Source organism: Shewanella decolorationis S12, from assembly GCF_000485795.1.
In the GTDB taxonomy this organism is placed as follows: domain Bacteria; phylum Pseudomonadota; class Gammaproteobacteria; order Enterobacterales; family Shewanellaceae; genus Shewanella; species Shewanella decolorationis.
This window is the reverse complement of the sequence record NZ_AXZL01000004.1, coordinates 1-57671: the sequence shown is the minus strand read 5'-3', so window position 1 is coordinate 57671 and position 57671 is coordinate 1. Positions and strand designations below refer to the sequence as shown.

General features: G+C 45.5%; 44 protein-coding genes and 1 pseudogene. 19 read left to right on the top strand and 26 right to left on the bottom strand.

Features of this window, described 5'->3' with window-relative positions; all coding sequences use genetic code 11:
- Nucleotides 1–323 precede the first annotated feature (323 nt).
- Entirely contained in the window at nt 324–878 is a 555-nt protein-coding gene (locus SHD_RS00670; protein WP_023265382.1) for a hypothetical protein, read from the bottom strand.
- Nucleotides 879–1125: 247 nt separating this feature from the next.
- Between SHD_RS00670 and SHD_RS00665 the strand changes: the two genes are divergently transcribed.
- On the top strand, nt 1126–3153 hold the full coding sequence (locus SHD_RS00665; RefSeq protein ID WP_039976961.1) for a S9 family peptidase: 2028 nt from the start codon (nt 1126–1128) through the stop codon (nt 3151–3153).
- An 81-nt stretch (nt 3154–3234) separates the two neighbouring features.
- On the opposite strand, the gene SHD_RS00660 is transcribed toward SHD_RS00665, so the two are convergent.
- From SHD_RS00660 to SHD_RS22385, 4 genes are all read right to left on the bottom strand, one after another.
- On the bottom strand, nt 3235–4713 hold the full coding sequence (locus SHD_RS00660) for a M16 family metallopeptidase (RefSeq protein ID WP_039976989.1): 1479 nt from the start codon (nt 4711–4713) through the stop codon (nt 3235–3237).
- Nucleotides 4714–4724: 11 nt separating this feature from the next.
- On the bottom strand, nt 4725–6056 hold the full coding sequence (locus tag SHD_RS00655) for a M16 family metallopeptidase (protein WP_023265379.1): 1332 nt from the start codon (nt 6054–6056) through the stop codon (nt 4725–4727).
- A gap of 136 nt (nt 6057–6192) precedes the next feature.
- Nucleotides 6193–7605, bottom strand: a complete 1413-nt coding sequence (locus SHD_RS00650; protein WP_023265378.1) for an amidohydrolase — start codon at nt 7603–7605, stop codon at nt 6193–6195.
- A gap of 211 nt (nt 7606–7816) precedes the next feature.
- Nucleotides 7817–12721 carry a S8 family serine peptidase gene (locus SHD_RS22385; RefSeq protein WP_023265377.1) on the bottom strand — a complete coding sequence of 1635 codons (4905 nt, stop codon included), beginning with the start codon at nt 12719–12721 and terminating at the stop codon, nt 7817–7819.
- A 283-nt stretch (nt 12722–13004) separates the two neighbouring features.
- On the opposite strand from SHD_RS22385, the gene SHD_RS00640 reads away from it, so the two are divergent.
- Together SHD_RS00640 and SHD_RS00635 are read left to right on the top strand one after the other, a co-directional pair.
- Nucleotides 13005–13895 carry a LysR family transcriptional regulator gene (locus tag SHD_RS00640; RefSeq protein ID WP_023265376.1) on the top strand — a complete coding sequence of 297 codons (891 nt, stop codon included), beginning with the start codon at nt 13005–13007 and terminating at the stop codon, nt 13893–13895.
- Nucleotides 13896–14108: 213 nt separating this feature from the next.
- The gene (locus tag SHD_RS00635) at nt 14109–15035 is read left to right on the top strand and encodes an alpha/beta hydrolase (protein ID WP_023265375.1); all 927 of its coding nucleotides are present in this window, start codon (nt 14109–14111) and stop codon (nt 15033–15035) included.
- A 219-nt stretch (nt 15036–15254) separates the two neighbouring features.
- On the opposite strand, the gene SHD_RS00630 is transcribed toward SHD_RS00635, so the two are convergent.
- Together SHD_RS00630 and SHD_RS00625 are read right to left on the bottom strand one after the other, a co-directional pair.
- The gene (locus SHD_RS00630) at nt 15255–15788 is read right to left on the bottom strand and encodes a hypothetical protein (RefSeq protein WP_023265374.1); all 534 of its coding nucleotides are present in this window, start codon (nt 15786–15788) and stop codon (nt 15255–15257) included.
- A gap of 127 nt (nt 15789–15915) precedes the next feature.
- A complete protein-coding gene (locus SHD_RS00625) occupies nt 15916–16338 on the bottom strand; it encodes a hypothetical protein (RefSeq protein WP_235056909.1) in 423 nt (140 codons plus the stop codon).
- Nucleotides 16339–16960: 622 nt separating this feature from the next.
- On the opposite strand from SHD_RS00625, the gene SHD_RS00620 reads away from it, so the two are divergent.
- The gene (locus SHD_RS00620; protein ID WP_023265372.1) at nt 16961–17965 is read left to right on the top strand and encodes a helix-turn-helix transcriptional regulator; all 1005 of its coding nucleotides are present in this window, start codon (nt 16961–16963) and stop codon (nt 17963–17965) included.
- A 109-nt stretch (nt 17966–18074) separates the two neighbouring features.
- The gene (gene ftsZ, locus SHD_RS00615) at nt 18075–19175 is read left to right on the top strand and encodes a cell division protein FtsZ (RefSeq protein ID WP_023265371.1); all 1101 of its coding nucleotides are present in this window, start codon (nt 18075–18077) and stop codon (nt 19173–19175) included.
- Between the two features lie 16 nt (nt 19176–19191).
- Here the strand turns inward: ftsZ and SHD_RS00610 are convergent, their stop codons facing one another.
- Both SHD_RS00610 and SHD_RS00605 read right to left on the bottom strand, forming a co-directional pair.
- Complete coding sequence (locus tag SHD_RS00610) at nt 19192–19830, bottom strand: class I SAM-dependent methyltransferase (protein WP_039976955.1); 639 nt, start codon at nt 19828–19830, stop codon at nt 19192–19194.
- 59 nt (nt 19831–19889) lie between these two features.
- A complete protein-coding gene (locus SHD_RS00605) occupies nt 19890–20243 on the bottom strand; it encodes a hypothetical protein (protein WP_023265369.1) in 354 nt (117 codons plus the stop codon).
- Nucleotides 20244–20519: 276 nt separating this feature from the next.
- Between SHD_RS00605 and pdgA the strand changes: the two genes are divergently transcribed.
- The gene (gene pdgA / locus SHD_RS00600) at nt 20520–22637 is read left to right on the top strand and encodes a diguanylate cyclase PdgA (protein ID WP_023265368.1); all 2118 of its coding nucleotides are present in this window, start codon (nt 20520–20522) and stop codon (nt 22635–22637) included.
- 286 nt (nt 22638–22923) lie between these two features.
- Here the strand turns inward: pdgA and SHD_RS00595 are convergent, their stop codons facing one another.
- Nucleotides 22924–23517 (bottom strand): tRNA-uridine aminocarboxypropyltransferase, encoded by a 594-nt coding sequence (locus SHD_RS00595; protein ID WP_039976953.1) that lies wholly within the window; start codon nt 23515–23517, stop codon nt 22924–22926.
- A gap of 125 nt (nt 23518–23642) precedes the next feature.
- Nucleotides 23643–24851: a multidrug effflux MFS transporter gene (locus SHD_RS00590; RefSeq protein WP_023265366.1), complete on the bottom strand. Its 1209-nt coding sequence runs from the start codon at nt 24849–24851 to the stop codon at nt 23643–23645.
- 115 nt (nt 24852–24966) lie between these two features.
- On the opposite strand from SHD_RS00590, the gene SHD_RS00585 reads away from it, so the two are divergent.
- The gene (locus SHD_RS00585) at nt 24967–25941 is read left to right on the top strand and encodes a LysR family transcriptional regulator (protein WP_023265365.1); all 975 of its coding nucleotides are present in this window, start codon (nt 24967–24969) and stop codon (nt 25939–25941) included.
- 47 nt (nt 25942–25988) lie between these two features.
- Here the strand turns inward: SHD_RS00585 and SHD_RS00580 are convergent, their stop codons facing one another.
- The gene (locus SHD_RS00580) at nt 25989–27860 is read right to left on the bottom strand and encodes a methyl-accepting chemotaxis protein (protein WP_023265364.1); all 1872 of its coding nucleotides are present in this window, start codon (nt 27858–27860) and stop codon (nt 25989–25991) included.
- A gap of 383 nt (nt 27861–28243) precedes the next feature.
- Entirely contained in the window at nt 28244–30115 is a 1872-nt protein-coding gene (locus SHD_RS00575) for a methyl-accepting chemotaxis protein (RefSeq protein ID WP_023265363.1), read from the bottom strand.
- 433 nt (nt 30116–30548) lie between these two features.
- Here SHD_RS00575 and SHD_RS00570 point away from each other — a divergent pair, with 433 nt between their 5' ends.
- A complete protein-coding gene (locus SHD_RS00570; RefSeq protein ID WP_023265362.1) occupies nt 30549–30884 on the top strand; it encodes a hypothetical protein in 336 nt (111 codons plus the stop codon).
- Nucleotides 30885–30887: 3 nt separating this feature from the next.
- Here the strand turns inward: SHD_RS00570 and SHD_RS00565 are convergent, their stop codons facing one another.
- Both SHD_RS00565 and SHD_RS00560 read right to left on the bottom strand, forming a co-directional pair.
- Complete coding sequence (locus SHD_RS00565; protein WP_023265361.1) at nt 30888–32345, bottom strand: DUF4145 domain-containing protein; 1458 nt, start codon at nt 32343–32345, stop codon at nt 30888–30890.
- A gap of 36 nt (nt 32346–32381) precedes the next feature.
- Nucleotides 32382–33089 carry a hypothetical protein gene (locus SHD_RS00560; RefSeq protein WP_039976951.1) on the bottom strand — a complete coding sequence of 236 codons (708 nt, stop codon included), beginning with the start codon at nt 33087–33089 and terminating at the stop codon, nt 32382–32384.
- Between the two features lie 191 nt (nt 33090–33280).
- Between SHD_RS00560 and SHD_RS00555 the strand changes: the two genes are divergently transcribed.
- Nucleotides 33281–33808: a DUF2780 domain-containing protein gene (locus SHD_RS00555; RefSeq protein WP_023265359.1), complete on the top strand. Its 528-nt coding sequence runs from the start codon at nt 33281–33283 to the stop codon at nt 33806–33808.
- A gap of 97 nt (nt 33809–33905) precedes the next feature.
- A complete protein-coding gene (locus tag SHD_RS00550) occupies nt 33906–34358 on the top strand; it encodes a tellurite resistance TerB family protein (protein WP_023265358.1) in 453 nt (150 codons plus the stop codon).
- An 82-nt stretch (nt 34359–34440) separates the two neighbouring features.
- On the opposite strand, the gene SHD_RS00545 is transcribed toward SHD_RS00550, so the two are convergent.
- Nucleotides 34441–35265: an HDOD domain-containing protein gene (locus SHD_RS00545; RefSeq protein WP_023265357.1), complete on the bottom strand. Its 825-nt coding sequence runs from the start codon at nt 35263–35265 to the stop codon at nt 34441–34443.
- Between the two features lie 317 nt (nt 35266–35582).
- Here SHD_RS00545 and SHD_RS00540 point away from each other — a divergent pair, with 317 nt between their 5' ends.
- Entirely contained in the window at nt 35583–36194 is a 612-nt protein-coding gene (locus tag SHD_RS00540) for an energy transducer TonB (RefSeq protein ID WP_023265356.1), read from the top strand.
- A 76-nt stretch (nt 36195–36270) separates the two neighbouring features.
- On the opposite strand, the gene yjeH is transcribed toward SHD_RS00540, so the two are convergent.
- Nucleotides 36271–37539: an L-methionine/branched-chain amino acid transporter gene (gene yjeH, locus SHD_RS00535; RefSeq protein ID WP_023265355.1), complete on the bottom strand. Its 1269-nt coding sequence runs from the start codon at nt 37537–37539 to the stop codon at nt 36271–36273.
- 225 nt (nt 37540–37764) lie between these two features.
- On the opposite strand from yjeH, the gene SHD_RS00530 reads away from it, so the two are divergent.
- Complete coding sequence (locus SHD_RS00530; RefSeq protein WP_023265354.1) at nt 37765–38196, top strand: Lrp/AsnC family transcriptional regulator; 432 nt, start codon at nt 37765–37767, stop codon at nt 38194–38196.
- Between the two features lie 270 nt (nt 38197–38466).
- Here SHD_RS00530 and nrfD read toward each other — a convergent pair whose 3' ends face one another.
- From nrfD to SHD_RS00510, 4 genes are all read right to left on the bottom strand, one after another.
- On the bottom strand, nt 38467–39408 hold the full coding sequence (nrfD, locus tag SHD_RS00525; RefSeq protein ID WP_011718680.1) for a cytochrome c nitrite reductase subunit NrfD: 942 nt from the start codon (nt 39406–39408) through the stop codon (nt 38467–38469).
- Complete coding sequence (locus SHD_RS00520) at nt 39405–40091, bottom strand: 4Fe-4S dicluster domain-containing protein (protein WP_023265353.1); 687 nt, start codon at nt 40089–40091, stop codon at nt 39405–39407. Before SHD_RS00520 ends, nrfD begins: the two co-directional genes overlap by 4 nt.
- 4 nt (nt 40092–40095) lie before the next feature.
- The gene (locus tag SHD_RS00515; protein WP_023265352.1) at nt 40096–40560 is read right to left on the bottom strand and encodes a formate-dependent nitrite reductase; all 465 of its coding nucleotides are present in this window, start codon (nt 40558–40560) and stop codon (nt 40096–40098) included.
- A 76-nt stretch (nt 40561–40636) separates the two neighbouring features.
- Nucleotides 40637–41113: a hypothetical protein gene (locus tag SHD_RS00510; protein WP_023265351.1), complete on the bottom strand. Its 477-nt coding sequence runs from the start codon at nt 41111–41113 to the stop codon at nt 40637–40639.
- A 412-nt stretch (nt 41114–41525) separates the two neighbouring features.
- On the opposite strand from SHD_RS00510, the gene SHD_RS00505 reads away from it, so the two are divergent.
- The 5 genes from SHD_RS00505 (at nt 41526) to menE (ending at nt 47742) form a co-directional block, all read left to right on the top strand.
- Nucleotides 41526–42494, top strand: coding sequence for a LysR family transcriptional regulator (locus tag SHD_RS00505; protein ID WP_039976946.1), 969 nt, complete (start codon nt 41526–41528; stop codon nt 42492–42494).
- Nucleotides 42495–42669: 175 nt separating this feature from the next.
- Entirely contained in the window at nt 42670–44391 is a 1722-nt protein-coding gene (menD, locus tag SHD_RS00500; RefSeq protein WP_039976944.1) for a 2-succinyl-5-enolpyruvyl-6-hydroxy-3-cyclohexene-1-carboxylic-acid synthase, read from the top strand.
- Nucleotides 44391–45194: a 2-succinyl-6-hydroxy-2,4-cyclohexadiene-1-carboxylate synthase gene (gene menH, locus SHD_RS00495; RefSeq protein ID WP_039976942.1), complete on the top strand. Its 804-nt coding sequence runs from the start codon at nt 44391–44393 to the stop codon at nt 45192–45194. Before menD ends, menH begins: the two co-directional genes overlap by 1 nt.
- Nucleotides 45195–45216: 22 nt before the next feature.
- On the top strand, nt 45217–46266 hold the full coding sequence (gene menC / locus SHD_RS00490; protein ID WP_023265346.1) for an o-succinylbenzoate synthase: 1050 nt from the start codon (nt 45217–45219) through the stop codon (nt 46264–46266).
- Between the two features lie 6 nt (nt 46267–46272).
- A complete protein-coding gene (gene menE, locus SHD_RS00485; RefSeq protein ID WP_023265345.1) occupies nt 46273–47742 on the top strand; it encodes an o-succinylbenzoate--CoA ligase in 1470 nt (489 codons plus the stop codon).
- A 74-nt stretch (nt 47743–47816) separates the two neighbouring features.
- On the opposite strand, the gene SHD_RS00480 is transcribed toward menE, so the two are convergent.
- Nucleotides 47817–49049: an EAL domain-containing response regulator gene (locus SHD_RS00480; RefSeq protein ID WP_023265344.1), complete on the bottom strand. Its 1233-nt coding sequence runs from the start codon at nt 49047–49049 to the stop codon at nt 47817–47819.
- A gap of 316 nt (nt 49050–49365) precedes the next feature.
- Here SHD_RS00480 and SHD_RS00475 point away from each other — a divergent pair, with 316 nt between their 5' ends.
- Both SHD_RS00475 and SHD_RS00470 read left to right on the top strand, forming a co-directional pair.
- Nucleotides 49366–49992, top strand: coding sequence for a response regulator transcription factor (locus tag SHD_RS00475; protein ID WP_023265343.1), 627 nt, complete (start codon nt 49366–49368; stop codon nt 49990–49992).
- On the top strand, nt 49989–53579 hold the full coding sequence (locus SHD_RS00470; protein ID WP_023265342.1) for an ATP-binding protein: 3591 nt from the start codon (nt 49989–49991) through the stop codon (nt 53577–53579). Before SHD_RS00475 ends, SHD_RS00470 begins: the two co-directional genes overlap by 4 nt.
- Nucleotides 53580–53626: 47 nt before the next feature.
- On the opposite strand, the gene SHD_RS00465 is transcribed toward SHD_RS00470, so the two are convergent.
- From SHD_RS00465 to SHD_RS00455, 4 genes and pseudogenes are all read right to left on the bottom strand, one after another.
- Entirely contained in the window at nt 53627–54283 is a 657-nt protein-coding gene (locus SHD_RS00465; protein WP_052030935.1) for a fimbrial biogenesis chaperone, read from the bottom strand.
- 58 nt (nt 54284–54341) lie between these two features.
- The gene (locus SHD_RS00460) at nt 54342–55721 is read right to left on the bottom strand and encodes a fimbrial protein (protein ID WP_023265340.1); all 1380 of its coding nucleotides are present in this window, start codon (nt 55719–55721) and stop codon (nt 54342–54344) included.
- Between the two features lie 13 nt (nt 55722–55734).
- Nucleotides 55735–55983: a FimD/PapC C-terminal domain-containing protein gene (locus SHD_RS22160; protein ID WP_235056911.1), complete on the bottom strand. Its 249-nt coding sequence runs from the start codon at nt 55981–55983 to the stop codon at nt 55735–55737.
- A 42-nt stretch (nt 55984–56025) separates the two neighbouring features.
- Nucleotides 56026–57603 (bottom strand): annotated as a pseudogene (locus tag SHD_RS00455) (fimbria/pilus outer membrane usher protein); the annotation flags it as partial.
- Between the last annotated feature and the right edge of the window lie 68 nt (nt 57604–57671).

The following is a 57671-nucleotide window of genomic DNA, read 5'->3' as shown; positions in this document are numbered from 1 at the left end:
TTCATCTCTAGGATGGTGTGGTGCTGTATTTTGTTATCAGTAACATTAGTTATCGTAGCAATATCTCCTGAAGCTAAAAACGCATTCGCAGGGGCCGTTCTATTTTTGTATGTCCCGAGTTTGCTTATTAGTATTTTTGTGCTCAACAGCAGTCGGCCAGCCAAAGAGCTTAAGAAAAAGCTGAAAATTATTTATAACAAGTACTGACTAAAATTGCTTGTCTTTGAATGTCACTCCTACGCTCAGAAGCGAATTGCATGGGTATCCAGCCAAGGTTGTACTACGATGATCAAAACAGCCCGTTCGAGTATGAATAAGTCGGCTTAATTTAATGGTGCAATAGGCGTCATCTCTATCCCACGAAAGAGCTGATAGCGGTCGATATCATCGTCTAAATATTGGATATTTTGCGTCCACTGCCATGCACCTTGGGGCGATTTAGCTTCGAATAACAGTTGGATTAAGGCGGCGCGCGCATTCACGACTCCCTCACCCAGCAGGGAAAAATCGCCATTTTGTTGATATAAACTAAAGAGTTGCTGCTTTTCCTGCGAGACACCGTCGTAGTAGGTTAACAGCACTTGCTCGCCTTGCTCCCGAAACCACCAAGTCTCGCTGTAGGGAGCACGCGTTCCGACACTCACGGAGAGGATCAACTGGCGCTGATCATGGGAGCAAAAGCCGTTGACGATAACTTGCTTAGGGATCTCCCCCACCTTAGCCGCATTGCCCTGCCACTGCCCCACCATTTGCGGGCAAAAAGCCTTAAAACTGATCTTAGCGGCTTGCGCAGGAAAGACAGCCAAGCTGCCCAAGGCGAGTATCAATACATTTTTGATCAATAGCTTGCCCTGTCTTCGCGGGATGATTAACGCCATATTCGAGTCCTATTTCAATCTCCCAATACATTAGCGTTAAAACACCTTAGCCACAAATACTACGCTACGACAGTTTGTGCCATGCCCAACCTACCTCGTCATCAAAATGTGCCCGGTGGTTACAGTTACTTACATAAAAGTCCGCCTCAGCCCTCACAGACTCAGTTTGATTTCATGCTCGGTTTTTATACTTTGGGGTTTAATGGGAAATATAACGATAACACTCTGAATGATAAGGAGACATCTAGTGAAGAAGGCAGGCATTTTACTGCTGAGTCTGCTAATGCCCCTCAGCACGGCATTTGCAGAAGCAAGCAAACCACTCTCAGTCGAATTACTTTGGCAACTCAAGCGCATAGGTAGTCCAGTGGTATCCCCCACGGGCGAGCATATTATTGCGCCGGTGACTGAATACGACCTTAAGGAAGACAAAGGCTCAACCCAACTTTGGCGCTTCGACGGTGAAGGTAAAAATAACCGTGCGATTACCGCCAAAGGCTTAAAAGTCAGCGAGCCGGTGTTTTCGCCAGACGGCAAAACCTTAGCCTTTATCAGCGAACGTAACGATGACGACGCTGGCCAAATTTACCTGTTACCTATGGACGGCCCGGGTGAAGCCAGCAAACTCACGGATATCCCCACCGGCGTCAATGGCATCAAGTGGATTGGTAAGCATTTGTATTTTATCAGCAATATATTCCCTGAGCAGAACTGGGAGCAAATGAAGGCCCAACTCAAGACAGATAAAGATAATAAAGTCTCCGCCCGCCAGTGGAATGCGCTGCCCTATTCGCAGTTCGATCATTGGTTAGATGAGCGCCGTCAGGCCCACGTGTTTAGGATCCCAGCCACAGGCGGCGCGGTTGAAGCCGTGACTCAGCCGCTAGGCCATGAACTGCCACGCTCAAGCCAAAGCAGTTCAAGCTATGATATTTCCCCCGATGAACGCTTAATCGCCTTTAGTGCCTATGGTTCGGATAATCGCGTCGACCCTAAGTTAGACTTGTTCCTCGCCACCATTGGCGGCAGCAAAGCTGATAACATCACTCCAGATAACCCCGCGCCGGATCTGAACCCAACATTTAGCCCTAACGGTAAAACCTTGGCCTTTACTCGGCAAAAAATCCCCGGATTTTATGCCGATACCGCAAGGTTGATGTTGCTGGATGTGAGTAGTCGCAAACTCACCACGCTCACTACGGATTGGGATCGCTCTGTATCTCAATTCGAGTGGACACCCGACAGCAAGGGCTTCTATGCCAGCATTGATGATGCCGCCACTAACCGTATTTATCATATCGATGCCAAGAGCGGTAAGACCAAGGCCATCACTCAAGCCACCGACTTTAGCCAACCCGCTATCGCTAAAGATGGTCAGTTGATTGCGACCAATCAAAGCTTTTTGTATCCCGCGCGTTTAGTCAGCATCAACCCACGCAATGGTAAAACCGAGCGTTTAGAGCAATTTAACGACGAGATTTTAAAGGATGTCGATTTAGGCACCTATGAGTCGGTCACCTATAAGGGTTATCAGGGCCAAGACATTCAAATGTGGGTACACTATCCACCTGGGTTCGATCGCAGCAAAAAGTACCCGCTGTTTATGTTGATCCACGGCGGCCCACACAACGCCATTAGCGATGGTTTCCACTTCCGCTGGAACGCACAAACTTTCGCCTCGTGGGGTTATGTCACCGCGTGGCCAAACTTCCACGGTTCTAGCGGCTTTGGACAAGAGTTTGCCGATGCCATTAACCCGGATTGGAAAAACAAATCCCTCGAAGACGTGCTCAAAGCCGCAGACTGGTTTAAGCAACAAAGCTGGATCGATAGCGATCGTATGGTTGCCGGTGGCGCCAGCTATGGTGGCTACTTAACCTCGATTATTTTAGGTCAGCCACATCCCTTTAAGGCGCTGCTAATCCACGCAGCGGTATACGACATGTACGCACAAATGTCGGCGGACTTTGCCGTCCACAGCACCCGCTTTGGTAACTACTGGGATAATCCTGAGTTGTATAAAGCCATTTCGCCCCACTACTTTGCTGCCAACTTTAATACTCCAACCTTAGTCAGCCATGGTCAACTCGATTACCGTGTGCCCGTCGGCCAAGGTTTTGAGCTGTTCCGTACTCTGCAAACCCGTAATGTTGAATCGCGGATGATTTATTTCCCCGATGAAAACCATTGGATTATGAAACCCAACAACTCCATCTATTGGTATAACCAAGTGAAAGATTGGATGGCTCACTACGCTAAGCCTGGTGCGCAATAACACCTAGAACCTAGAACAGAAAAACAAAAGGTCTGCACTATGCAGACCTTTTTATTGGGCGATATAAACTAACGCCAGTGGTTATTGACCAAAACCCACCGCATTAATATCAACGGTTTGCACTTGGCCATACTTGGCCGCGATAGGCGCAATCTTGCTGGCGTTGCCAATCAGCACAAACTGTAAGTCCTTTTGCGGGAAGTAAGTTTTCACTAACCTTTGGGTTTCTTCTAAGGTTAAGCCGTCCACTTTCGCTTGGAACTCGTTGATAAACTTATCATCGAAGCCGTAGAGATACATGCCTGATAAGAGTCCAGCCAATTGGCCCGAGGTTTCAAACTTAGGCGGGAACTGACCTTTAACATAGGCCTTAGCCGAATCAAGAGTCGCTTGGTCTACACCTTTCTCCCATAAACGAGCATAGGTTTTCAGCGCTAAATCAATCGCTTCTTGAGTGGTTTCCGTCTTAGTGAAGGTGCTAATGGTAAACACGCCCGAGTCGGTATAAGGACTAAAGCCGGAGCGCGCGCCATAGGTTAGCCCCGCATTCACCCGCAGCTCATCGTTCAGCCAAGAGGTAAAGCGACCACCTAAAATAGTATTCACTACCGTTAGCCCCACATAGTCAGGGTTATCACGGCTAATGCCTAAACCACCGATAACAAAGGTAGTTTCCATCGCATCTGGCTTATCCACCAGCAGCACTTTGGCCTCAGTTAACTTAGGTAAACCTTGGTTTAAGTCGGGCTGAACGAGTTTTTCGCTGCCTTTCCACTGGCCAAAAGTCTGGGTTAGCTTGGCCTTCATCGCCGCCACATCAAAATCCCCCACCACTGTTAATGCGGTATTTGCGGGTTGATAGTAGCTTTTATGGAAGGCGCGCAACTGCGACACTGTGACTTGCTCAAGTGACTCACGATTACCCGATGAGGCATTACCGTAAGGATGAGCATCGAACACCAGTTTATCGAAGTAGCGACCAATCACGGCGCGCGGGCTTTCTTTATCCTGCTGTAAACCCGCAATGGCGCGCTGTTTAAGCTTATCGAACTCGGCCGAATCAAAGTCGGGGCTTAATAACGCGGCGCTGAATAGGCCGAGCATCACATCGGTATCTTTCGCCATAAAATCGGCGGCCAGATAGCTACCTTCTTTATCGGCTTCGGCCCCTAAGCTAGCGCCGAGAAAATCCACTTGTTGCTCAATCTCGGCCTTGGATTTACCCGCCGCGCCAAGGAGTAAACCTTGGGCGGTCATTTGGGCGATACCCGCTGTGGTGTCGTTAACCGCCCCAGCACGCACGACCGCGTTTAGGGTGATCAACGGCACTTCGCGCTGTGGCATTAAATACACGGTAAGGCCGTTATCTAGCACTAACTTGTCGTAACTTGGCATGGCAAAGCTGCCGGTATCGACGCGTTTGGATGCCGTGGTGGAGGCGCAGCCGGATAAGGCCAAGCTGGTCCCTAAAGCTAATGCGACCATTAACTTAGTCGGTTGCCAAGATGATTTGACAAAGGATGATTTGGCAAAGGATGATTTTACAAAGGAGAGTTTCATTGCCATCGATTTCATTGAGAGTTCTCCTCGTTTGCCGCCAATACCGCGACCGTGCGATTCGATTTGCGTAAATAGGTTTGGGCAACACGTTGGATATCCGCAGGCGTTACCTTGTTATAGGCCTCTGGCGCATTAAATAACTTGTCGTAGCTGCCAAAATACATTTCGTAGGTGCCGATAGTGTTGGCCTTGCCATTAATGGTTTCCATCGCACGATAAAAGTCCATCAACTTGATATTTTTGACTTTATCCAATTCTTGCTGGGTAACACCATGGGTCGCAATGGCATCGATTTGTTCAATCAGCGCCCGCTCTAGCGTCGATGCTTTCACCTCTGGCGTAGCCACACCCATGACGTAAAAGAGATTGGGATCGACCGACATCGGCATATAGGTTTGCGCTTCTAAAGCCACTTGCTTATCTACCAGCGCTTGATATAAACGCGAGCTATTGCCTTGGCTTAAAATCGAGCTTAATAAATCCAGCGCATAAAAATCTGCGTGAGTCGCCGCCGGAATATGGTAAGCCAGCATCACATTAGGCGTACTGACCGAGGCTTTTTGGACGAAGGTACGACGCTCACCCTTTTGTAAAGGCTCGACGGTACGCACAGCCTTTGGCGGTGTTTGCGCAGGAATGGGCGCAAAGTACTTGTCGGCCAATGCTTTAACTTGAGCAAGCTTTACATCACCGGCAATCACCACGACCGCATTGTTCGGCGCATAGTAGGTTTTATGGTATTGCACTAAATCTTCTAAGGTCCAAGCGGCAATATCCGACTCATGGCCAATCACAGACCAAGAGTAAGGATGGGCTAAAAAGGCCACGCCTTTAACTTCGCCTTCGAGGGTATTCCAGTTGGAGTTTTCAAGCCCAGTCGAACGCTCCGACTGCACTACGCCACGCTCGCTTTCCACCATATCGGGATTGATATCTAAATTGGCGATACGGTCAGCTTCGAGGTCGAACATAGTTTCTAGCGCATTAGCTGGGAACCAGTCGGTGTAGACCGTCATATCTTCAGTGGTGTAAGCATTGTTAGCCCCGCCCGCAGCTTCCATGGTACGGTCGAACATCTTTGGGCCGTATTTTTTCGAGCCGTTAAACATCATATGTTCGAAAAAGTGTGAAATACCGGTAATCCCCGGGACTTCGTTGCGGGAACCGACTTTCCAAAACAGATACATGTTGGCATTGGGAATAGAAGAGTCCTCTAGCACCATGATTTTCATGCCATTGGCGAGTGTAAAACTCTTGATGTCTTCTGCCGTTGTGGCCTGTGCTTGGCTTAAGGGATTAAAGAGTCCCATCGCCAACACCAGCGCCGATAGCGTGCGCTTCATCTTGTTCGCTCCTTGCTGTAAAAATTCACATAAGAGGGCATATTGATTAACAAATCAAGGGCGAAAAGATCTTCCCGCCCAATTTTTTGTAAGCTCAAGTTATACCGAAAAGCTGACGGAATAAGACTTAAACGGTTTATTGCGCCTTCAGTGCCGTAAGGGCAACCTTGGTCATGGCTTCAACGCCAACTTTTAACGCGCTTTCATCCACATAAAATGCTGGCGAATGGTTACTGGCCGCCGTTTCAGGATCTGTGCCCTTTGGTGTCACCCCGAGGAAGAAAAACATCCCAGGTGACTCCAAAGCATAGAAGGAAAAGTCCTCGGCACCAGTGATTAATCCTGGCTCAATCAGCATCTTATCGCCGACCACACTGGCAAGTACGGGGCGCATACTGGCGACCAATTCGGGATTGTTCACCACCACGGGATAACCTTGATGGATTTCGGTTGTCGCGGTGGCGCCTAAGGTTTTTGCCGATAATTCGGCGATTTCGGCCAAGCGCACCTTAATATCGGCACGCATAGGCTGATCAAAGGTGCGGATGGTGCCAATCAACTCGACTTCATCGGGAATAATATTCGAGCGAATGCCACCATTTACCGCGCCAAAACTCACCACTGCGGGCGCTTTGGTTATATCCACCTGACGACTGACAATAGTTTGCACATTGGTAATAATTTGCGCCGCGGCGACAATAGGGTCGACGCCATTCCACGGACGCGAGCCATGGGTTTGGCGACCTTTCACTTTGATCGTAAAGGAATCTTCACTCGCCATTGCTGGGCCGCTGCGCACCCCAATCATGCCGCTTGGCATACTCGAGGTCACATGCATGCCAAATACTTGGTCGGGCTTACGCTTGGCAAACAGCCCTTGTTTGAGCATTAATTCCGCACCGCCCTCTTCGCCATCGGGCGCACCTTCTTCGGCGGGTTGGAAGATAAACATCACATCGCCAGCAAGGCTATCCTTCACTTTCACTAAATTCTCGGCCACGCCCATTAACATAGCCACATGGGTATCGTGACCGCAGGCATGCATCACCCCAACGGTTTGACCGCGATAGGTATCCGTCGCTTTAGAGGCAAAGGGTACATCGACGACTTCGGTCACGGGCAAAGCATCCATATCAGCGCGAATCGCAATCAAGGGACCGGGTTTACCGCCCTTTAACTTTCCGCCTTTCAAGATAGCAACAACGCCTGTATGGGCGATGCCCGTTTGTACTTCTAATCCGAGGGATTTCAGATGCTTTTCGATAATCTTGCTGGTGCGAAACTCGCGGTTAGATAACTCAGGATGCTGGTGCAAATCACGGCGCCAGTCGATCACCTTTTGCTCCACCCCCGCCACCAACTTAGCCGCATCGGGCTGCGCCGCATAGGCAGAACTTAACCCTGCGCCCAGCAAGCTCAAAGTGAGAGCAGAGGCGAGTAAGCTCTTGGTGAATCTTGATGTACTCACACCGAATGAACTCACATAAGGTGCAAAGGATGTGGCTACAGAGGATGTTGATAAAGCGCGCGATACCGAGGATACAGTCATAGCGATAACCTATTGTTGTTTTTATAAGCTATCTAAACTACACGTACATCACAGAATTGTTAATAGATTTAATAGTAAGGCTTGTAACGAAGAATTATTGTGGGATAAACACATCATTTATGGCCGATGACAATCCACACTTGGACGCATAAAAAAGGGCCTTCGTTAGAAGGCCCAAAGACAAGGAACTACTTAAATTTAAAGGTGAAGTTTACTTATTAACATTCCATTTTTGACGTGATACTGCTATCAATCCAAGCATCAAGACCGCAAGCCAACCCAAACTACCGCCACTGTTATCTTTGGTTTCTTCAACCGGAGGCGTTGGAGGCGTAGGTGGAGTCGGCGGCGTTGGCTCCACACCATCAGAGTTCACGACTAAGTTGAAGCTCGTTTGTACCATGTCATTTTGATAAACCATATCAAAGGCTTTCACTGTGACAGTGGTTGTGCCGTGCCAATCTTTTTCGGGAGTGATGGTGACTTGGTTGCCATTAACGACAGAGGTGATGTGCGCGCCTGTGACTTGGATACCATTAGCGGTATTTTCTTTATCTTGCACTAGCACCTCAAAACTGATGCTGGTGTTTTCGGCAACAGACATATCGCCTAAAGCACCGATTGCAAGGTTTGAAGGCACTTTGATGCTTCCGCTAGAGGTCACACTATTGCTGCCAGTGTAATCACTTTTAGCAATAATCTGCAGATCTTGACCTACCGCTTTGGCGCCCACACGGGCTGAGAATGATACTTCAATTGCCGTTGCTTCCGGTCCAGTGTAGTTAGCACAGACCACTAAGCCCTCTGCAATTTTCTCATCCAGATTATTAAAAGCAAAACCATCACCGATATAACCATACGCAGGACCAAAGGTGCCACGTGGTCCATGGTAACCATGTAAACCAATTGAACCTAAATGGGCTTTGTTACCCGTTAATTTGTCGTAGGCGAAAATAAACTCATGTTCACCGGGAGCAAAATTAAGCTGCGTTGAGGCTATTAACTCAAAACTGTAACGGGCATCGTAGTCAGGATCATGGTTAATACCAAAGGCAAACTCCTGACGCATATTGTCCCATTCAACAATCAGATAGCGACGGTCGTTCGTAACGGCAAGTGATACACCGTCAAAGCTCTCAGTATCCAAATTATATTCTGGAATAGTTAACCCATCTCCACGCCATAATGGTGCAATCACTGTATCGGGGAAATATTGCTCTTCCATTGGATAATGAGCAGCCCAGAACAGCGGTAGTTGATCGAGCTGAATAAATCCACCAGGAGAAATACTTAAGGTATCTTTGTGTGAATATTCTTCTGGGTTGTTATACAACGGGATACGATCAATACCAAAGGTACTTAATGGCACGGTTACCGTTTCATTCACCCGACCAGCAATCGCAGTTTCAGACTGAATGCCAGCCTCAGTAAATAAATCCAAGTAATAGGGATTCGAACCAATAGGAATTCGACAACTCTCATCGGTCTCGCTCGTGGTAAAGAGATATTGACGTTTTTGCGCATTGCTCGCCTGTTGCATCGCTTTCAGGGTGATTTGCTGTGCAGCAACAGTCAGACTAGCTTTAAGATCTTGGTTATTGCTGGTCGCTTTTAACGTGTCAGGCAATATTTGCAGACCTTCGGGCAACGTTAAGGCAATATTCACATCGCGCTCTAATCCGAGTAGGTTTGGCGCCATCACCATCTTGACCTCAACAACATCGCCTTCTTTGGCCTGCTGTTGGCTGGTCGTGATACTGACATCATCGCCCTCATGCACTAAATGCACGGCCATTTTGCCAATATTACCTACGTTTTGTGCACCATTACCCACTTCAACCAAACCGTATAAGCGATCACCCGCTTTACTACCTGTGGCAGACCAGTTCATTTGTAATTGGTAAGGATCGATACCATTGGTACTGGCAGGCCCTGTCACATTAAGTTGCTTAGTATCAGTGTCGGAGATAATCGCCAGACTCGCTTTAATGCTGTCTTTAGTATCAATCTCGTCTACCCATGGACGCTTAAAGTTGCCTAGCATCACCCAATAGCGACCAGGTGTGGGATCATTGATCGCGCAATAGTCGGTAACATCGGTATAGGAGTAACAAATCGCCTCGTCATACCATTCCACTTTGCCGTTGTTATTCAAGTCCATACCAATATCTAAAGACGTTGATGCGGCATTATCTGCAGAGACTTCTTCCCATACGATGCGGCGAGTACCTTCCGGCACGTCAAAGAAATGCACCGAAACACCTGGATTATTTTCCAATGTTTCAGGCTTTGTAAAGTCAACATAGGCGGCACTAAGTTTGTGCTCTGTGACTGTACCTGCGGTTAAGCCGCTCACTTTGACATTTAGCTCGCTGATTTCTTTGGTCATCAACTCAGGCGTTAGCATAGTGCCAGTATCGCGGTGAATTTTTCCTGCGACAATTTCAGGCAAGCTAGAACCAGTAAAACGTGCCATAACGGGCAAGTATTGATCTGGCAAACTGGCATCCGTTGGTTTCAAGTCAATTTTTCCAAATACTTCGTTTGAGGAAGAGTTAGCGTTGACTGAAGTCACATCGAGGATTTTCGCGGTCACCATAATGCTTTGTTGCTCACCCGCTTTTAACTTAATCTTTTGCGGATAAACACTTAACTCAAGGAAAGGCGCGCCTTCTGTGGTGATTTCCGTCGCACTCACGTTCCACTCGCCATCAGTCGTAGCTGTAAAGGTACGCATCCAAGTGCAGCTACTTTTACATTCCGCATTGACTAAGTAAGGCACGTTTAACGCGGTTACATCACCGCCTTCCATCGGGTTAGCTGCGCGATAATTGTCACCGTTTTCATCCATCACCAGACCCGCTTTTACCGCTCTAGCAACGTTAATCACTCCGTTACCCATATCGTAGAATGTTGCATCCACTAATTTTGGCGGATTATCGTAGGTTGGAGCTTTACCTAACACGGCGGTGGTCATCAGTGCCGACTGAATCATCGCAGGCGTCCATTGTGGGTGCGCTTGGGTTAATAACGCCAAAGCGCCCGCCACATGTGGACCGGACATGGAAGTACCACTAATGGCTACATAATCACTCGGAGAGGGATACAAGCTAAAAGGCATTTCGTCAGAATAAGCAGCAAATACGTCAACCCCAGGTGCCGATACGTTGGGCACCATTACATTGGGGTTAGTGCTACTTGGACCACGGGAGGAGAAGTCAGCTAACACATCGGCTTCACGCTCAGTGGTGATAATCTTACCCGCGGTGATAGTGACTTTAGGCTCTGTAGCGCTAGCAACCCATTCCACTAGCTGATTGCCTGATGCCGCATCGATATGCATTCCAGGGATAGGGAAAGGGTTCAAATTTAGGCTATTAGCGCCAGTACCATCATCAAATGAAATGGCGTTATACAGGATCACGCCACCCGCGCCACCCGCTGCAACGTTAATCCCTTTTTGTACTCGGCCATTTTCTCCGCGCTTACAGATGACAATATCGTCACTTTTAAAGGTGCCTGCGGGGAAGGGTTGTAAGCAGAGAGGATCATTGTGAGCCGCTGCATCAACTAAGTTACCTGTGATATCACCTGTTACGGCATAACCAGTCATATCTTCAGGAGCATTTTCCCCCACAAAAGACAGTTTGCCTTCAACAGGTTCAATTTGGCGTCCATGGGTACTGGCGGCAACGGATGTTAACCAAGGTGATACATGGTCGATATAACCTGGCCCGTAACGTCCCCAGTTACCCGCCGAGGCGGCAACAGAGATCCCTGATTCGCGGGCCGCTAAAAACGCCATTTCAACCGCATCGTACCAAGGCAGATGTTCAAGTCCACCGATGGAGAAGTTGATCACATCAACGCCGTCGATAATGGCATCTTCAATCGCAGCGACTAAGGCATCGCCAGGACAACCACCGTAGTTTTCGCCGTAAGAGCCGCCACCGGGATAGCACACTTGATAAGCAATAATGTTGGCCCTTGGGGCAACGCCTGAAATTTCGGGGAAGACTAAAGAGGTATCAAAACCATCTGATTTTTCATCAGTTCCATTGAGTTTAAAGGGCACATTGTAGAGCACGTTACCCGCAACTGTACTGGCAGTGTGTGAACCATGGCCGTTGTAATCTTCACCGTTTGGTGGGCGTTTATAATCCACTTCCCATGGCGGCAGATCGGGTTGGAAAATCGGATCTTTATAGGTATCGGTAATAATATCGTAAGAACGAACACCAATAAGCTTGCTGTTACACATCAAGGGATATTCTTGGCAGTCGCCCAGATATTTTCCTTCGCCTAATGGGTTGACGTGCTTATAACCGTCTGCCGAAACTGCGGCAAAAGAGGGATGATCTGAGTTAATCCCAGTGTCGATAATACCGGCAATAATGCCCTCACCGCGCATAGCAACGCCATCGGGAGTGCTCGTGCCCTGCCAAATCATATCCGCGCCAATATGTTTAGGGCCGACATCGGTGAACAATTGGTATTCCTTCGCCCGAGTCACCACTTTAACATTGGGCAACTTAGCCACTTCAGCGGCTTGTTCTTGAGTTAACACCATAGTCATGCCGTTTAGTGCCACATTAAAGCGACGCTTTATTTCCGCATCTGGCGCAACCTGCTTGATTTGACTAGCCGTTTCATCCTGAGAACGCGTTAAAAAAGCTTGGTAGTTTTTAACTGCTTTGCTCTTTAAATCGATAGTCCCAAAACGCTCATTGGAACGCATTGCAGGCTGATTGCTACGAGGAGACGTTGCAGCAAACTCAGGACGCTCACCCTGATAAAGTGAAACTGGGGCATCCATTAATTGAATAATGTAAGTATGCGTTCCATCAATATCCTTTTCCCATGCAAATGGTGCCTTATGGCTACTCCCATTTACAGCGCGATGGACGTTCATACCAATTTGACCCGGTCTATCAGCGCGATTCAGCGCCGGATGGGTTGGTTTATTTTTATTGGCTAATATTTGTTCTGGTGCCAGCTTGATACCAATAAGTTTTTGCTCAGCTTGGTTCCTATCTAAAGGATTGGCAACTAACGTCCCTATTCCGGTCGCATATAGCGCCGCAAAGGTCATTATGCTGATCTTCTTCAATTTCATCACTCATTCCTTTGTTTAATTTATGTTGCAAATTTGTTTATTTGCGGAATGAATAGTTACCGTCAGCTATACCTTAAGGCCAATGCGTTTTACGTATCGCTCTATGACAAAAAGCTATACAAGATCAGAGTCAAACAATTAAAAAAATAAAAACAAACACTTATTCACAACTGTTAATTCTTCATATAAAGATAAAGATACAAATTGTCACCAACGTCTGCTTGTTGATACTGAGTCACAAGGGTATGTTTCACATATGTTGTAATTATTTGACAAATAACTTGTGATTGAGTTTAAGCATCTTAAAAATTTCCAGATTTTAGCCAAAGAACGTAATTTTCAAAAAGCAGCTCAAAAATTAAATCTTGCTCAACCTTCATTAAGCCGAAGTATTCAGCGACTAGAACACCTACTAGGCGCTGAACTTTTGCTTAGGGGAAACCAATCAACCTCTTTAACTCCCGCAGGAGAATTGGTTCTTAGCCATAGTCAGCATATTTTGCAAAATGTCGAAAACCTTCGAAAAGAATTGCAATATATGCAGGGAAAAAGCAGCGGTTATTTATCCATCGGCGCAAGCCCTGTACCAGCAAATACGATTCTCGGCCCTATTCTTGGACGATTTTTTGAACAATATCCTGATATTCATATCGATCTAGAGGTTGGAGCTTGGCAGCAACAACTCGAAAAATTGCTGCGGGGAGAGCTCACACTATTAATTACGGATGTTGAAGGTGAGATTATTGGCCACGAAAGTGCAATACAGTCCTTTAATTTACCTTCTTTTGAGGCTGTGTTTTGTACTAGAGTAGGACATCCACTAACCTATTTAGATCATTTAACGTTAGAAGATATTAGAAACTACCCACTCGCCATACCCAAAAACTTACCTTATGGTGTTAGCGAACAATTTGGCGATCTGTTTAATAAATATCGAACCGACTTTTCAGGATTATTACATTACGATTCATTCCCGCCTATAAAAGGCGCCTTGTTACATTCTCAAATTGTCGCATTAACTCCACAAATTACCTTATTTGATGATGAAATTAAAAATGCAGTACGTATTATCACGCCAGTTGATATGCCTAAACTCAACGTATTTTTTAGTGTTGTGATGCTTAAAAAACAAATCAGTATTCCAACAAAGCGCCTTCTCAGTTTTCTACTTTAACTAACCGTTTTTTTAGCGCTATTAAAATTAAAATAAGGGGGAAACCAAACATAAAACTCGATTTACCCACTATTTGTAACCTTTCATTCTGTTAAACATCGTTTATGAACCTTTGCATTGTTAATGCCTGCCTGATTGCAATCGTATTCAAACTTTTAAGCAAGATTAAATACGCTAAGCTGTTCTCAATCACCATCACACTACAAAACCAACATGATGAGATTACTCGGCATTTTATTCATACTGCTAAGCTCAAGTTTCAATGTATATGCGCAATTACCGCAAGTAAGCGCAGGCAGCATTGAGCGACTCAGCAGTTTCCCTTCGGCCTTTGTCCCACCTCGGAATATCGATATTTGGTTACCCGCGGGTTACGATAAACAGCAACGTTATGCAGTGCTATATATGCATGATGGTCAAATGCTATTTGATGCGACAACAAGTTGGAACAAACAGGAGTGGCAAATTGATGAGGTGGCATCGAGACTAATCAAAGCAGGAAAAACTCAACCTTTTATCGTGGTTGGAATCGATAACGCAGGCGAAAATCGCCATAACGAATACTTTCCACAGCAACCCTTTGAAAATCTGTCCCAAGCACAACAAACTGCACTCTATCAATTACAACGCACTAAAAACCAAGCGCTATTTAGCCAGCAGGTATATTCAGATCGCTATCTTAAATTTCTAGTGACAGAACTTAAGCCCTATATCGATAGTCATTACTCTGTTTATACAGATGCCGCCCACACCTTTGTTATGGGATCGAGTATGGGCGGATTAATTTCACTGTATGCGATCAGCGAATATCCTCATATTTTTGGTGGTGCGGCTTGTCTATCAACTCACTGGCTAGGTACGTTTGAGCAGCAAAACAACCCTATTCCGACTGCATTTTTTAACTATATGCAGCAAAAACTCCCCGATCCTTCGACACATAAACTCTACTTTGACCATGGAACGGCCACTTTAGATGCCTGGTATCCACCATTACAAGCTCAAGCAGATAAGATCATTAAAGCGAAAGGCTATACAAGTCAGAATTGGCAAAGCTTAACATTCGAAGGTGCCGAGCATAGTGAACACGCTTGGGCGGCGAGGCTAGATATCCCACTTATCTTTTTGCTCGCTTTAAAATAGCAATGCCCTCTTCAATTATTAAGAGGGCTAATCGCCAGACTTCAGGCTGGGCAAGCTTGGGACAAAAGCGTGTTAGGTCATCGGTTGTATCAGGTGAATTTCGGATAAAAATTTCTATGGATTAACGCTCGCCACAAACGCGAGCAACGTGTTGCGAGTCGAGCGCCCAACGGGCGCGCTTTTGATGGCGATTGTTATGTTTTTCTACTAAAAGCATAGTTACCAATCGGCCGCATATTCTTTATTCGCTTTAAACGCTTCGACCTCTAAAGGTGCTTTGTCGTACCCATATTCTGCTAATTCCGAGAAGTGCTGAGTTATTATATGGCTGAGATTGCTTCGTTCAATTTGAAGTACATGAACCAATTCATGGGCTAGCTTTGGCCTATTTAATTCATAACCATTGCGAACATAAATTGAGTATCCGAATACTTGAGCATTGTTGATAACGCCTTCACCAATAAATCCGAGTGCTTCACCTAGTGTTTTCAGCGCAAAGTTTTCGTATGGGAACGGAACTTCATCCACATACACAATCCTTATTTTTTTTGGGTTTTGAATTCCTATTTCTTCTGCTAAAGACAATTCTTGTGCATTAAGAGGTATTCCAGACTCCAAACCTTTTTTATCAGTTTCATATGCCCAGTCAATATACTGCGGTAGTAATATATTTGAGATAAGTTTCTCGTATGACAGTACTGCTATGATAATGGCAACGACCAATATGAGCGTTGTAAACCTGATGAACTTCATGTACTTCAAATCCTTTTCTAAAAAAATCTAGTGAACTGCGGAAGAAACATAACGCAAAGCACACGGGCGACGAGCCGCGCAGCGGGTTGACGTCCCAGCGGCCGCAGGCCGCGCGTGATGCGTATTGTTATGTTTCATTTACTAGGGCCGCTTTTAAACCCACATTATTAATAACTGCAACCCGAGATAAGCCTTTTACAAAACGATCGAATGCGGCAGGTTCTACCTTAAATGAGAACGAAGCGACAAAACACACCTTCTCTCGAGGATAACGCGTACCTCTAGATACGATTTGTATAGCTGCAAGTATGCGCCCAGAACTATCAATGCAAGAGAATTTAATATTGAAGTAAGACAACTGATCATTCTCACCAAAGCAAAACTGAACGCGATCCTCTCGTTTCTTGGGAAAGCCACTCAGTTGTGCGCAAAACGCTTGAAACTGGGCTTCGTTAACGTAGCAATCGGCAGTACCGGCAAAGCCGCTACTTTCGCCCTTAACTTTTAGTTTCAGCAAATCATCTATTTCGGATAATTGCTCAAATTCCAAATGTTCACTAATGACTGTCCTGAAACATAACATTTTATTAATGCACATGCGCGTTTACCTCATTAGACCAGTAAAAACGCGCATCATTAACTGTTTGTATTGCAAAGAACTTATCAGCTTTTCATCTAATACACCATCCGGAATAACGTGCATGCGCGTTTTCCAAACCTATTAACTAATTTTCGGAAAGTTTATGCGGATGATTTTTAAGCGTTTTATAAATTTTAGGCTGGATAAACGCGCAAACTAATGAGTGTAAAAACACTCAAAAGTATCTAAATTTAAATACGACTGTATACCCATACATTGCTAGTCGCTTTACGGTAGGGCCAAACATTAGGTAAATGGATGAGATTTTGTAGGGCAATTCATTCGTCAGTTTTCGATTCACTAAATAAATGCTAGCAAGCTTTGGGGCAAAACTGCGTTAGCTAACTGTCAATGCCAAATAGCAATGTTTAGCGGTTAAACAAAGTTAGACGATTCAGCTTCACTGCTTTTAACTCTCCATCACTTTTAAGCGTCATTTATAGGCCAAAGCTCAAAAGCTACGACAGCTTTTGTCGCTGCTATTGATTAATATACGGATATTCGTGCCTAAGCCTGTAACTTATCAATTAATATGCAGCCTAATTTTCAGCGTCAAGTGACCTTACTCAGCTTAATCCCGCGGGCTCCGCGCAAAATTTCGGTGAATGAATTAGTCGAGCGACTGGCAAACCGCACGCAAGATATCAGTAAGCGTTCAGTGCAGCGAGATCTCAAGGCAATGTATGAAATGGGCACCTTTGGCTTGCGCCTTGATGACAGAAACAAGCCCTATGGTTGGTCAATTGAATCTTGCTGGCGTGGCCTTAATCTGGACTTAATGGATCAACATATGGCGCTGGCATTAACCACCTTAAAACGAAGTGCCAGCCAGTTGATGCCGCCGCAAAGCTTGCAACAACTGCAACCCTATTTCGAACGGGCCGACCAAGTGCTGGCTAGCGATCCTGAGAATCCTTGGCTTTATTGGGCTTGCCGAGTTGCACAGCTCCCAGAGCCTTATCCCTTTATCCTGCCGCAGCACGAACCTAAATCCCTAGAGGTAATACAACAGGCGATTTTGGATAAAAAGCAAATTAGCTGCGATATAAAAAAACAGATCAATGGCAAAATGCATTGGCTGCATTACAACCCCATCAATCCACAGGGAATTTTAATCCGCGACGGCGTAGCGCTGCTCGCCTTTACGATTGGCCGTTTTGATAAACGCCGCCATCATAAACCAATAGGTTTACTGCGTAATGCACAGTTACTGTCGACCCCGGCGGTGGCGAGTGCAGATTTCGATATTAATAAAACCGCCCAAGGTCTAAGTGGTGAAAAAATTCACCTCGAATTACTGCTCGCCGATCGGGCAAGTTTTATCATGCGTGAAGCTAAATTTAGTGAAAACCAAACCATGCAATTACGTGAGGATGGCCGCTTTTATGTAACGGCTGAGGTCAATGACACCCCAAAACTTCGCGCGGCGCTATGGGAAATGGCCGACACCGTTGAGGTATTAGCCCCAGAAAAACTACGGGAGCATTTTGCAGCCCTAAGCCAAAAAATGTATGCCAAATATCTTTCTGCGGTTTAAGTGTTTGATGCGACAAGTCTAGTCGCGACTCAAGGTTAGCCTTAAGACATAATAGCTAACCGTGAGAATCACCATGTTTGAACTTATCAGTGAAGGATCCACTAGCACTATGCCCAAGTTAACCGTGTTGGGTGTAGGAGGCTGCGGCTGCAATACCATTAATCAACTCAGCCACGCCAATCTGCCGCCAAGCGTCGAACTCGTCTCAGTCAATACCGACGCGCAAGCCATGGCGGCCACCAGCAGCCACGCCCGCATTCAAATTGGCCCGCAAACCACCAGAGGCTTAGGCGCTGGCGCTAAACCCGATGTCGGTTGTGCAGCTGCGATTGAATCGGCCCAGGAATTAAGTCAGCAAATGCAGCACGCGGATATTGTATTTCTGACTGCGGGCTTAGGTGGCGGAACGGGCACTGGTGCACTTCCACAGGTTGCAAGACTCGCTCAAGAACTATCAAAACCCGTTATCGCCGTTGTCACCATGCCTTTTAGCTTTGAGGGTCAGCACAGAAAGGCCAATGCCGAGACAGGATTGCAAGCGTTATTGGAGAGTGCCAATGCCGTTATCGTGCTCCCCAATGACAAGTTGGCCGAGGTGCTCGGGACCAAAGTCACCTTGCTTAACGCCTTTAAGGAGAGCAATAAAATTTTGCAAGATGTACTGTTTGGGCTTGCCACTACCATCAGCCAAGCAGGGCTTATCAATATTGATTTAAATGACTTTATTTCCGTCATCAGTCGCCAAGGCCGGGCGGCCATGGGCGTGAGTAACCTTAAGGCGGATGACGATCTGGTCTCAGCCGTTAAACGCGCCATGCAACATCCCCTGCTCGATAATATCCAGCTAAATCAAGCGCAAGCGGCAATTGTCAGTGTGGTAGCCAAAGACACCATCGAACTCAGTCAATACAACCAAATCGGCGCGACTGTACATGAGCAATTACCCAAAGATGCCTTGGTGATTATTGGGTTAACCATCAATCCGGATCTCGAGTCGGAGCTCGAAATCATGGTGATTGCAACGGGGATTGGATTTGCGCAGCCGGAAATTCAAGATCCTATCCCGGCAGTTAATGACAACTATATCAATGTGCATAACTTTATTAAGCGTCCAGCCCTACATGTGCCAGAACCGCTGCAAACTAAATACGATGTGGATAATTTACAAATCCCGACCTATTTGCGCCAACAAAAGCCTCCAACGCATTAATTAACCTGAGCTTGGGTTAATTAGTTTGATGCAAAAACACCACGTCTTTGTCGATGATTTCCAGCCGCCAGCCGTAATGCTCGGCGAGCCATTGAAAGGTGGCTTCGGAGTAAAAGTTAATATGGGTAGGATCATTTTTATAGTGCCAAGTGCTAAATGCTGTGGGATTAAGCACTCGCTTGGTCATCACGGCCAAAATGCCCTTCGGTTTGAGTAAGGTGTTTAATAAGGTCAGTAACGCATCGGCATCACTCACATGCTCAATGACCTCTGTCAGGGTAATAAAATCGTATTGCCGCGTGAGTAACTCGGGGTGATTGGCATAATAGAGATCGTAGGTCTCGACCCGATAACCCCGCGTTTGCGCCATCAAACTTAATGCTTTGCCCTCACCACAACCAAAATCGAGCCCTAATGCCGTTGGCGCAAAGCGGCTCAACAAGGGGGCGAGAGTTCTATCTAGAAACTGCTGATAACCGAGATCCTGCGGGTGATTCTCGTGCTTATCATATTCGGCTTTTTCCGCTTCAGGGCTCAGATAAAACTCAGCAGGCACGCTCACTAAGGCACAGTGCAGGCACTGTTGGTAATGGCGGCGTTTATCTTGGTGGTAGGCAACTAAATCGGCACTATGGCAGAGGGGACAGGTGTTCAACAGCAGTTTCCTAAAAGAGTCGTAAGGCAAACGGCGGATATTGCCTTTAACTAAAAAGATTAAGGTTTGGGGATTTTACGCTCTTTGGCAGCGGCTTCCTTTGCTTCTTGCAGATATTTTTGCTCACGGCTTTCCCTTTCATCAAACTGCTTTTGCGCCTTAAGCTTTTGCTGGGCTTCCCAATCCTTAGGGTTGGTCTGTTGGCGAATTTTTTCTTCCCGCGCCGAGGTCTCTTGCGCGGCTCGGCGGGCCTTTTCAAGCTGGGCTTGCTCAATTCTTTCAGAATCGATACGCGCCTTATCGGCCCGTTGCTCTAGGGTTAGTCGAGGTTTAGGCTGTTCGGCCGCATTTGCGGAGGCTAACAACATGCCGACACACATTGCTAATACAATATTGGGTATCAGTTTTTGCATCCTATGTTCCTCACGTTTCAAGCCCCATTTGATATTTCACCGCCAACATAGCATAAAACATTACTTAGCCATGATGAGCCAGCATGATTTTCGACTAAGTTAGTGAAATAAAGCTATCTTAAACTATTAATTTTTAATTTCTATTTGAGCAAAACATCGATTAGGTTTATTTTTAACCCCAATGGAATGATGTACTATTTGAATTAATTTCGTTATAAACGAAGCACCTAGGCTATAGGATGTGACCTAAAATAGTGTCACCGAGGGAGTATCCTAATGATTCGATGGCAACACTTGCTGAATAAACTCACAACAGATGATCCTCTGTTGCAAGAAAAGCTGTCGCTTTGGCGAGCTCATCCCCATAAAACGCCCCTCGCCTTGATTCAAGGTTTTAGCTTTATTAGCGCAAACAGTGCCACTTTGGATTATTTTGGTACTGAGTATGATGCCTTTGTCAATGCAACTCCCTATGATTTTTCTCCTAGAATTCAATCATCTGGACGTAACAGTGTTGAATTTGCGCGGGAGATGATCCTTGAAGCTGTATCAGGCATCAATGTCGAGTTTAGCTGGCTTCACCTTAACCAACAGGGAAATGAACTACCTACTCGTGTAAATCTTTATCGCTGTTATTTGCAACAGCAACCCGTTGTACTTGTAGAACTGCAAGCCCTTAATCGTCGAACACAGGTTAGGCCTGCCGTTGCCGACGGTTTCGCCCATATTCCAAAAGAGATCCTTTCAACGACCTTGGAGGAAAGCGCCGAGGCGGTTTATATCACTGACACGAGCAATCGAGTGCTGGCGGTCAATAAAGCGATGTGCCGAATTTGCGGCTACAGCGCCGAGCAACTCATTAATAAAAATCCTGAGTTCCTTGAGGCTAACCCAACCAATGCCAGTGAAGAAAACGAGTGCCAGCTTGCCTTGAAACAGCGTGGATTTTGGCAGGGTGAAACCCTGAAGCAACGCTCAGATGGCAGTGCTTTCCCTGCATGGCAAAGCAGTCGCCGCATTGAAACTGATGGTATTCAATACCATGTAAATATTTTCAGTGACATCAGCACTAAAAAGCTACTAGAAACACAGCTCACTACCCGTGCCATGTATGACACCTTAACCGGATTGCCAAATCGGTTTCATCTTAAACAGATTCTCAATAATGCTCTTGAGAAACTCAAAGAGGATCCCCTCAGCCTTGGTGCATTAATGTTTTTAGATCTTAACGGTTTTAAAAATATTAATGACAGCTTTGGTCATTCCATGGGAGACAGGGTATTGCAATTGGTTGCCGCCCGTTTGGAAGCCGGTTGCATTGAAAAAGCGGATATTGCTCGTATGGGGGGCGATGAATTTACCCTAGTGCTGCAAGACTGCAGTTGTAAGGAAGAAATTCAGCTGTTTGCCGAACAAATTTTAAGTTTATTCGATAGCCCGTTCGAAATCGAAGGACAAAAATTCTTCCTCGGCACTAGCATAGGTATCGCACTTTTCCCAACACACAGCGATCAAGCTGGCCAATTAATTAGCTTGGCCGATACCGCCATGTATTGCGCAAAAAAGAACCAGCCTCATTTAGTGTTTTATGATAAATCAATGAGCCAAGCTGCAGAGCTAAAGTTAAAGCTTATCAATAACCTACGACATGCTCACAGCCTAAAGCAGTTTAAACTTGCCTATCAAGCCATAGTCGATTTACATACTAACGAACCGATTGGTGCTGAAGCCCTACTACGTTGGCAAAAGTCCCCAACTGAGCATTATGAAGCCGCTGAGTTTGTGCCTTTGCTGGAAGAAACGGGGCTCATTGTCACCATTGGTCAATGGGCACTGGAACAAGCCTGTAAACAAGCATCTGTGTGGCGAGCGCAATACCAACCGGATTTTAAAATTTCGGTTAACGTTTCTCCCTTGCAATTAGAACACGTCGACTTTGTAGGCCAAGTAGTTACTGCACTTGAAATGGTTGCCTTACCGGCCGAGGCATTAATTTTAGAAATTACTGAGTCCGCACTTCTCCGCCAACCTGAGCTTGCTAGACTTACGTTAGAACGGATCAAAGCCCTTGGGGTTGGTATTGCCATTGATGACTTTGGCACGGGTCTGTCTTCGCTCAGTCGCTTGGGCACCTTGCCGATTGACAGCGTGAAAATTGATGCGGAATTTGCCCTGCGTTTAAATGACGCCTCGGGACAAAAACTCTGCCATGCCATAGTGCAATTAGCGCAGGCACTCGACATCCACTTCGTGGCTGAGGGGATAGAAACTCAGCAACAAAAAGATATCATCACCCATATGGGGCGCGGTTTTGCCCAAGGCTTTTTATTTGGTTACCCAAGCTCCGTAGAACAATTTACACAGGCCTACTTAGCCGAGAAGTGCATTGCCTAGGCTTTAAAATCAATACGTTAATATTATTCATTCGGATAATAAAGAAGTATAAAGGCGGGGCTCGATAGCCCTGCCAGCACACCATAAAATATGGAATCACTCCCCTGCAAAGTAATTGGCTGGCAAAGCTATCTCATCATCTGCAACGCAAATGAATCGTCACTATTAAACCTTGTTTTAGGTTACGTTAGCGTGATCTGAATAAGATTTTAACTATTTTAATTCGTACAGAGTCTCAAAAATGTAAGAATTAAAAATCACTTACCGCAATTCTAAAAAAGTGAAATTAATCATAGCGCAACCTCACCTCAGTGGGCATCGCCTGAAGTCTAATCGCAACCATAGCATCAAACGCCGCCAATAATGGGCTCACATCTAAACCCTCATCAAGCGCTTTGAGCATATAAGCACTCGCTTCTAAGGTCGACAAACTGTCGCTGCGACTCGATTTGCGGATCTTATACCTTGATTCATAACCTTCGGGCAAATGCACCGCGGGTAATTGAGTTAGCCAAGGATTTAATTGCAAGATTTTAAAAGCTTTGCGCCAAGTGCCATCTATAAGCAACAGTATGCAATCAGCGCCAATCGTCTGTTGTTCGACACTCACACTCCGCTCAGAGGGATAAACAAGATAGACAGGGCGCCCACAATTCATCAACTGTTTGCTCAATAATGCAAAATCCGCTTCCGTCTCGCCCACATACACTTGAGTATCGGGGATCACTAGACTTAACACCTTGACGCTATTCTTTTTATGCTCGACTTCGGAGGGATGCTGCAATATCACTAGTTGCGTCTGCGGTTTTACCTGCTGCACATGGGAGCATAAGCACGCATTCATCGGATAACAGCAAGTAGGACAATATTGACGGCTCAAAGCGAGTTCTCGATAAATTATTTCCAGTAGTATAGCAACTTGAATTATCCATAAAAAATGCCCGTAGCTATGGTCAAATAAGCTACGGGCAAAGGGTGTTTCTTTGATTAGCCGTTTAGGGCGTATTAATGCTCGGCGGCTAATTGCTCTTGGTGCCAGTGGTCAAAGCGGCTGAGCGCCATCATCGAGAGTAATCCGATAGAGAAAAATCCCATCACTAACGCCACCGCATAGGGTGCAGTCAGGTTAGTTTGCTGCACTAGGCCTGCTATGACTGACGCGCCACTCATCTGAATAAAACCTAACATCGCCGTTGCAGTGCCTGCGCGCTCGCCAAAGGCAGACAACGCCATACTGGTCGCTGGGCCTAATAAGAAAGCAAAACCAATACACAACAACATCATAGGCAGCATAAAGGCAAAGGCGGCAGCCATACCCATACTTGGGCCAAATGCTTGCGCAGCGATAATCAATACCGCCGAGAGCACCAACAGTGCTAAAGCAAGGATGGCGGTTGGACGATTGCCTAACTTGCGGATCACCACTGGTGCAGCAAAACAAGCACCGATATTGACCAAAGCATTCAATCCAAATAAACCGCTAAAAGCTAACTCTGACACGCCTAAATGACCGATAAGCCACACGGGAGAGTAAGACACATAACTTAAAATCGCCGCCATCGCCGACATACAGGCAAAGGCATAGAACAAGAAATGGGTATTGCTCAGTACGGGTTTATAACGGCTCCAACGGTACAAGGGACCACTGCTCACCGTATTGGCCGGACGAGTTTCGGGTAAACGATAGCCCACTAAAAGCATCATCAAAATCGCGTATAGGGTCATAAACACAAAGGTTGAGCGCCAGCCAAATTGCATAGCCAATAGACCCCCTAAGGTTGGCGCCAGTGCAGGGATCACGCAGATAGCCCCATTTAAGTAACTGTAAATTTTGGCGCCTTCTTTTGGTGAGTAACAATCGCGCACTGCACTAAAGACCACAATAGAGGTCGAGCAGGCAGCCAAACCTTGTAATACCCGGGCAATTTGTAACCAATGGAATTCAATCGCAGCGGCCGCAAGCAAACTGCTGGCACCATAGAGCAGCACGCCAAAGAGTGCCACAGGTCGACGTCCGTAACGGTCGGCCAAGGGGCCAATCAAAATTTGGCCCACACCCATAGCAAATAAAAACAGCACTAAGGTGGATTGCACTTCACTTGCAGACACGGCGAACTCTGCCGCCATGGTGGGCATCGAAGGTAGATAAATATCAATCGCCAAAGGGCTGAGTAGCACCAAAGACATCAAAATAGGTAACAGATTGCGCCGCATAAAACTTATCTCGGTTAAACAGTAAAAGGTATTTCAGTGGGCGCTATTTTAAATAACTCAAGGTATGAACAGAAATGGTATAATTTCCAAAGTGAATTTCCTCTGAGGAATATCTATGAATCTCGACAACTTAGCCAGAATCGATCTCAACCTACTGGTGATATTGAAGGTTTTGCTCGAAGAGCAGAGTGTCACACGCGCAGCGAGTCGATTACATATTAGCCAATCGGCGTTGAGCAAGAGCTTGAATCGCCTGCGAGAAACCTTAGATGATCCCCTGTTCCAACGCACTGCCCACGGCCTAAAACCCACTGCCCATGCGCTCAATATTGGGCTGAAGTTGCCAAATATTTTGCAGGACTTATATCAACTCACACAGCCACCGACGTTTACACCGGCCAGCAGTAACAGGCAGTTTTCCTTTGCCATGGTTGAAAGCGCCTACGAAACCTTAATTCCCTATTTTATCGGCCCATTATTAAGCACTGCACCGAACCTGAAGCTCGACTCCTATGTGTGGACCGAGAAATCGATGCACGATTTGCAGCAGGGGCAAATTGACTTTGGGATCTCGGGGCGGGATTTACACCCGCTGTCAGACTCGCAAACGGACAGACTCCCAGATGGCATTAGCTGCCAAACCCTGTTTACCGACAGGCAAGTGTGTTTGGTGCGCCAAGATCATCCTTTGATGGCCGCTCTCACCTCACCACAATGGGATTTAAATTTGTATTTGGATGTGGCACATGTGCAGGTGCGTTGTGAAGGGAGTGATTGGTGGGCGCTGGATTACTTTCTAGCAGACCTTGGCCACAGGCGTAAAATCAGCACGACTGTACCCGATTTTTATGGCGCGGCCAGCATCTGTGCCCACAGTGATTTGATTTTTACCTTACCATCGAGCTTTGCACTGCACGCATGCAAGCTGTATCCACTGAGGCTGTTGCCTCTGCCCTTTGAATTTATCCCTATGGCCTATGTGCTGCTCTGGCACCAGCGCAACGATGAAGACCAAGGTCATAAATGGATGCGCGATACCATCTGTCAAAGTGTTGAAAAACTGATGCTGCCGCAGAATTCGAGCAAATAAAAAGCCCAGAGTATTTACCTACGCTGGGCTTATCGCTGTCATCAAGCTTACAGAATAAAGGTCGCAACCTGCGCATTGAGATCGTTCGCACGCGCCTTTAATGCTTGGGCTTGCGTCAGATCCGATTTCGCGGCCTCGGTGATTTCGTCGGTCACGTCCTTGATCGCCACCGTATTTTGGGTGATTTCCCCCGTAACCTGAGTTTGTTCCTCAGCAGCAGTGGCAATTTGCCCCGCCATATCTGAAATGATATGCACGGCTTGGGTGATCTCCTCCAATGCCTTCGCGGCGGCATTCGCATCTTCTACACTGTTGCCTGCGAGCATTTGACTGCTTTCCATCAAACTCACGGCTTTCGCTGTGGTGCGTTGCAGCGTTTCAATGGTCGCATGTACTTCTTGGGTCGAATCTTGAGTACGACGTGACAATACCCGCACCTCATCGGCGACCACGGCAAAACCACGGCCCTGCTCACCCGCACGGGCGGCTTCAATCGCTGCGTTGAGCGCTAACAGGTTAGTCTGCTCCGCAATTCCTTGAATTGTCCCCAAAATACTGGAAATAGACTGGGCATGACCGCTTAAATCTTCAATTACCTCAGTTGCCTGTGTCACTTCATCGGCTAAGGAATTGATCGAACTGCGGGTTTTATTGACCAACTCTTTTCCTTGGAAACTACTTTCAGCTGATTGCTGCGCCGCTGTTGCAGTGTTTTCTGCATTGGCGGCAATTTCATTGGTCGCGCTCGCCATTTCGGTCACCGCCGTTGCCACCATAGAGACTTCCTGCTGCTGACGTAGTAACTCCGCAACCGAAGATTGTGTCGTCACGAGGCTACGTTCAGCATCTTGATCTAATTGATCTGCCAATTGACGAATATGGCTGATCAATTGATGCTGACTACCAACAAAACGGTTAAAGCTATCGGCCAGCACACCCACCTCATCCTGAGTGTCGACGGAAATACGTTGAGTTAAATCCCCGTTCCCATCGGCAATACGCGCAAGCGCCTGCGATACTCGGCTCAACGGACCGAGGAGAACGCTTATTAACCAAGATATTGCTAATACGCTTAAAATTAATACTAGTGTCGATAATCCAAACTGAGTGAGTAGCAAACTAGAGAGAGGTTCCTCAAGTGTTTCTCTATCCAATACAAGGACTAATTTCCAATCTGTATTTGGAATATCAACGCCCCAAACTAACTTATCGCGGTCTTCACTTTCAAAGTACATAGGAAGCAAAGTACCAATTTTTCGGCTTAATTCGGACAAATTACTATTGAGTTCATTGTCTATATCACTAATAGGCTTTAATGTTTTAGTTTGATCTTTATAAGCGATAATGGTGCCGTCTTTATGCATCATGATGGCATAACCGTTTGCAGGTAACTCCATTCGATTAACTTCTTCAGTAAGATTATTAATCGATAAATCTCCAGCAATAACACCACCAGCAACAGGCTCAGCCAAAGTCACCACCAGAATATTAAATGCAGTATCAAGATAAGGCTTGGTTAAGATATTTCTGCCGGTTCGCATAGCTTCTTGGTACCAAGGGCGAGTACGAGGATCGAAATTGGTATAGTCAGTCGCTGGCTCAGAGTCCCGCATGTTACCGTCAGACTCCCCAAAGAATGTTGATTCAAAACCTCCCGATTCTTTCGCCTGCTTCATTGCTTGCACAATGTTATGGTTTAACTGAGTTTCCATCGCTTTCACAATTTGCTGACGACTTGAAAGCCACTCACTTATGATTAACGCTTGCTGCTCTCCAAGACGCTGAGCTTGCTCTAAATTAACATCTAACAGCACTTTTTTCTGACTGGTATAACTTTGCCACGACAGTAGTAAAATCACTGCTGAAAGAGCAAGAATAACGGACGAAAGAATTTTCTGCTTTAATGAATATGATTTCATAGAATATTTCGCATATAAACATAGGATAATCGCCCTACTTCGAACAAAATTTATTCAAAGCAGCATTTGGCTTATCAAAATACGTGAAATAACAACTTACGTATTTACTATTGATCTCAAAAATAAACAAATTCACAATAAAAGCCAAGATAATTAGATATCTAGATATTGATATTTAAGCCATACCAAACAGAACGCTTAGCTTATTTAAACTTAAATATGCAATATGACTAGCATGAACCGAAAAATATCGCATATTAATGCTAACGAATTAGAGATAAATTCAAATAATAGATTATTAAATTAATATAAGTGCCAATTTTATTAACTGGCACTTATATTGAAGATTAATGACTATCTGTAGGAATAATTTTAAGATGGGATTACAGAATAAAGGTCGCTACCTGAGCATTGAGATCGTTCGCTCGCGCCTTTAATGCTTGCGCTTGCGTCAGATCCGATTTCGCCGCCTCGGTGATTTCGTCGGTCACGTCCTTGATCGCCACGGTATTTTGGGTGATTTCCCCCGTAACATGTGTTTGCTCTTCGGCAGCCGTGGCAATTTGCCCCGCCATATCCGAAATCACATTCACAGCTTGGGTGATTTCCTCCAGCGCCTTGGCCGCAGCATTGGCATCTTCCACGCTGTTGCCCGCAAGCATTTGACTGCTTTCCATCAAACTAACCGCTTTAGCTGTAGTGCGTTGCAAGGTTTCAATGGTCGCATGCACTTCTTGGGTCGAATCTTGCGTCCGACGCGACAATACCCGCACCTCATCGGCGACCACCGCAAAACCACGGCCCTGCTCACCCGCGCGGGCGGCTTCAATCGCTGCGTTGAGCGCTAACAGGTTAGTCTGCTCTGCAATCCCTTGAATTGTCGCTAAAATGCTAGAAATCGACTGGGCATGGCGACTTAAATCTTCAATCACGTCTGTTGCCTGAGCGACTTCATCGGCCAAGGAGTTGATCGAACTGCGGGTTTTATTGACCAGCTCTTTGCCTTGAAAACTACTCGCGGCCGACTGCTGCGCCGCTGTTGCAGTATTTTCCGCATTGGCGGCAATTTCATTGGTCGCGCTCGCCATTTCGGTCACCGCCGTTGCCACCATGGCCACTTCCTGCTGCTGACGTTGCAACTCTGCCACCGCAATATGGTTGGTTTTAAGACTGCGCTCGGCATCCGCATCTAGCTCGCTGGCTAACTGACGAATATGGCTGATCAGTTGATGCTGGCTGCCGACAAAACGGTTAAAGCTATCGGCCAACACGCCTACTTCATCCTGTGTGTCGACCTCTATGCGTTGAGTCAAATCGCCATTGCCGTCGGCAATGCGTGCCAGCGCCTGAGACACGCGTCCAAGTGGGCCTAGCAGTAGATTTACCAACCAGGAAATCGCCAACACGCTCAGGAGTAACACTACGGCAGCGAGTCCAAATTGCGTCAACAGAAGATCGGTTAACGGCGCCTCAAGAGTCTCCTTATCCAGCACTATCACCAACTCCCAATCGGTATTGGGAATATCGACGCCCCAGACTAACTTATCACGGCCCTCATTCTCAAAATACATGGGCAGCAAGGCTCCCGCTTGGCGGCTCTGCTGCGGTAAATCATGATTCAAATCGTTGTCGATTTGGCCGACGGGCTTCATCGCCTTAGAGGCATCTTTGTAGGCAATCACAGTGCCGTCTTTGTGCATCATGATCGCATAGCCATTGGCGGGGAGCGTCATGCGATTTACGCTCTCAACCAGACTCGCAATCGAGAGATCGCCACCTACCACACCTTGAGAAGTGGCCTGCGCCATACTGACCACTAACACGTTATAGGCCACGTCGACATAGGGTTTAGTCAGGATGAGGCCGCGCTCATTCATCGCCTGTTTATACCAAGGACGCGTTCTCGGATCGTAACCCGTACGGTCGATGCTTGGATCTGAGTCCAACATTTGTCCTGTCTCGGTACCATAATAAGTCAACTGGAATCGCCCTGAGGCCTGCGCCTGTTGCAATGCACTTAAACTGTTACCTTCCACCTTAGATGCCAATACGCCTACGATATCTTGGCGTCCAGCCAGCCATTCTTGAATGCGCTCGGCCTGTTGTTCACCTAAGCGCTGTACCTGCTCTAGGCTATTTTGCAATAACAATGATTTTTGACTGGAGTAGCTTTGCCAAGACAGCAAGCTGATCACGAGGGACAAGGCGATCACGACCGAAATCAGGATCTTTTGTTTAAGTGAATATGAGTTCATTTTGGTATCTACGATTTACACAGCACTGAAGGAAGGTATTGGACGAATGGTCATCACTCACTGTAATAAATTTACAGATTTAGCCATGACCAATCAAAATATCGGTTAAATTTTCGCACATCTCGCACAACAAACAAAGAATCACTTATCATCAAATTAATAAATAATTAAGCAAAAACATAAAGATAACTTTAATCAAATCATTAAAAACCTAATGATAACTAAAAGATCACAGACACCTCAGATTACACAACAATGTAAGCTTCCAGACGTAAAACAACGTAAATTAACCCAAATTAACGTGACCCAATCCGTTTATTTATTGCACACTGACTCTCCATAGCATTGGGAAAGAGACCTCTTGATGACGCCAATTTGGCAAATCCTTAGATGATTTACCTTACGCCTCGCCCCATTTTGATTAGGAGTTCTTATGATCTATCAACAATTTCAACAGAGCCCATTTCAGCCACGCCTTTCAGGAGCACGGGCTTGGTTAGCCATGGCCGTTAGTGTTAGCCTAATCTGTTTATCACTGTTTTTATTGCCTTTTGTGCTTTTATTTGGCGCTATTGCGCTCGGCTGCTTAGTGCTATTTAGCCGCATTTACGTGGCGCGCCAAATGAGTAAGTTTAATCGTGCCCAAGCACAAGCAAGGGAAGCGGCGAGCCAAGAGACTGAGTTTTATCGTTCCACGAATGTGGTGCGCGAAACCCATGCAAAGCACTACACTGGTCGCACCTTTGAACATCAAAATGATGAAGGCTAATCCCTAAACGCTTAGCAGATCCTTGGCGCGCTTCAGGGTTTGAATCTCGCCGGGATCTTGGGTCATTCCCAGCACAGTATCAACCTGCAATGCGAGTGATTGCCATAGGGGCTCGATAATCTCAGCCTCTTTGCTATTGGCATGACGGCGCGCCAGGTTGAGCAGCGCCGCAGAGCCCACCACATCGATACGCCCTAAAATACCGTCCGCGAGTGCCATGCTCAGTTCAATCATGGCTGGCACACTGTGACCGTATTTAATCACTTCACGTAGATAACGCTCCGCCTGACTCACATCGCCACCCAAACCACTTTCGTCATTTAGCATGTGTTGTGCGCGGGTAAGCATGGCATCCAGCTGACCTTGCTCGGCCGCTTCGGCCATCCAATACTCACTCACGATAGGATCGCGCTGACAACCATCGCCGTTGGCGAGCATTAAGGCTAAATGGTACTGGGCATGGGGATAACCCGCTTGCGCCGCTTTACTAATAAAATGATAGGCTTGAGTCAGATCTTTGGTCTGATAGTAAAGCACGCCTAAATTCGCCATGGCTTCAGTCTGCTCACCCTCGGCCGCCAGTTGTAAATAATGCTTCGCCTGCGCTAAATCCGGCTTAAATGACTCGCTGCCCACCAGATAAAAATACCCGAGTAACGCCATCGCATTGACAACACCCGCCTCAGCAGCCTTAGCAATCGCAGCTTCGCCCAGAATGGCATCGGCCTGTCCTTGGTAACCATGAATAAGCCCGACCCCATGTTCATAGAGGGCATCGGAATGTTTTGGCGCCGCAAGGGCAAACCAATAGGCGGCTTTGGCAAAGGTATCACGGGCTTTTTGCGCCACTTCCTTCACTGCTGGGCCATTTTCATCTTCATTACCATAGGATTGATCAACCAAGGCAAGCTCTTGCTCTTTAAGCATTAATGCTTTGGTTTTAAAAGAGATCCCCACAAGGTATTGTGCCTTAGGGTCGTCTTCCATCACCGCGCGGTAACAGAGATCTTTGATGGTAACGGCGTCACTGGCTTGGTAACGATAAGTGGGAGCCGCGCGCCCAATCACCTTAGGATACAAGTGCTCAATTAAGGCCAACACATCTTTGATGGCCTTTTGGGCCAAGGCGAGCAATTGTTCTTGGGTTAAATGGTATTTTTCAGGATGGGCGCCACGATTACCATCGCCACGCAGACGATGTAAGGCTCGTGTCGTCTTCACATCGATCAGCCGCTTTTGGTTTAGCAGCTCGATACGGTCATAGAGGTTAGGACTGGTGAAGGAGACGGCTTTATCCTGACCAAGCAGTTCGGTCAGCCTGTGGGTAAAACTGCGGATATGCAACAGTGACTGAGTGGGCACATCCTGCACATAGTTTTTGGCGTTGAGGTAATCATCGAGGAGCGCGGCCGAAAAGCCTTGGATAAATTCGCTATCCAGTAACTCAGCCCCAGTCCCCATACGTTCTTACCTCAACTCGAATATACTCAGTGAATGTTATTCTGCGCTGGGCTTTTTCGTCACCATATACAGGCGGAACAGCGCTAAGTTCACGAATAGACCGATAAATGCCATCAAGGTATCCGCCAACATTTGCACTGGCAGGCCGCCCAGGGAAGCAGCGCCAGAGAGCTGAGCGCCCACGACAGAAAGCGGCAGGTAAAGCATCAATAAGGCGATGGTTTTCAGTACGATAGGCCCACTAAAGCTAAAGCTTGCCTTAATGGCTTCCAGCGGCGTTAGACGCTCAACCACCACCATAAAGTTCACATAGGCTAGGCGGGCAAACAGGTAAAAACTGATCACAAGTCCAACCAACCACATTGGCCCAAACGCGGCGAATAACATCACAGGCGCTAAAATTGCGAGACCTGAAAATACACCCGCCAGCAGTAAGGGCGGTACAAAGGGTAAGCTGGCTTTTAATACCATACCCGCCGAGGGGTTGTGCCCTTGGGATCTCAACTCTAAAAACAGTGTTAACGCGGCAATCAGCACCGAAAAAATCAACAGCAATAGCATCATGGCAATCATATGCGGCGCGCCAAACTGCGGGTTTTCCAGATCGACTTTGCTCATCTCTGTCCCTAGCCACAGCTGGATCCCCACTTGCACTAATAGCAATGGTACCGTCAGCATGGCAAGCTGAGTGAGATGATTACGGAAAAAGTTATAAGCTTCGGTCAAAATTGCGGATAGTGACATGCGCCTTTCCAAAAATAATTGAAGTAAATTAACACCGTGAATTGCCGCTAAGGATACCCAAAATCCTGCTCCAATGCACAACACAAATCGTCTGAGTGAACCGTAAATCACAGAAAAGGGCTGCAACAAAAGTCGCAAAGCCGTTACACTGTCCACTTTATTGCGCGCAAACCGTCAAAGGATGCCACTCTATGAAACACACTTTCACTCTCTCTATTCTGATTAGCGCCTGTCTTCTCGCTACTCCCGCCAGTGCAGGTTGGTTAGATAACCTTGCCGGTACACAAGCAAAAACGGAGAAAGCGACCACAGCTACTGTAACCCAATCCAACGAGTTAGTTGGCAGCGTGATGTCGCAACTCGGCTTAAGCCAAGCCCAAGCCGAAGGTGGTTTAGGCAGCCTGTTAGGCCTTGCACAATCAAGCTTAGGTACGAATGATTACACCAAATTAGCCGCCAGCATTCCGAATGCAGACAGCCTATTAGCTGCAGTCCCTAAACTCGATGGCAATTCAGGGGTGTCAGGTTTGCTCTCTAAGGCGGGTAATATTGGCTCTTCTCTACAGGGTAGCGCAATGGTGTTAGATGCCTTTGAAAAATTAGGTATTTCTAAAGAGTTAGCCATGCCGATGATCAATATCGCCAAGTCTTACCTTGAGACAAATGGTGCCGAAGGCAGCTCAGATCTGCTGATGAAAGGCCTAAACGCCCTACTGTAATCTTGCCCATCATCCTAAGCCCATAAGCTTAGGGTGAACTTTAGCGCCGTAAATCGCTCTATTAAATTATCTCTTCTTGCCAGAGCAGTGCCCTTTTATGATTGCTAAGCTGAAACGATTTCTTCAATCCCACACCCAAGCTATCTCTCCCGAGGAGAAAGCCCACCAGCTAAAGTTAGCGGCAGCGAGCATGTTGCTCGAAGTGGTATTTGCCGATGAAACCCTCGCGGCGGAAGAAATGGCGTTACTGCCGACATTGCTAACGGATACACTGTCTATGCTGGAGGAGGAAGCCAAGGAACTGATTGAAGAGGCTAAAAAAGCCCAAGGTAATGCAACATCGTTATTTGAGTTTACCAATACCATCAATGCCGAGTTTAGCGTGGAGCAAAAACAGCAATTGCTATTAGCCATGTGGCAACTTGCCTATGCGGATGGACAACTCTCCCAATATGAAGATCAAATCATTCGCCGCACCGCTGATTTACTATACCTTAAGCACAGCGAACTGATCCAGATGCGTAATCAGGCTATCGACGCACTAAACTAAGATCAAACAACAAAAAAGCATGAATCGCAGTAACGCTATTCATGCTTTTAGTTAACGTTTTAAGTTTGCGGCTCAAACAGTCTTAGGCAAGTGCCTTACCAATCTCGAAGCCTGCACCTCTCAGCTCAGTTAATTTGGCTCGCAATCCACCCATTTCCATCTTTAAGCCTTTCTTAGTCGCCAATTGCGATAACCAACTGGTTTTATCGTCATCTTCAATACTATCCCAATCAGCTAACACTTTGTGAGATAAACACAATAACGCCGCGAGCTTTGAGAAGGGATTAGAATCCTTAGGGTGATCTTGAAACAGAATGCCCTGCACCAGCGCGGGAGTAAATTTCCAGTTTTGAGCTAACAATGCACCAATATCGGGGGAATCATAACCAAGGAGTTCGCGCTCAAATGCATGCTTATCTTTACCCTGTGCGACAGCTTCGTTAATTTTTTCAGCGTCTTCAGGAGAAATCGCCGCAATTAATAAATCACCAATCCGATGGAGAATCCCGCAAGTAAAGGCCTCTTCCGGCTGTACTCCGCACCGTCTAGCCATTTCTTGGCTATAAAGTGCAATTTCAAAGGTTTGCCCCCAAAATTGAGCCAGATCCACACCATTACATTTAGGCATAGACCCCATAACAGCGGAGGCTAAGACTAAAGTTCGTAGCGTCTGCATCCCTAGACGTACTACGGCCTCATCAATACTACCGACCTCTCTGCTATGTCCATAATATGCACAGTTAGCCAACCTAAGAACCTTGGCACTGATTAAGGGATCGTGGGACACCTTAGTCGCAATGGTTTTTACCGTTGCATTGTCATCATTTACGACATCAAGTAGCTCGCTAATCGCTTTAGGTAAACGGGGTAACTCATCGACTCGACTCAGTAGCGCGGCGGAATCCATATTTATTCTCCTTCTAAACGAATGATCAAAATATAGAACACAAAATCTCGCCTCGCTCTGAAAGATATGATGACTTATCAATAGGGTGTCAAGCTTTTACGCCAGCATTCAGCAATCATTATCTTGGCCAAAAATGCTCTGACTCAATATCAAAATACCCCTGCAATGCCTAATGAACCTGATAAATTCACGCTTTGATTGATGAGGAACAGCAACAAAATCACTCAATAAATAGTCTTATTTGTAAATGAATATTTCTAAAATCAAGTAATGGGTGATATAGATTAAATCTTGTTCATCAATTGTAAGGAAGCACTATGGGCCAAAATGCACTCGTTAATCGCACTGGGATTATTATTGTTAGCGCTCTGATCACCTTAGGTTTGTTCGTGTTTATGGCGCAACTTATCCATAATCCGCAGCCATTGAGCGGACAAGCGTCAGATGCGCCGCAAATCAATATTTTGATGAGCGAGCGAACGCCAATTCCACCGAAGGAAAGTCGCAAACCCGAACCACCAAAACCCATTCCAGCGAGGGAGCGGGTGACGACTCCGGGCGAAAGTACTGAAGTGGTCGACTTTAGCCCTAAGACTTTTACCCCCGAAATGCCAACGCAAACAGCGTTATTTAACCCATCGGCAATGACGGCAGAGGCCTTACCCGTGGTGCAAGTGTCCCCTCGCTATCCCATTGATGCGGCACAAAATGGTAAGGAAGGTTATGTAGTCGTAGGCTTTGATATTACCGCGGATGGTACTGTCAGCAACGTGCGTGTGCTCGATGCCAACCCCAAGCGGGTGTTTGACAAGGCCGCGCTGTCAGCGGTGCAAAACTGGAAATACAAACCTAAGTTTGATTCGGGCAAGGCCGTGCCACAGCTGAATCAACAGGTGCAGCTCGACTTTAAACTGGATCAGAAAATATAAGCGCAAGAGACCAGAACGCGCGCTGGTTGGCGTTCTGGTGTTACATTCAGTGATTAATCGTTCAAAACCTCGGCCACTAAGACACTTTATTTACCGCTATGCTCTGTTTGCGACTGATATGCGTCTTCTGCCACCACAGGAACGGCGCAACGAACAAAATCAATACCAGCACGTAGGTCATGCTAGCCCCAAGCGCGATACCTAAGGCCAAACAGAAGCCACAACCTAATACCACTAAGGGTAAGTTGCTGCGGGGCAATAATTTAGCTGCGGCTAACATCGCCATTAAGTAAATCACCACAAATACCCCATTACTCCAAGCAATAAGATGCTCCAGCTCTTGACCAGTGATGTGAGTTAGCACTATCACACTCGCCATAACGCTAAGTAACGCCGCCAAAGCGCGAATTGGCACACCGTAGCCATTCTTTACCGCAAAGCAGCGCGGCAAAATCCCTTCGTTACTAAAGCTCCAGATAAGACGCGCAGCACTGGCGGCATACACGTTAACCGTGGCAAGACCGCTGGCAATCCCCAGCACACCAATCACTTGAGCGCCATAGCCGCCCAAGAGCGTATCGAACACACCGATCATGGCCACGCTTTTATCGGTCGGCACTAACAGTAAAATCAAGGTACAGGCCACATAAATAATGCCCACCAGCACAGTGCCCATCATCATCGCTGGGATCATATCCTGTTGTGGACGGCGGAAATCATCGGCGAGGTGAGTCATGGCCTCAATCCCCAAGAAGCTCCAAAAGGCGATACCTGCGGCAATCATGATGGTGGGGATTTCTGGAGTGCCATAGCTTGCCAATGAGGTTAAGTGCCCTGGTTGCACACTGCTCGCCCCGAATAACAGCACCACAATCGCCACAATACAAAGCGTTAAGCCAAATTGCAGTTTGGCCGAGACTTGAATGCCACGCAGATTAAGCAGGAATAAGCCGAAAATCACTAATACCTCAGCGCCCACCTTGTACCAGCCATCCAAGGGGATGAGTGCATTAACAAACTGGAAAGTCATCAAAATCGCGGCGGGCGCGCCCATCGGCACAACCAACAAAAAAATGAGTCCGATAGTACGACCTGCGGTTCGACCAAAGGCCTTTTCCACAAAATAAGCGGGACCCGCAGCATGGGGAAAGACACTCGCCAGCCGCCCAAAAATCAATGCCACTGGAATAATGGCTAAGGTCAGGAGTGACCACGCGATAAGCGCGCCAGCATGGGCTTTGTCGATTGTCATTTGTGGGAGAATAAACACCCCTGTGCCCAGCAAAGTGGTGGCCATCAAGCCTGCGCCTTGCCAACGTCCTATAGTTCCGCTATGTGAGTTCATCTGTTAAAATTCAGTGGTTTTGAAGCCGTCAGTATAGTGAGATTCTACGCCGCAATCTGCCGTTAATCTCAGTGTTCTTAGTGGCAAACACCGGCAAAATGACGGCAAAAATGCATATTTCCGGCAAAATGACGGCGCAGCCCCAGCACTGGGTGCTTAACTGATATTAGTCTGCCTTGGCGATATGCTTCTTGCTTTTACCACTCGTTTTTATCGGAGTCCAAGTTGGATAAGTTTGATACCGCCATCATTAACAGCCTGCGCCAAGATGCTCGCCAGAGCGTCTCCAGTATTGCCGAGCAGGTGAACCTTTCCCGTAGCGCCGTTGCCGAGCGGATCAAAAAACTGGAACAAACTGGGGTTATCCGTGGCTATCAGGTATTGCTGAGTGAGTCGCAAAAGGAAGGCGTGTCGGCCTATTTCGAAATCCAGCATAAATGCCCGCGTTGCGCCGATGTGGTGCATGTATTCCATGCCATCCCCGAAGTTATTACCTGCCGCGGTATCTCTGGCGATATGGATTTACTGGTGTATGTCCACGCCCCTTCGATGCGCCGCTTGCACGAGATCCGTGAATATATCGATACCCACACTGACATCATTAAAATCAAAACCCATGTGGTGATGAGCGAGTGGATAAATAATATGGGTGAATAAACGTGCTTTGCCCCCAAACAAGAAACGCCACCCCTAAGGAATAAAGGTGGCGAGGCCCTTGTGGAGGCAGGGCAAACAATACCTAAATATCAAATATGGCTTCCCTTCCCAATAACCTCCCTGTGACAGCAAATCGCGACAAGACAACACACCTTTAATTACTTCAGCCAGCGTGATTAAAGGGAGTTAGCTCACGGTGCTTCCTTAGACACCGCTTCGCCATTCACCGTAATTCCTTTTTATCTATAACCTTGGGCGAACCATGCCCAATTAAACGACCGTCATTTGCCCCGTGTAGAGAATAAAGTTACGCAGCAGAAGCACACCAATGAGACTTAAGCATGCAGTGCCTGCAACATAAGCCCACTTACGTTTTGAAGTGGCCGTCATAAACAGGTTCATCGCCAATGGGCCAGACAACCCCAATCCGACAATACCAATCCAGAAGATCCATCCCCAGAAGCCGTAACCTATCGCATTGAAGGCGGCAAACTTGCTCTGACCTCCGGACAAGACCAGCCCCATAAAGAAGGTGAAAATTAGCACTATCTCCACCAAAATCAGTGGGATCTCAACCTTGTGGATAAAGTGCACTTCCTTGGCATTAGGGTTAGCGTTTAGCAACACGCCCCCCAGTAGAGAAGATGCAGCGCCCGATGACAGTCCCGAAGCCAAAAACAGCAGTGGCAACACTGGGTTTTTCAACATCGGATAGCCAGGTAAGGCCGACAGCAAAAAGCCGGTATAGGCCCCAAGCGCGAGGGAAAAGATCACCAACAAACCGGTAATTGTCGCCTCGAAGCGGCTCAACCAAGCGGTAAACTTCAGCACTATGGGGAAGCGACTCTCACACCAAGCATCGATAGGTTTACGGAATAACAAGCCAATCCACATAAACATAAAGACTTGGTAAATCAGTAGGATCAGCACCCCCATCGACATCACAGACTTGGGATTATAGAAGACTAAGATCTTCCAAAAATCGAAGGGCTTAGTTAGGTCCAATACCAAGATGCCCAAACCCGCCATCACCGCCACGGGCGCTACAATACAGGCCGCCTGCACAAAGCCAGACTGGTAGGCATTATGCTTTAACACAAAATGTTTGAGTAACACCGCAAAGAACATAGCACCCGCCGAAGCACCTGCTAAAAACAGGTAAATCGCGATCGGCCAATGCCACACTAGCGTATCAAAATGTAGGGCGCTCATATTGCTACCTCCCCTGATTTAGCCACAATGCGGAATAGTTTTGGCCGCGTTCCTAGGTCGACCTTAGCCCTTTGGGTTGGGTTAGCCTTCAGCACTTGTACCACCTGTGAAGTGGGATCCTTTAAGTTACCAAACACCAATGCCTTAGTCGGACAAGCCGCAACGCAGGCGGGTTGTTTACCCTGGGCAAGATTGGTCTCACGGCAAAAATCACATTTGTCCGCAGCATGGGTAACGGGATTGATAAAGCGAATTTTGTAAGGGCAGGCCGCGATACAATACTGGCAGCCGACACACTTCCAAGCATCTACAGACACGATTCCCGTCTCTTTATCGATAAAAGCGGCACCTGTGGGGCAAACATTGACACAGGGCGCATCTTCACAGTGCTGGCAAGACTTACGACTGAAGTGATAAAACTGGTTAGGATATTCTCCGTAGGGCCCAGTTTGTTCTATCTTCAACCGCGCCACTCCCTCTGGCACATGGTTGGTTTCACGGCATGCAACCTCACAGGCTTTGCAACCTATGCACTTAGTCTCATCGTGGATCAGCGCATACTTAACACTGGGGTCGGCCTTGGCCTCATTCGAAGCACTAACAGTCGCGAGTAGAGTCGCCCCCGAAGCGCCAGCCAACAGGGCACATGTCCCTTTGAGAAATCTTCTTTTTGAATTTTCCATAACCTTACTCCTGCTGGCCTGTATGACAGTTACGGCACAGCTCACTGCGAACCTTAGGCGTTATCTCCGCCATAGGATCGGTGGGGCTATGTAATTTATGGCAAGCGGCACAGGCCACTTTTTGCGCATGCACATTATGCGTCCATTCTTGAGAGCTAAGTTTGGCGGGCATATGGCACTTATGGCAGACCTGCAATTGCACTGAGGTTTCGGATGCCTCATTTAATCCAAAAACCACTAAATCATTTGGTTTTTTAGGGTGATCACCCTTCTCACCATGACAGCTTGAACAGGTCATTTTCATGGCATCTTGGCCGTGATGCCCTAACATTTGACCATTACGCTTATGACACTTCATGCAAGCATCACTGTTAATTTGCTTGGCGGGTTCAGCACTCGTTGCGGAAAAACTGAGCAGTAATGCCATTGCACCCAAGCGTAATGACCACAGCCATTGTCGTGTAGACATAGCGAGTCCTCATATCAATTCATTGGGAAACAAAGAGGAAGTCAGGTTCGGAGAGCTCCGAACCCGACGAGCGAGGTCAAACAGCTAGCGCTTGCTTAAGACTTGTTGGATCCCAGTGCTTATGCTGATTCATTTCAATAAAACCAATATTGAATTTACTGAATAGCTTTTTCATGGGTGAATTGATTTGTTTACCGGCGTCACTGATCACCATTTTGACTTCTGATGAGTCATGGTCAATCAACACATAGTCGAGACGGCATTCATGGTTTAAATCAGCATCGTGCTGGTCCATATCAAATACGGTGTCCAACGGCACATTGCAACAGACGTCGTATTTACCTTCAACGACAGTTTTGAGTGATTTAAAAAAGTTGAAACTATCCTCGTCAAATAACACTGGTTTAAGTTTCATTTCATGATGTGCAGCTTCCTCGGGATCAGCCCTAAAAAACTTAATGCAAGTCATGACGAACATTACAAACACAAATGGCACTGCTACGAATAGTACGAAGTACATAAATGCATAGCTGAGAATGACTGAAGTATTCATATACGCCTCCAATAACACAATTATATTTTTGTTATCTCCTTTAAAGCACCTTCAGTATTATTGCAGACAGGATTTATTTTTTTGACATAGATCACATATCCAAATTCAAAATTAAACATAAACAATAAGTTAGGATACAGAACACATTACCATATCGCGTAAATCTAAAATGCACATATTGATAATAGTTAATTAAGAAACTGAAATTTGCCGAACTGAATGTCAAAAATTAAAATTTCAAATTAGTTTAATTATGTTTTTTGAAATATAAAAAAACAAATTCTAAACCCTTTGTTACACATAGATAAATTCAAGGTGTAAAACTTGAGACGGGATTCACATTAAATTAAATAAATAACACCATAATTAGGTGTTCTTTAAAGTATTTACTCAATATTAAGGAATATAAAAAATGCATATTAGTAACATGGACGGCCTCGATATTTTGAGTTTAAAAATACTTGTTTCATTATATGAGAACAAGTCTGCAACTTATGTATCAAAGGCATTGGATATTCCCGCACCCAAAATAAGTCGCAGCCTAAAAAATCTGCGGGAAGTGTTCGGTGATGAGCTTTTTATTCGTAAGAAATATGGCTTATTCCCTAATGAATTTGTCACTCACTTATATCCTATAGCTAAACAAACCATTGAATGTACTGATAAGTTTCAAAAGGTACGTGCCGCCAATGCTAACCATGTTAAAACCCATATTGAAATCGCAGCACCGGGGCTCATCGCCTATGCGTTTCCTAAAGCCCTAATGCAAGCCATCAAGGAAGAACAGAAATCTATCCATATTAATATTACCCCTTGGTCAATCCATACCACGCAGGACATCATCAATGGGGACACCACTTTAGGTATTTGCTGTAATAAGAGCACCGCTGATGTCGCCGCCTATGGCGACAAATTACAAACCACAACACTACAGCGCATGGACAAGGTTTACCTGATCGCTAGCCGCAATCATCCCATTTTTAAACGCGACATCACGCTTGAGAGCATCGCCGAGTATCCTTATGTCAACACAGATCTTGGCAACCCCAGCACTCGGCTCAGCCCGTATCAAGAATTTTGTATAAAAAACGGCATAAAACTCAATACTGAAATTACCATTACCAGTATTTCAAGCCTGTTTGAATACCTCGGCGAGAGCCAGACGATTTCCTTACTGCCATATCGAGTAGTTTACGAAATGGTGGCCGAAATACCTGAGCTACATACTTGTCAGTTATCGCAACTGGAGGCCGAGCGTTTATATGCAAATACCGAGGCGCCGACAATTTTCCTTGTGCAAAAAAATCAACCCAACAAAGCTAATGAGGAGTTACTCTGGTTAAGCGGACAAATTAAAAAAATCGTCGACAACATTATCTGATCGCTGATTTATAAACATTCGCCATCTTGTTATTCGAGGTGATAGGCATCCTGTGCCTTAGCTTAGGCTCCACCTCACCCTCCTGCGTACAACCCTAAGTTTTGTTAAGCCAGACATACATCTTAGCCGCCAAACACGTTACACTAAGCCCATCTTTATCCTGATTGATCTTGCTATGCGAACCGAAAACACAGCCACACTGAACCTAATGTGGGGCGCACTGATTCTGGAAGAATTAGCACGTCTTGGTGTGCAGCATGTCTGCATGGCGCCGGGCTCACGTTCGACACCGTTAACCTTAGCCGCGGCTCAGCAAACTAAGCTGAAACGTCACTTGCATTTCGATGAGCGCGGCTTAGGTTTTATGGCCCTCGGATTAGCCAAAGCCAGCTGCGCCCCCGTGGCAATTATCACCACCTCAGGCACGGCCGTCGCCAACCTGTATCCTGCGATAGTCGAAGCTTGGCTCACCCATGTGCCCTTGATTGTCTTAAGCGGTGACAGACCGCCAGAGTTACTCGGTTGTGGCGCCAACCAAGCCATAGTGCAACCGGCAATTTTTGCCAATTATGCCCAGCAGGTAAACCTGCCCACGCCAGATGCGCACATTGCACCGCAGATGTTGCTCACAACCCTCGATGAGGCGGTGGCAAACCAAACACGTCCAGTGCATATCAACTGCATGTACCGTGAACCCCTCTATCCGAGTGAGATGAATGGCAGCATTCTCGATAGCGAATCGCCTTATCTGAGGCCATTGCAAACTTGGTTACAACACGCCAGACCCTACACTCAATACGGTAAGAGTGAACAACTCAGCACCCCGAGCGATGACGCCATTATGCGTTTCGTCCACGGCAAGGGCGTCATCATCGCGGGTACGCTCACGCCGGAGCAAGATCCACAGCAGCTTATCGCCCTCTCACAAAAAATTGGTTGGCCCTTGCTGACCGATGCACAGTCGCAATTGCGGCAACATCCGGCGGCGATAGGCAATATTGACCAACTACTGCAACATCCCAAGGCGCGCAATCTGTTGCAAGAGGCGGATCGCGTGCTGGTCTTTGGTGGACGCTTATTGTCTAAGCGTTTGATTGCTTACCTTGCCGAGCAAAACTGGCACAGTTACTGGCAAGTGCTGCCACAGCAGGACAGGCTCGACCCAAGCCATAATGCCAAACACATTTGGCACGCCAACGCCGCGCAATTTGCTCTACTTAATTGGTATCGTTCCTCTTCGGCCAATTGGGCCAACACCTTAGTCACCTACAACGATGAATTGCATAGTTTATTTGTGCGTAATATCGATCAAGGTGAGTTTGGTGAGGCGCAGGTTATCCGCGCCATTGCCAATACGCGGCCGTTAGAGCAGCAATTGTTTATCGGCAATAGTTTGCCCGTGCGCTTATACGATATGTACGCCCCTGTGAGTTGTTGCACGGCCACCACATATACCAACCGCGGAGCCTCAGGGATCGATGGCTTACTGGCGACCGCTTGCGGTATTGCCGCACACCAAGGTAAACCCACAAGCTTGATTATTGGGGACTTATCCCAGCTGCATGATCTCAACTCTTTTGCCATTGCCCGCAGCTTAACCAGTCCGCTGGTGATCATTATTCTCAATAACGATGGCGGCAATATCTTTAATCTCTTGCCCGTTCCCAACGAAGAGCTGCGCAGTGATTACTACCGCTTAAGCCATGGTTTAGAATTTGGTTACGCAGCTGCTATGTTTAATCTGCCCTATAATCAAGTGGATAATTTAGCCGACTTCCAAAGCTGTTATCACGAAGCGCTCGATTATCAGGGCGCCTCGGTGATCGAAGTCAGTGTGAGCCAACATCAAGCCAGCGAGCAGATCGCCGCGCTTAATTTATGGGTGAAACAAAGCTAATGCCAACCGTGGCCCGTTACGGGGAAGTCTCGCAGCCAAACTTAGTCCTGCTTCACGGCTTTTTAGGGACTAAAACCGATTGGCTGCCGCTTATCCCCGAACTGAGCCAGCATTTTCACTGTATCTGCCTCGATTTACCTGGACACGGCGACAATCAGCACGAGCTGCCATCGACGCTCGCCAATGGTTTCGACTATTGTGTTCAAGACATTATCAGTCGCCTCGACCGCCTGGGTGTTGAATCCTTTTTTCTCTACGGTTATTCCCTCGGCGGCCGTATCGCCCTGCACCTTGCCAAGGCGTATCCGCAGCGCATTTTGAGCTTATGGCTAGAGTCCTGTCATCCCGGGCTAACTGATACCGCAGAGCAAGCCGCACGCAGTAAAAACGACAACCTGTGGGCCAAGCGCTTGCACAGCTTAAGCAGTCGAGATTTTTTACAGCTTTGGTATCAACAGGCAGTATTTGCCGATATGTCCGACAAGGCGCGGCATGCATTGATAGCCAAGCGCGCGGCGCTGCTCGACCAACATCCCAAGCAAACTCTAAAACAGATTTTTTTAGCCACATCACTGGCTCACCAAGCCTCTCTCTGGGATGTACCAGCAAGCCTTGCTTGCGAGAGCCATTTTTTTGCTGGCAGCCAAGATGCGAAATTCACTGCAATTGCAAAGGATTGGCAAGCACAACAACCCATCATCTTGCACCAGATTGAACAGGCTGGGCATAACATACATCAAGCCAATCCCGCGGCGTTAGTCGCTTGCTTAAGCGCACTCAAGCTTAAAAAATCGATGACTTGAAACAGATAAATTTAGGGAAAATATGATCTTAACTTCGCTCAGCTTGTCCTTATATCGCCTGCCCTTAGACCGCTTTTTACCCGTGGGGAAACAGCGTATCGACCATAGAACGGGCTTAGTGTTGCAGGCAAAAGCACGAGCAGAGGGTGAAGAAAGCGAGCAACTGGTTGAAATCGCGCCGCTCTCAGGGATTGATATCGACCAACAGCCATTGTCCGGCTTTAGCCGCGAGAGCCTAGATGAAGTACAGCAGGCCTTAGTGGCGCTATTGCCCAGCCTGCAAAACCAGTCTATCGATAGCTTGCTTGAGCAGGCCGAAGCGAGCTCTTATCCGTCTATTGCCTTTGGCTTAAGCCTATTGCATGCCAAACTCAGCGGAAAACTCGAGTCAGTGCGCCCAGTTACCAACATAGTGCCGTTGATTTATCAGCCGGCGGATGCGCCAAAATCCGAATTAATAGCAAGAATTGCGAGTCTCGATAGCGGCGTACACTCAGTCAAAGTGAAAGTCGCACAAACCTCAATGGAAGATGAGTTGGGCCTGATTTATGGCATCTTAGGCCAGAGACCCGATCTTAAGCTGCGCTTAGATGCCAACCGTGGCTTTAGCTTAGAGCAGGCCCTCGACTTTGCAGCCTGTTTACCGCTAGAGAGCATTGAATATATTGAGGAACCTTGCCAGCATCCGCAGGATAATCAAACCCTGTATCGCGCTATTCCTCTGCCCTTCGCCTTAGATGAATCCCTCAATGATCCGGATTATCAATTTGTGATGCATGAGGGGCTCACGGCGCTCATCATCAAACCCATGCTACTGGGCAGTATTGAAAAACTTCAGCGCCTTATCGATGAGGCCCACAGCCATGGCGTGCGCTGCATCTTAAGCTCAAGCCTTGAGGCCAGCTTAGGCATCAATGACTTGGCCCATTTAGCCGCCATACTGACGCCCGATGAAATTCCAGGGCTCGATACTTTGAGCGCCTTTAGCCAAGACTTAATCGTACCAAGCAACAAGCCACAATGCTTGAAGCCTCATCAACTTAAGCTTGTCGCCAGTACGCAGCAGGATTAATTGCCGATGTCCGAATCTCAAACATTGGCCTCATCCCAATCCGTTTCACGGCAAGGTATTTCGCCATTACATAGCGCCGCGCTCACCTCGCCCACACAAACGGCGGTTAAGTGCAATGGTCATGACATCAGCTACGCCCGCTTAAGCCATATGGTGCAGGGCTTGGGAGAACAGCTCACGCGCATAGGTGTTGGCCAAGGACAACCTCTGGCGTGTATTAGCCGTAATAATCTGGAGATGATTTGCCTGTATTGGGCCTGTGTGGATATTGGCGCTATCTTTTTTCCTATCTCGCCACGTTTTCCGCTGGCGCAAGTTCAAGGGCTTATCGATAGCCACCAAATTCCTTTTTATTGGAGCGAAGCGGAGTTGGCCTTGTCAGGCAGTCATCAGCTCACGCTGGATTATAGCCTCGACGTGAGTCCAAACAATGAGCAAGCAGCGATAGCTTTTGATATTTATCGCCCAAGCAATGTGATTTTAACCTCTGGCTCCAGCGGTTTTCCTAAGGCGGCCGTGCACAATCTTGCGAATCATATTGCCAATGCCGAGGGCGCTCGCAGTCTGATCCCGCTGGTCACAGGTGATGCTTGGTTGTTGTCGTTACCCCTGTTTCATATTGGCGGCCTCGCCATTCTCAACCGCTGCGCCTTAGTGGCGGCGACGGTAGTGCTGCCGGATCCGACTCTCCCGCTGCACGCACAAATCGAGCGTGACGGCTTAACCCATGCTTCCCTCGTACCGACACAGTTACTCAATCTACTCACAGATAAACAGGTTTCACTCAAGAGCATTAAAGCCCTGCTACTCGGCGGCGGCGCAATTTCTGTCGATTTGCTTAAACAGCTCGAACAGCGGCATATTGCCAGCTTTACCAGTTACGGCATGACAGAAATGGGCTCGCAAATCACCACAGGCCCAGCGCTAAGCGATGGCACCAGTGGCAAATTACTCCCAGGGCGTGAACTCAAAATTGTCGATGGGGAGATTTGGGTACGGGGAGATTGCTTATTTATGGGCTATCTCACGGATAAGGGAATCGAAAAACCACTCGATACCGAGGGTTGGTTTTATACCAAAGACAGGGGCGAGTGGGATGCTAACGGTAATCTTAAGATCTTGGGCCGCGTCGATAATATGTTTATCAGTGGCGGCGAGAACATTCAGCCAGAGGAAATTGAAGCGGCGCTCAAACTGCATCCGCTAATTGATGAGGCAATCGTCTTCCCTCAACCTGATGTCACCTTCGGCCAACTCCCCGCCGCCATTATTCGTGGTGACATTCTCCGCAGTGGAACTGTCGGCAGCAACACAAGCCAAGAAATGCGTGCAATAGAGGCCAAACTTGAAATCTTTCTCGCCGATAAAATCGCTCGCTTTAAACGACCGCGCCACTATTACCCTTGGCCAGAAAACCTTGAACAAACAAGCTTGAAAGTCAATCGATCGCTAATAGTTAAACTCGCTACATCGTAACCTAGAGCAAAGCGTGAAACTGGCATGGAAAGTGTGAACCAAAGTAGAGGTGTGACACTTAAAGGCTACTAGAACTAGGTACTTAGCCTAATGCCGTCTTCCATTTCTCTATCGAAAGGGAAAAAACGTTGTATAAAGGTATGCTCATCTATGGGGCGAGAGAAACAGAAGCCCTGACCAACAGTACAACCCAATTGCTGCAATAAGACCAACTGAGAGTTTGTTTCGATTCCCTCGATAACTAACTCCATGTTAAGTGCCTGAGATAATGCGATGACACTTGAAATCGCCGCCTGACATCGAGGTTCGACACCTAATTCCCTAACAAAACAACTATCTAGCTTAATTTGCGAGAATGGTAATTCGCATAATCTCGCGAGAGAAGAATGAGCCGCACCAAAATCATCTATCGCCAGCTCAAAACCTTGCATACGTAACCTGATCAGATTTTCCATATTCACCGCTGGGGCAGAGAGCAAACCAGTCTCAGTAATCTCTAGCGTGATACAGCGAGGGGGAATATTAAACCGCTTCACAATATCTACAATACGATAAACTAATTTGGTTGAATTGAGCTGAGAGATATCGAGATTATAAGCAAGCGATATCTGGTGGTTTTGGTTTAACAACTCTTGCTGTAATTGGCATCCTTGCTCGAATAACTGCAAAAACAACTCATCAAGCAGTCCATGACCAATCAATGGCTCAATAAACACGACAGGACTAAGTGTGCCGAGCTCGGGATGGATCCACCTCGCTAACACTTCGACACCCGCGAGACTAAAATCAGCCACATCGAATTTTGGTTGATAAAACCCCACAAACTGATGTTGTTCAAGTGCCAACTGAAAATCAGCGAATGAAAAATCTTTCGGCCTTATTTCAACTCTAGAAGGGGTTATGACTTTGCGTTTTTGAGTACGAGAATAAACAAATTTATCCAACATACTTTGCAAATTATCAACTGAAGGGCTTTTACTCAAATCGCCAAGATACTCAAAATTAAGCATTTTTATCATTTGAGATACAGCTCGCCTTAATTCCATATCAATACAACTAAATAAAGCTACTGCGCTAATACTGTATTTAGCTTTGGCCTTACGTAAAAATGATAAGCCATCGATTCCAACCATCATCAAATCACAAATGACAATATCGGCACTTTTATGAACATCGAGCCAAGTTAAAGCATCCTGAGCACAACCGAATGCGAATACCTCGACATCAGTAAACGACGCTAAGTTGTATTCAAGCACTGCACGCTGAAAGGGATGATCTTCTAAGACTATTACTCGAACCTTACTCATCAAATGTCCTTCAAACCTAACTAACTAAAATGTCATAGTATCCTTTCAAAATGAACTACAACTCCCAGTTGCAGATAAATTGCTATAATAAGATGCAAGTTGCTCCGCCAAGTGATACAAATTACAACATATGTGAAGCGCTTTATCTAAATGATAAAAGTCGTGAATAAAGGCACCTCATTTTGTCTATGCTACGATAAATTGGAAAACGAAATGACCGATCACCGCGTAGGAAATATCTGAACCGCGTTCTAGCGTTTCCTACAAGGGCTTACAAAGGATAAAATCTGTACATAATAGTTATGGAGTTTTATTAATGAAGAAAAAAATATTAATAGTAGATGATCATCCGGTTGTAGTCTTGGCGTTGAAAATCATTCTTGAGCAAAATAATTTTGAAATTACTGGGGAAACCAATAATGGTGTGGATGCACTGAGATTGATGAAAGAACTATCACCAGATGCAGTCATTCTAGACATTGGGATACCACAACTAGATGGATTAGAAGTAATAGAGAGATCACGAAAATTAACTAATAATCCACCCATATTAGTGTTAACCGCACAGCCATCTGAGCACTTTGTTTCTCGTTGCATTCAAACGGGAGCTTCTGGTTTTGTCTCTAAACAGAAAGACTTAACTGAGGTTATTGGTGCATTAAAAGCAATACTATCGGGACATTCCTACTTTCCAATATTAGCAAATAGCAATGTAATTTCTAAGTCAACTCAAGATGAGGCGGAATTAATTAAAAAGCTTTCAACTAGAGAAATGGTTGTATTGCAACAACTAGCAACAGGTTTATCGAATAAAGAAATTGCAGATAGAATGCTGCTTAGTAACAAAACAATCAGCACTTATAAAACCAGACTTTTAGAAAAACTTAATGCTAAAACGCTAGTAGATATAATAGAAATCGCGAAGAGACATAACTTATCATGAAATTTGCTACTATACTAAAATCCATTATTATATTAGCTATCATTATATTACCAATTCACAAATTAACTGCACATAATCTGGATAGTGATACTTTTTTACTTAAAGGACATCCTAATCTGGAAGCAGAGAAAACAGTATTAACTCAAGTAGAAGAAGAATACCTCCGTAATCTTCAAATCATCAAAATTGCGATTACAGAACCCAATTTCCACCCTTATGATATCGTTGACGAAGAAAGTCATTATTATCAAGGTATTAGCGCAGACTTTTTACAGTTAATAAAAGAGTCACTCCATACGCAGGTTAAAATAGTCCGTTTTAAAGTCAGAGAGGATGCAATCAATGCTGTAAAAAATGGAGATGTTGACTTACTTACCACGGCCAATAACTACGAAGAATATAATGGGTTAAAGCTATCCATACCTTATATTTCAGATCGACCTGCATTATTTAAAAATGTGATATTAAATACTGAAGTAAAAACGATCTCAATGGCTTATGATTATTTAGCGGATAGAGATGTTAAAGAATATTTCCCAAATAAAACGATTATTAATTACCCGACAAAACAGGCTGCAGTTGCAGCAGCCGCTTTTGGAAAAACAGATGCCGTTATCATGGATTTATCCTCAGCAAATTACATGATAAATAATACATTTTACAAGAGACTTCAGTTAGACGAATATGTACATATCGACTCTAAAGGTATTGCATTTGCAGCTAAAGATACAAATAAAACACTGCTGGAAATTTTTAACAAGGCAATAAAAACAATCTCTAAAGACGAAAGCCGACTGATTCGTAAACGATGGAGTGGTGGTGGGTATATTATTCCTGAAAAAAGCGAATTACCTGTATATAGTGAAGAAGAAAAAGATTGGATCAAAACAAATGGCAAAATAAATGTTGTTTTTAATGAGTATATGGCACCTCTTTCTTACCTTAATAGCTCCGGACATCCTGCCGGGTATGCGATTGAAATATTAGAATTGTTGCGACTATATTCAGGGTTAGATATAGACTATACCGCATCAAAAGACTTTAATGAACAACAAGAGCTAGTTTTAAAAAGTAAAATCCCGTATATAACTATATTAACACCAAATAATACCAGATCTAAAAAATTTGAATTTTCGTCGGAATTCTCGAGCTCACCTTATATAATTGCTCAAAGGAAAAATAGTGAAAAGATTAACGACCCTGTCATAGCTGTTCCCAAGGGGCATGCTATCGAAGCATATACAAGGCAACATCTTAAATTTAAAGATATAAACCTAACCTCTAATTTTATTGAAGCTTTAGATTCAGTAAAAAATAATGAAGCCGATTATACACTATTACCACTAAACATTGCAGACTATTATAACCATGGTTATTTTGATGACTCTCTTGAAATAAAAGAAATAGCGGACAACATTCCAAATGCAGCAGCTAACTTTGCTGTCAGAAAGAATGAACACATATTGGTTGACATTATTAACAAAACACTACTTGCGATACCGCCAAATGAATTACAAACGCTAGAAAATTACTGGAGAAGTAATTCTCTACCAGCTAAACAAACCTGGAAAGATTATCGTTATACAATTTACACAACGCTAATTGCATCATTAATATTGATCTTAGTATCAATTGGTTGGACACTTTATACCAGACAACACTACAGGCAGCGTTTAAAAGCCACTCGCGCTCTTGATGGTCAACTATTATTCATGCAACAGATCGTTGATGCTATTCCTCACCCTATCTATGTGAGAAATAAACAGCGTGAACTTACTATGTGTAATGAAAGTTATTTGAAAGCTTTCAATTCTTCACGTGAGGACTTATTACATAAAACGACTATTGAAGGCGTTAGCCGTTCTATAGAGGCTCCCATTGTTGACAAGGAATACATACAAGCCTTAGAGGATGGCATCCCTATTTTTAAAGACAGAGAACTACATATAGATGGTATCAAGTATAATATTTATCACTGGTTTAAATCATATGGTGATGATACGGGAAATATAGAAGGAATTATTGGGGGATGGATAGATGTTAGTGACCGCGCTAAGTTAATCAAGGAATTAAAAAATGCTAAAGATGTAGCAGATACTGCAAGTCAAGCTAAAAGCACATTTTTGGCAACTATGAGCCATGAAATAAGAACTCCAATGAATGCGATTATCGGAATGTTGGAATTAGCGCTTAAAAGCCCAAATTTACCTGTTTCAGAACTAAATACAATTAAAGTAGCTTACGACTCAGCAAATGGCTTACTTGAACTTATTGGTGATATTCTTGATATAGCACGTATTGAAGCAGGACAACTGACATTATCTCCTGTAAGAACTAATTTGAAATCGGTTGTCGCTTCAGTTGTGAGAGTTTTTGAGGGACTGGCACATCAAAAAGGATTATCACTAGAACTTAACTTTGATACTCGTGTTAATAATGACGTGTTAGTCGATCCTATGAGGATCAAACAAATACTGTCTAATTTAATTGGTAATGCGATTAAATTTACCGATGTTGGCAGCGTAAAAATTTCTGTGAGTTGCGCTAACCTGAGTCAAGGCCAATGTTCATTTATCTTCACTGTCATTGATTCAGGTATCGGAATATCACCTGAGGATCAGCAAAGACTCTTTACACCATTCTCTCAAGGGCATGAATCCCATATTAAATATGGTGGTACCGGATTGGGATTAATGATTAGTCGATCGCTATGCGAAATGATGGGTGGAAGATTAGAACTAAAGAGCCAGCTAGGTTCAGGAACAGAAATTAGAATGGAGTTGAGCTTAACGTTACTCGATGATATCCCTAAATTTGTAGAATCTCAGGTAACGGATCTAAATAAATTAGATCAGTCCTATAGCATACTTATAGTAGACGACCATCCAGCAAATAGATTATTACTTTGTCAGCAATTAAAATTTTTAGGCCACAATGTTATTGAAGCTGATAATGGAAAATCGGCAATTGATTTATTTAAAGAAAATGAAATTCAATATCTCATTACAGATTGCAACATGCCGGAAATGAATGGATATGAATTATGCAAAATAATTAGAAACATCGAAAAGGACTACTGTAATGTAGCCCCCGTGATTATAGGCTATACAGCAAATGCCCAAAAAGAGGTTAAAGAGGCATGTATAGAAGCCGGTATGAATGACTGCTTATTTAAACCAATAAGTTTACAAGAGTTAAATTATGTTCTGATAGCACATAGCCAAACTTATAGCAGTGACACTTCAGGACTCAGTTTTTCACCTGAAGTTGTGAATAACTTAACGGGTAACAATAAAGAACTGATTGTTAAGCTACTTATCGAACTTACAAAGAGTAATAAAACAGACCGAGAATCTTTAATTCAAGCAAAAAATAACAGTGACTACCAAATGCTTAAGGATGTTGCCCATAAGATTAAAGGCGCAGCAAGAATTATTGATGCAAAAAAACTTGTTGCATGCTGTGAATATCTTGAGCAATCAAACCATAATTCACTTGATAATTATTTCACATTGTTAATTAATGAATTAGAAAGATTGGACTGTGAAATAGCAGATTATATCGAAAAGAATAGTTCAGAAGAATAAATTTATTCCGTGAATTTAGCCCAGAGGCCACTGATGTGTTCTTTGGGCTAATACGTTAATTTGGCATTTTTAGAGTTTACAACACCGTCATCATCAATATAGTCAAACTTAATTGTTACATTTTTATTTTTAAGTGTTTTTTCTGAGCTAGTAATATTAATAGATTTACTCGAAAATGGTGATAAGATTTCCGGATAAATTTTAACCTCATTCAAACCATCTGATAGTAAAACCTGACTATACACAATAAAAAATGGTGAATCATTTTTTATCGTCAACCTATCGTTATTTAGCGCGAAATATTGTTTATCAAATCTAGTATCTTGCTCCGTTTTTAAATTAATTGGCCTTAAAAACACTTTAATTTGTGTTCTTATGGTTAAAATCATCAATTGATCACCAGAGCCAGCTTCATAGTTACTTGGCTCTGGAGGGATTTCATAGATGTTCAGCCAATACATTTCTTCCTGATCACGCTTTTCAGTGTGATTTAAATTGATCAATCGAATACTTTTATGTTCTCCTGGGGTGAACTTTAACATTCCAGGCACAACCATTATTGGCGCCTTAGTATTTTCTGGCGTAGCATCTATATCACCATCATCAACCCATAATTGAGTGATTACAGGAAAGTCATTCGTATTAGCCAATGTTAACTGTTGTGCTTGCTCATTGTCATACATAACGACTCTGGTTTTATCCATGACTACGCCTGCAATACAGTTTGTACTGGCCAACAAGATGAAGCCTAAGATAGCTATTTTATTGAACACGAATAAGCACTTGAGCCTGTGCATAATATTTACCTGCCGTAACGGTCACACCCGGTATTTTGGTTAATTTTGCCGTATAGGTTTCGTGCAAAATAGTAACTTTATTAATCGGATCATAGTCAATATTTGTACCAATGAATTTGCGCCAACCATCCTTACTGGAGTCATATATTCCCGTTCCAAGATCTGGGTAGGTTTTAATCACAAATGGTTGTGTAAGACCGTCTTCACGTTCCAATATCACCCCAACCCCTTGTGCATAACCTGGGCTCCCATAGTTTCGGCTCAACAGATGACTCACGGCGGCTTGATCTGTTAGTCCCATAGCTTTAGCCCTATTAAAGCTATTTGTATCAATCTTAAAGCCAACAGCAAAATTTCCAGCTTGAGTGCCCGAAATAAAATCCCCCTGACACCTATAGCTCAATGACATATTGACGTTTACAGAGTGACCCTGCTCAAGCTCCTTGATTGTAGTTGTAGGAAAAAGAACATAGGGAGCAACGCTACTTACGGAGCAAGTTCCTGGAGTACGTCTTACTAGCATTTGTTGGTAAAAACTAATATTACCGGGCCATTGCGCGTACCAACCTGGATAATGGGATATATGGTCAATACCCTCCGTGGGGTGAGTTATTCCCGGCCCACCAAACGCTAGATAACCTGCAGGCTGATTATAGCTATAACCACTCTCATAAGGCCGATTGACGACGCTGCTACCATTGATGCCTCTAACATCTCTGATCCTAAATAACTCTACTGTAATATCAGTGAAGTTTTTCGCTTTCACTAAAATACGACCTTCGGCATCTCGGTCTAACCCTGTCATTGCGCGCTTTTGCCAGATTCGCGAAAAATATTCACCACTCTGATTATTCTTAAGCCTTGCAACAACATTTTTTATGTACGTTGCGTACCCTCTATTCACACCATCAGCGACACCATCTTCATACATACCGCCATATGCGTTGTCCGCGTTTACTGAATAGTATTCAAAAATTTCATTCTCGTCCGCCGCATCACAACGATAGAGCACTTGTTCAGGATCATAACCCCCTCTTTGACCATAGGTAATAAAAGGCACTATGGATGACGCTAGCATTGTCCCATTTGGTTGAAATGCGGTATCCGAAATATTCACTATGGGTAAATTGAGGTCACCACGATTGGGGTCATGTGCACCATCCCAAATTGCGGTTTTACCATACAGTGGATCAACATAGGAGCCATTGGTTGGACTAGTGGTAGTGGTAGTGGTAGAGATACGTTGACATTTTGCATTCGCATCACTGGCTATTAATAGTCCTGAAGCCAACAAAAAGGTGACGGCAAACTTATAACGACTTTCGTAAGTTACACTATTAGACATATCCTATTCACTCCTAGATGCTTGACTGACAATTTACAGGCATACGCACCAGTTCGGACGATAACTCTGCTTCTGATAAGGCATAATCGAAACTACAAGCTTGTTCACTCAACTCACCCCAGGTCACTTTCAAATGCCCATTAGATGCAGGAGCACGGATATAGGCCATCCCAGCTTGGCCAACCATACCCAGTACTTGGCCATTTTCATCGACCACTTCAGCACCAATAGGAATAACACCGCCGTTAGTCTTTTGAGTCATAAACAACACGGCATAGCCTTCACGAGTTTCAAACTTCAACTTCACAATCGCCCCGGCATAGGGCGCAATCTGCTGCTGGGTCTCGAGTAATTCCGATTGCCCAAGCATGTTCCCAGAATCCAACGTCACACGATTCATTCTATAGGGTGTCAATGTAGGTATAACAGCATAACCAGCTGAATTAACTTCAGTTCCCCAGCTGTTAATCACTTTTGCCCCATTTGCGCCCTTGGCTTCAACAATTGCGAAGGTGTCACTTAAATTTTGGCTTAATGTCAAACCGCCAGCATGAGCAACAACAGCACCACTTATTCCTGCACTCATTTGTTGGTAAGAATCTGCTATTGAGTAACTGCCTGAAAGCGTAGCTTGGCTAAATCGCTTCTGTGTATTCACTCCAAGGCTCTTACTTGTACCATCATCACTCTGTAATGAAGCATTAACGCCATACGTCCAAGATTGGTCTTCCAACACAGTTCCAGATACGCCCATGTTGTAACTATTCATTCCACGCGATGAATGGCTGGCTCCCATATTTAACATGTTTGATTGCCTAGTCCCCAAGGGGATAGAAATCGTCAAACTCAGCAGATCTTCCTTGGTTCGTGGAGCGTTAAAATCTGTTAACGAGTCAAGATAATCATCGTTATAAGCATACTGCACTGGTACTTGACTCGAATATTGACGAGAGAATGTCAGCCCTAAACTCCATTGACCTAGATTGACCGAGTATCCGAGTTGTAGCTGGTCATCATCATCTCGACCATCCCTATATTGTCGTTTAGAGCCGCTGACATACAGAAAGCCGTAGTCATCAAGGCTTTGGTTAATACTCAAGCTCATCTCGCTTCGTTGCTTATAGGTCTCAGACGTGAAAATATCTGATCTTTCAAGCGCTTTTCGTACGCCTAAAACATCATTCAATTCGCGGAACGACTCAGTTGAATAATGATATCCAGCAAGTGCTACAGAGGTCCCCGTCTCAAAAGAACGACTATAGTTAACGCCTAAACGCCAACCATTCTCCCAATCATCAAGGCCAGCTTCCTTCGAGAGCCGAGAAAAAGAGTGGACAGCTGTAATACCAACGGCTCCCCACTCAGTCCCTAATACCGTTCCAAGGCTGAGTGCATAATAATCTTCACCAATCCGTCCACCCGAATTTAGGGTCAGCATATTGTTAATGCCGTACTCATAATTCAAATCGATAAAGTAATTACCAGACCCTAAATAATTCACTTCACCAGCAGATAAACCATATTGTGAGTGACCTTCCCGAATTTAACCGGGAACCGCACTAAACGGAACAGTAAAGTCAGAAATTTTCCCATCTGCCTCTGTGACTTCTACAATTAAATCACCTTCATAACTCGTCGGATATAAGTCATTGATCACAAATGGCCCTGCGGCGACAGTCGTTTGGTATATTGCAATACCATTCTGTTTAATAACAACTTTTGCAGTAGAATTAGCTAACCCTCGTACAACAGGCGCATAACCTCTCTGCGAGTCGGGTAGCATTCGATTATCCGTCTGCAACTGAAACCCAGTAAAAGGTAAACTCCCTAAGACATTACCTCGGGTATATGAATCACCCGCGAATTCAACTCCGAAGTGCACCACTCGCTAAATTAGGCTGCCTTGCGTAATTCATTGAATACCGCAACAGGTTGCCTGAAGCCGAGGCA

What these genes read in the sequence shown, in the direction of transcription:
- SHD_RS00670 (WP_023265382.1), bottom strand. Translation starts at nt 878, where the DNA reads ATGGCGTTAATCATCCCGCGAAGACAGGGCAAGCTATTGATCAAAAAT.
- SHD_RS00660 (WP_039976989.1), bottom strand. Translation starts at nt 4,713, where the DNA reads ATGAAACTCTCCTTTGTAAAATCATCCTTTGCCAAATCATCCTTTGTC.
- SHD_RS00655 (WP_023265379.1), bottom strand. Translation starts at nt 6,056, where the DNA reads ATGAAGCGCACGCTATCGGCGCTGGTGTTGGCGATGGGACTCTTTAAT.
- SHD_RS00650 (WP_023265378.1), bottom strand. Translation starts at nt 7,605, where the DNA reads ATGACTGTATCCTCGGTATCGCGCGCTTTATCAACATCCTCTGTAGCC.
- SHD_RS22385 (WP_023265377.1), bottom strand. Translation starts at nt 12,721, where the DNA reads ATGAAATTGAAGAAGATCAGCATAATGACCTTTGCGGCGCTATATGCG.
- SHD_RS00635 (WP_023265375.1), top strand. Translation starts at nt 14,109, where the DNA reads ATGATGAGATTACTCGGCATTTTATTCATACTGCTAAGCTCAAGTTTC.
- SHD_RS00630 (WP_023265374.1), bottom strand. Translation starts at nt 15,788, where the DNA reads ATGAAGTTCATCAGGTTTACAACGCTCATATTGGTCGTTGCCATTATC.
- SHD_RS00620 (WP_023265372.1), top strand. Translation starts at nt 16,961, where the DNA reads ATGCAGCCTAATTTTCAGCGTCAAGTGACCTTACTCAGCTTAATCCCG.
- ftsZ (WP_023265371.1), top strand. Translation starts at nt 18,075, where the DNA reads ATGCCCAAGTTAACCGTGTTGGGTGTAGGAGGCTGCGGCTGCAATACC.
- SHD_RS00605 (WP_023265369.1), bottom strand. Translation starts at nt 20,243, where the DNA reads ATGCAAAAACTGATACCCAATATTGTATTAGCAATGTGTGTCGGCATG.
- pdgA (WP_023265368.1), top strand. Translation starts at nt 20,520, where the DNA reads ATGATTCGATGGCAACACTTGCTGAATAAACTCACAACAGATGATCCT.
- SHD_RS00590 (WP_023265366.1), bottom strand. Translation starts at nt 24,851, where the DNA reads ATGCGGCGCAATCTGTTACCTATTTTGATGTCTTTGGTGCTACTCAGC.
- SHD_RS00585 (WP_023265365.1), top strand. Translation starts at nt 24,967, where the DNA reads ATGAATCTCGACAACTTAGCCAGAATCGATCTCAACCTACTGGTGATA.
- SHD_RS00580 (WP_023265364.1), bottom strand. Translation starts at nt 27,860, where the DNA reads ATGAAATCATATTCATTAAAGCAGAAAATTCTTTCGTCCGTTATTCTT.
- SHD_RS00575 (WP_023265363.1), bottom strand. Translation starts at nt 30,115, where the DNA reads ATGAACTCATATTCACTTAAACAAAAGATCCTGATTTCGGTCGTGATC.
- SHD_RS00570 (WP_023265362.1), top strand. Translation starts at nt 30,549, where the DNA reads ATGATCTATCAACAATTTCAACAGAGCCCATTTCAGCCACGCCTTTCA.
- SHD_RS00565 (WP_023265361.1), bottom strand. Translation starts at nt 32,345, where the DNA reads ATGGGGACTGGGGCTGAGTTACTGGATAGCGAATTTATCCAAGGCTTT.
- SHD_RS00560 (WP_039976951.1), bottom strand. Translation starts at nt 33,089, where the DNA reads ATGTCACTATCCGCAATTTTGACCGAAGCTTATAACTTTTTCCGTAAT.
- SHD_RS00555 (WP_023265359.1), top strand. Translation starts at nt 33,281, where the DNA reads ATGAAACACACTTTCACTCTCTCTATTCTGATTAGCGCCTGTCTTCTC.
- SHD_RS00550 (WP_023265358.1), top strand. Translation starts at nt 33,906, where the DNA reads ATGATTGCTAAGCTGAAACGATTTCTTCAATCCCACACCCAAGCTATC.
- SHD_RS00545 (WP_023265357.1), bottom strand. Translation starts at nt 35,265, where the DNA reads ATGGATTCCGCCGCGCTACTGAGTCGAGTCGATGAGTTACCCCGTTTA.
- SHD_RS00540 (WP_023265356.1), top strand. Translation starts at nt 35,583, where the DNA reads ATGGGCCAAAATGCACTCGTTAATCGCACTGGGATTATTATTGTTAGC.
- yjeH (WP_023265355.1), bottom strand. Translation starts at nt 37,539, where the DNA reads ATGAACTCACATAGCGGAACTATAGGACGTTGGCAAGGCGCAGGCTTG.
- nrfD (WP_011718680.1), bottom strand. Translation starts at nt 39,408, where the DNA reads ATGAGCGCCCTACATTTTGATACGCTAGTGTGGCATTGGCCGATCGCG.
- SHD_RS00520 (WP_023265353.1), bottom strand. Translation starts at nt 40,091, where the DNA reads ATGGAAAATTCAAAAAGAAGATTTCTCAAAGGGACATGTGCCCTGTTG.
- SHD_RS00515 (WP_023265352.1), bottom strand. Translation starts at nt 40,560, where the DNA reads ATGTCTACACGACAATGGCTGTGGTCATTACGCTTGGGTGCAATGGCA.
- SHD_RS00510 (WP_023265351.1), bottom strand. Translation starts at nt 41,113, where the DNA reads ATGAATACTTCAGTCATTCTCAGCTATGCATTTATGTACTTCGTACTA.
- SHD_RS00505 (WP_039976946.1), top strand. Translation starts at nt 41,526, where the DNA reads ATGCATATTAGTAACATGGACGGCCTCGATATTTTGAGTTTAAAAATA.
- menD (WP_039976944.1), top strand. Translation starts at nt 42,670, where the DNA reads ATGCGAACCGAAAACACAGCCACACTGAACCTAATGTGGGGCGCACTG.
- menH (WP_039976942.1), top strand. Translation starts at nt 44,391, where the DNA reads ATGCCAACCGTGGCCCGTTACGGGGAAGTCTCGCAGCCAAACTTAGTC.
- menC (WP_023265346.1), top strand. Translation starts at nt 45,217, where the DNA reads ATGATCTTAACTTCGCTCAGCTTGTCCTTATATCGCCTGCCCTTAGAC.
- menE (WP_023265345.1), top strand. Translation starts at nt 46,273, where the DNA reads ATGTCCGAATCTCAAACATTGGCCTCATCCCAATCCGTTTCACGGCAA.
- SHD_RS00480 (WP_023265344.1), bottom strand. Translation starts at nt 49,049, where the DNA reads ATGAGTAAGGTTCGAGTAATAGTCTTAGAAGATCATCCCTTTCAGCGT.
- SHD_RS00475 (WP_023265343.1), top strand. Translation starts at nt 49,366, where the DNA reads ATGAAGAAAAAAATATTAATAGTAGATGATCATCCGGTTGTAGTCTTG.
- SHD_RS00470 (WP_023265342.1), top strand. Translation starts at nt 49,989, where the DNA reads ATGAAATTTGCTACTATACTAAAATCCATTATTATATTAGCTATCATT.
- SHD_RS00465 (WP_052030935.1), bottom strand. Translation starts at nt 54,283, where the DNA reads ATGGATAAAACCAGAGTCGTTATGTATGACAATGAGCAAGCACAACAG.
- SHD_RS00460 (WP_023265340.1), bottom strand. Translation starts at nt 55,721, where the DNA reads ATGTCTAATAGTGTAACTTACGAAAGTCGTTATAAGTTTGCCGTCACC.
- SHD_RS22160 (WP_235056911.1), bottom strand. Translation starts at nt 55,983, where the DNA reads ATGACTCAAAAGACTAACGGCGGTGTTATTCCTATTGGTGCTGAAGTG.